Origin of the sequence: Nonomuraea composti, assembly GCF_012034275.1 — a bacterium.
Lineage (GTDB): Bacteria > Actinomycetota > Actinomycetes > Streptosporangiales > Streptosporangiaceae > Nonomuraea > Nonomuraea composti.
The window spans coordinates 170,608-215,784 of record NZ_JAATEP010000016.1 but is presented as its reverse complement, the minus strand read 5'-3'; the positions used below and the strand labels follow the sequence as shown (position 1 = coordinate 215,784).

At 74.4% G+C, this 45,177-nt stretch carries 41 protein-coding genes (1 of these 41 only partly in view); 19 read left to right on the top strand and 22 right to left on the bottom strand.

The annotated features are described in order from the left end of the window. The 3 genes from HCN51_RS23820 to HCN51_RS23810 all read right to left on the bottom strand — a co-directional run. Positions 1–2,367: AAA family ATPase (locus tag HCN51_RS23820; RefSeq protein WP_168011662.1), on the bottom strand; the 2,367-nt coding region annotated here is incomplete at its 3' end. A gap of 82 nt (positions 2,368–2,449) precedes the next feature. Next, complete coding sequence (locus HCN51_RS23815) at positions 2,450–3,106, bottom strand: response regulator (RefSeq protein WP_168011661.1); 657 nt, start codon at positions 3,104–3,106, stop codon at positions 2,450–2,452. Then, positions 3,103–4,302, bottom strand: a complete 1,200-nt coding sequence (locus tag HCN51_RS23810) for a histidine kinase (RefSeq protein ID WP_206067592.1) — start codon at positions 4,300–4,302, stop codon at positions 3,103–3,105. Before HCN51_RS23810 ends, HCN51_RS23815 begins: the two co-directional genes overlap by 4 nt. A gap of 133 nt (positions 4,303–4,435) precedes the next feature. On the opposite strand from HCN51_RS23810, the gene HCN51_RS23805 reads away from it, so the two are divergent. Genes HCN51_RS23805 through HCN51_RS23795 form a run of 3 tightly spaced genes read left to right on the top strand, consistent with a single transcriptional unit; the run spans position 4,436 to position 7,417 of the window. Then, a complete protein-coding gene (locus HCN51_RS23805) occupies positions 4,436–5,434 on the top strand; it encodes an ATP-binding cassette domain-containing protein (protein WP_168011659.1) in 999 nt (332 codons plus the stop codon). Further along, positions 5,434–6,234, top strand: coding sequence for an ABC transporter permease subunit (locus HCN51_RS23800; RefSeq protein ID WP_168011658.1), 801 nt, complete (start codon positions 5,434–5,436; stop codon positions 6,232–6,234). Before HCN51_RS23805 ends, HCN51_RS23800 begins: the two co-directional genes overlap by 1 nt. A 16-nt stretch (positions 6,235–6,250) precedes the next feature. After that, positions 6,251–7,417, top strand: coding sequence for an alpha/beta hydrolase family protein (locus HCN51_RS23795; RefSeq protein ID WP_168011657.1), 1,167 nt, complete (start codon positions 6,251–6,253; stop codon positions 7,415–7,417). Here the strand turns inward: HCN51_RS23795 and HCN51_RS23790 are convergent. After that, entirely contained in the window at positions 7,395–10,682 is a 3,288-nt protein-coding gene (locus HCN51_RS23790; RefSeq protein WP_168011656.1) for a WD40 repeat domain-containing protein, read from the bottom strand. The two genes, HCN51_RS23795 and HCN51_RS23790, sit on opposite strands and share 23 nt — an antisense overlap. Positions 10,683–10,817: 135 nt before the next feature. On the opposite strand from HCN51_RS23790, the gene HCN51_RS23785 reads away from it, so the two are divergent. Next, positions 10,818–11,471: a hypothetical protein gene (locus tag HCN51_RS23785; RefSeq protein ID WP_206067582.1), complete on the top strand. Its 654-nt coding sequence runs from the start codon at positions 10,818–10,820 to the stop codon at positions 11,469–11,471. Between the two features lie 65 nt (positions 11,472–11,536). Here the strand turns inward: HCN51_RS23785 and HCN51_RS23780 are convergent, their stop codons facing one another. Together HCN51_RS23780 and HCN51_RS23775 are read right to left on the bottom strand one after the other, a co-directional pair. Beyond that, positions 11,537–12,232 (bottom strand): response regulator, encoded by a 696-nt coding sequence (locus HCN51_RS23780; RefSeq protein WP_168011655.1) that lies wholly within the window; start codon positions 12,230–12,232, stop codon positions 11,537–11,539. Beyond that, complete coding sequence (locus tag HCN51_RS23775) at positions 12,229–13,053, bottom strand: sensor histidine kinase (RefSeq protein WP_168011654.1); 825 nt, start codon at positions 13,051–13,053, stop codon at positions 12,229–12,231. Before HCN51_RS23775 ends, HCN51_RS23780 begins: the two co-directional genes overlap by 4 nt. Before the next feature lie 128 nt (positions 13,054–13,181). Here HCN51_RS23775 and HCN51_RS23770 point away from each other — a divergent pair, with 128 nt between their 5' ends. The 4 genes from HCN51_RS23770 to HCN51_RS23755 all read left to right on the top strand — a co-directional run bounded on the left by HCN51_RS23770 (position 13,182) and on the right by HCN51_RS23755 (position 18,447). Next, a complete protein-coding gene (locus HCN51_RS23770) occupies positions 13,182–13,967 on the top strand; it encodes an ATP-binding cassette domain-containing protein (protein WP_168011653.1) in 786 nt (261 codons plus the stop codon). Next, positions 13,964–16,270: an FtsX-like permease family protein gene (locus HCN51_RS23765; protein WP_206067580.1), complete on the top strand. Its 2,307-nt coding sequence runs from the start codon at positions 13,964–13,966 to the stop codon at positions 16,268–16,270. The genes HCN51_RS23770 and HCN51_RS23765 overlap by 4 nt, the downstream gene beginning before the upstream one ends. 91 nt (positions 16,271–16,361) lie before the next feature. Then, positions 16,362–17,483 carry a cobalamin-independent methionine synthase II family protein gene (locus HCN51_RS23760; RefSeq protein ID WP_168011652.1) on the top strand — a complete coding sequence of 374 codons (1,122 nt, stop codon included), beginning with the start codon at positions 16,362–16,364 and terminating at the stop codon, positions 17,481–17,483. A 67-nt stretch (positions 17,484–17,550) separates the two neighbouring features. After that, positions 17,551–18,447, top strand: coding sequence for a hypothetical protein (locus HCN51_RS23755; protein WP_168011651.1), 897 nt, complete (start codon positions 17,551–17,553; stop codon positions 18,445–18,447). A 42-nt stretch (positions 18,448–18,489) separates the two neighbouring features. Here the strand turns inward: HCN51_RS23755 and HCN51_RS23750 are convergent, their stop codons facing one another. Next, entirely contained in the window at positions 18,490–19,833 is a 1,344-nt protein-coding gene (locus HCN51_RS23750) for an FG-GAP-like repeat-containing protein (RefSeq protein WP_168011650.1), read from the bottom strand. A gap of 250 nt (positions 19,834–20,083) precedes the next feature. On the opposite strand from HCN51_RS23750, the gene HCN51_RS23745 reads away from it, so the two are divergent. From HCN51_RS23745 to HCN51_RS23735, 3 genes are all read left to right on the top strand, one after another. Then, positions 20,084–21,076, top strand: coding sequence for an endonuclease/exonuclease/phosphatase family protein (locus HCN51_RS23745; RefSeq protein WP_168011649.1), 993 nt, complete (start codon positions 20,084–20,086; stop codon positions 21,074–21,076). 261 nt (positions 21,077–21,337) lie between these two features. Further along, positions 21,338–23,317, top strand: a complete 1,980-nt coding sequence (locus tag HCN51_RS23740; protein WP_168011648.1) for an MMPL family transporter — start codon at positions 21,338–21,340, stop codon at positions 23,315–23,317. Positions 23,318–23,486: 169 nt separating this feature from the next. Further along, complete coding sequence (locus HCN51_RS23735; RefSeq protein WP_168011647.1) at positions 23,487–24,329, top strand: phosphatase PAP2 family protein; 843 nt, start codon at positions 23,487–23,489, stop codon at positions 24,327–24,329. Here the strand turns inward: HCN51_RS23735 and HCN51_RS23730 are convergent. The 3 genes from HCN51_RS23730 to HCN51_RS23720 form a co-directional block, all read right to left on the bottom strand. Then, positions 24,280–25,287: an NAD-dependent epimerase/dehydratase family protein gene (locus HCN51_RS23730; RefSeq protein ID WP_168011646.1), complete on the bottom strand. Its 1,008-nt coding sequence runs from the start codon at positions 25,285–25,287 to the stop codon at positions 24,280–24,282. The genes HCN51_RS23735 and HCN51_RS23730 overlap by 50 nt on opposite strands. 73 nt (positions 25,288–25,360) lie before the next feature. Beyond that, a complete protein-coding gene (locus HCN51_RS23725; RefSeq protein ID WP_206067578.1) occupies positions 25,361–26,506 on the bottom strand; it encodes a hypothetical protein in 1,146 nt (381 codons plus the stop codon). Positions 26,507–26,520: 14 nt separating this feature from the next. Then, positions 26,521–26,769, bottom strand: coding sequence for an acyl carrier protein (locus HCN51_RS23720; protein WP_168011645.1), 249 nt, complete (start codon positions 26,767–26,769; stop codon positions 26,521–26,523). A gap of 279 nt (positions 26,770–27,048) precedes the next feature. Between HCN51_RS23720 and HCN51_RS23715 the strand changes: the two genes are divergently transcribed. From HCN51_RS23715 to HCN51_RS23705, 3 genes are all read left to right on the top strand, one after another. Beyond that, positions 27,049–28,239, top strand: a complete 1,191-nt coding sequence (locus tag HCN51_RS23715; protein WP_168011644.1) for an aminotransferase class I/II-fold pyridoxal phosphate-dependent enzyme — start codon at positions 27,049–27,051, stop codon at positions 28,237–28,239. 71 nt (positions 28,240–28,310) lie between these two features. Then, positions 28,311–29,462 (top strand): ROK family transcriptional regulator, encoded by a 1,152-nt coding sequence (locus HCN51_RS23710; RefSeq protein WP_168011643.1) that lies wholly within the window; start codon positions 28,311–28,313, stop codon positions 29,460–29,462. A 14-nt stretch (positions 29,463–29,476) separates the two neighbouring features. Beyond that, positions 29,477–30,436 carry a hypothetical protein gene (locus tag HCN51_RS23705; RefSeq protein ID WP_168011642.1) on the top strand — a complete coding sequence of 320 codons (960 nt, stop codon included), beginning with the start codon at positions 29,477–29,479 and terminating at the stop codon, positions 30,434–30,436. Between the two features lie 100 nt (positions 30,437–30,536). Here HCN51_RS23705 and HCN51_RS23700 read toward each other — a convergent pair whose 3' ends face one another. The 4 genes from HCN51_RS23700 to HCN51_RS23685 form a co-directional block, all read right to left on the bottom strand. Continuing rightward, positions 30,537–30,749, bottom strand: coding sequence for a hypothetical protein (locus HCN51_RS23700; protein WP_080040151.1), 213 nt, complete (start codon positions 30,747–30,749; stop codon positions 30,537–30,539). Between the two features lie 3 nt (positions 30,750–30,752). Continuing rightward, positions 30,753–31,487, bottom strand: a complete 735-nt coding sequence (locus HCN51_RS23695; protein WP_168011641.1) for an alpha/beta fold hydrolase — start codon at positions 31,485–31,487, stop codon at positions 30,753–30,755. After that, positions 31,484–32,098, bottom strand: a complete 615-nt coding sequence (locus HCN51_RS23690) for a LysE family translocator (RefSeq protein ID WP_168011640.1) — start codon at positions 32,096–32,098, stop codon at positions 31,484–31,486. The genes HCN51_RS23695 and HCN51_RS23690 overlap by 4 nt, the downstream gene beginning before the upstream one ends. Before the next feature lie 108 nt (positions 32,099–32,206). Next, entirely contained in the window at positions 32,207–33,175 is a 969-nt protein-coding gene (locus tag HCN51_RS23685) for a helix-turn-helix transcriptional regulator (protein ID WP_168011639.1), read from the bottom strand. Positions 33,176–33,218: 43 nt separating this feature from the next. Between HCN51_RS23685 and HCN51_RS23680 the strand changes: the two genes are divergently transcribed. Together HCN51_RS23680 and HCN51_RS23675 are read left to right on the top strand one after the other, a co-directional pair. After that, positions 33,219–33,971 carry a DeoR/GlpR family DNA-binding transcription regulator gene (locus tag HCN51_RS23680; protein ID WP_240973162.1) on the top strand — a complete coding sequence of 251 codons (753 nt, stop codon included), beginning with the start codon at positions 33,219–33,221 and terminating at the stop codon, positions 33,969–33,971. A gap of 101 nt (positions 33,972–34,072) precedes the next feature. Then, positions 34,073–35,245 (top strand): MFS transporter, encoded by a 1,173-nt coding sequence (locus HCN51_RS23675; RefSeq protein WP_168011638.1) that lies wholly within the window; start codon positions 34,073–34,075, stop codon positions 35,243–35,245. Here HCN51_RS23675 and HCN51_RS23670 read toward each other — a convergent pair. Continuing rightward, a complete protein-coding gene (locus tag HCN51_RS23670) occupies positions 35,235–35,999 on the bottom strand; it encodes a TSUP family transporter (RefSeq protein WP_346433763.1) in 765 nt (254 codons plus the stop codon). The two genes, HCN51_RS23675 and HCN51_RS23670, sit on opposite strands and share 11 nt — an antisense overlap. A gap of 305 nt (positions 36,000–36,304) precedes the next feature. Between HCN51_RS23670 and HCN51_RS23665 the strand changes: the two genes are divergently transcribed. Beyond that, the gene (locus HCN51_RS23665; protein ID WP_168011637.1) at positions 36,305–37,141 is read left to right on the top strand and encodes a maleylpyruvate isomerase family mycothiol-dependent enzyme; all 837 of its coding nucleotides are present in this window, start codon (positions 36,305–36,307) and stop codon (positions 37,139–37,141) included. Between the two features lie 111 nt (positions 37,142–37,252). Further along, positions 37,253–37,879 carry a class I SAM-dependent methyltransferase gene (locus HCN51_RS23660; RefSeq protein ID WP_346433762.1) on the top strand — a complete coding sequence of 209 codons (627 nt, stop codon included), beginning with the start codon at positions 37,253–37,255 and terminating at the stop codon, positions 37,877–37,879. Positions 37,880–37,906: 27 nt separating this feature from the next. Here the strand turns inward: HCN51_RS23660 and HCN51_RS23655 are convergent, their stop codons facing one another. The 5 genes from HCN51_RS23655 to HCN51_RS23635 form a co-directional block, all read right to left on the bottom strand. Next, positions 37,907–38,782 (bottom strand): helix-turn-helix transcriptional regulator, encoded by an 876-nt coding sequence (locus HCN51_RS23655; protein WP_168011636.1) that lies wholly within the window; start codon positions 38,780–38,782, stop codon positions 37,907–37,909. A 266-nt stretch (positions 38,783–39,048) separates the two neighbouring features. Beyond that, positions 39,049–41,646 (bottom strand): magnesium-translocating P-type ATPase, encoded by a 2,598-nt coding sequence (gene mgtA, locus HCN51_RS23650; RefSeq protein ID WP_206067576.1) that lies wholly within the window; start codon positions 41,644–41,646, stop codon positions 39,049–39,051. After that, on the bottom strand, positions 41,630–42,028 hold the full coding sequence (locus HCN51_RS23645) for an ArsR/SmtB family transcription factor (protein ID WP_168011634.1): 399 nt from the start codon (positions 42,026–42,028) through the stop codon (positions 41,630–41,632). Before HCN51_RS23645 ends, mgtA begins: the two co-directional genes overlap by 17 nt. 28 nt (positions 42,029–42,056) lie before the next feature. Then, positions 42,057–42,350, bottom strand: coding sequence for a twin-arginine translocase TatA/TatE family subunit (locus tag HCN51_RS23640; protein ID WP_168011633.1), 294 nt, complete (start codon positions 42,348–42,350; stop codon positions 42,057–42,059). Between the two features lie 136 nt (positions 42,351–42,486). Then, positions 42,487–42,954, bottom strand: a complete 468-nt coding sequence (locus HCN51_RS23635) for a hypothetical protein (protein ID WP_168011632.1) — start codon at positions 42,952–42,954, stop codon at positions 42,487–42,489. Positions 42,955–42,975: 21 nt separating this feature from the next. Between HCN51_RS23635 and HCN51_RS23630 the strand changes: the two genes are divergently transcribed. Further along, on the top strand, positions 42,976–43,467 hold the full coding sequence (locus HCN51_RS23630; RefSeq protein WP_168011631.1) for a hypothetical protein: 492 nt from the start codon (positions 42,976–42,978) through the stop codon (positions 43,465–43,467). A gap of 261 nt (positions 43,468–43,728) precedes the next feature. Here HCN51_RS23630 and HCN51_RS23625 read toward each other — a convergent pair whose 3' ends face one another. Both HCN51_RS23625 and HCN51_RS23620 read right to left on the bottom strand, forming a co-directional pair. Then, a complete protein-coding gene (locus HCN51_RS23625) occupies positions 43,729–44,514 on the bottom strand; it encodes a calcium-binding protein (RefSeq protein ID WP_168011630.1) in 786 nt (261 codons plus the stop codon). Positions 44,515–44,743: 229 nt separating this feature from the next. Further along, positions 44,744–45,177, bottom strand: partial view of an STAS domain-containing protein gene (locus tag HCN51_RS23620; protein ID WP_168011629.1) — the 3' portion only. 331 nt of this gene lie beyond the right edge of the window; the window shows 434 of its 765 coding nt (coding positions 332–765); the start codon falls outside the window, past its right edge; its stop codon occupies positions 44,744–44,746.

The window sequence follows — 45,177 nt, the reverse complement described above, 5'->3', positions numbered from 1 at the left end:
GAGCCCCCCGCGCCGCCCCCCCTCCGCCGCCGCCGCGGCCCATCCGCCACAGATCATCACCGGGTACGGCGCCGCCGCGCACGGGGGCGCCCGCCGTTCACCGCCGGCCAGCCACCGCCGCAGCGCCAGCTCCCCCGCGTAGACGGGGTGCCGCACGGAGACGGCCAGGCCGAGCCCGCGACCGGCCTCCTCGCGCGCCCCCGCCGCGTCGCCCGACCACAGCAGGTGCTCGCAGCGGGCGGCCGTCACGGGGCCCACCCGCTGCGGCTCGCCGGTGCGCTGGGCCTGCCCGGCCGCCTCCTCCAGCAGGGCCGCGGCCCCGGCGTCGCCACGGGCCGCCAGGATCCGGCCCCTGGCCAGCAGCGCGGGGAACCTGGCCACCCCGCCCTTCACCGCGAGGGCCAGCGACGCCTCGGCGTCGGCCAGCGCGCCGTCCCAGTCGCAGCCCTCCACCCGCACCACGGCCCGCACGCCGAGCAGGTACTGAACGTAGCCGTCGAGGTTGCGGCCGGCGGCGTAGGCCAGGGCCTCTTCGAGCGCGCGGGCCGCGACGCCGTACTCGGCGAGCTGGACCGGCCCCGTGGCCAGCACGACCAGCGCCCGGGCCGCGTGATCTACCAGCCCGGCCGCCTCGGCCCGCTCGTGCGCGGCGCGCAGGGCCGCCGTCGCCCCCGCCTCCCCTCGGACGAGGCGGGCGGTGCTCACGTTGATCTCCGCGTGGACGGAGGCCGCGACGTCCCCGAGCCGGTCGGCGAGCTCCCTGGCCCGCTCGCCCCACGCCACGGCCTCGTCGAGGTGGTGCGCGGCCATGTGGAGCTGAGACTGGTTGCTGTAGGCCATGGCGAGCTGTGGGTCGCCGTCCGCCAGCACGGTGACCAGCCGCGCCGCCGCCTCCCACGCCTGCTCGCGGCGGCCCGCCCACCAGGCCAGGCGGGAGATCCAGCGCAGGTTCTCGCCGACCGGGCCCGCCCGCCCCTCCGCCTCCCGCAGCTCCAGCGCCGCCTGCCGGGCGCGCAGCGCCTCCTCGGCGAGCCCCGCCAGGTACGCCTGCTCCGCGTACGCCTCCAGCAGCTCCGCCCGCCGCTCGGCGGGCAGGCCGCCCGCGTGCTCCACCGCGGCCCGGTAGTGCGCCGCCGCCTCCCGGTGCGCCCCCTGCCTGGCCGCCCCGATGCCGGCCAGCTGCGCGTAACGCAGGACGGCGGCCTCGTCGCGGGCGTTCAGCGCGTGGTGCACCAGCCGCCCCGGATCGACCCCGGGCGTCCGCGCGAGAACGCCCAGCACCCGGCGGTGCGCGGCCGCCCGCCGGGCCGGCGACAGCGACTCCTCCACGGCACTGCGCAACAACTCATGACGGAAGGCCACCCCGTCACCGGACGGCACCAGCACCCCCGCGTCGACGCACGTCTCGACCAGGTCCGCCGCTCCCGCCACGACGGCGGCGTCCGCCCTGGTGGGCAGCACGGACACCAGCCTGGCCAGCTCCCTGGCCGGCTCCGGCAGGGAGCGCAGCCGGTCGAGGATGAGGTCCTGCACCGTGGCCGGCACCGCCGCGCCCTCGCTCGCGAGCAGCTCCGTCACCAGCAACGGGTTCCCGCCGGTCAGCCGGTGCACGGTCGCCGGGTCGCGGCCCGCCCGGCGTACCAGCTCCGTCACGCACCCGTACGAGAGCGGCCGCAACCGCACGCGCCGGACGATCGCGCTCGGCAGGGCGGCCAGCGCCCCGCGGATCGGATGCTCCGCCCCCACCTCGTCGTCCCGGTACGTCACCACCAGCAGCGCCGGCAGCCGGCCGATCCGCCGCCCCAGCCACACCAGCCAGTCGAGCGTGGCCTCGTCGGCCCAGTGCGCGTCCTCCACCACGACCACGGGCGGCACCGGCGCCGTGGGCGCGGCGGACGCCGACCCGCTCGCCGCCCCCAACCCGCTCGCCGCCACCGACCAGCGCGCCGCCACCGGCCCGCTTGCCGCCACCGACCGGCCGGCCGCTTCCGGCCCGCTCACCGCCACCGACCCGCGGGTGGCGCCGGCCAGTTCCACCGTCGCGCCGGTGGCGCCGGACAGCTCCTCCAGCGAGGCCGCGAAGATCTCCTCCTGCGCCGCACCCGCCCCCAGCCGCTCCGCCAGGAGGCCGCCCGTCTGGCGGCCGATGTCGTGCAGCGGCCCCAGGGCGCGCGGGGTGACGAGCCGGTCGCAGCCGCCCCACAACACCCGCGCCCGCGCCCCGCACCGCCGCGCGAAATCGTTGACCAGCACCGACTTGCCGATGCCCGCCTCCCCGGCCACCACCGCCACCCGGCCGCCTTGCGCGCACTCGCCGAGCAGGCCGTCGAGGAGTTCGAGCGTCGCGGAACGCTCCCACAGCTCCACGCCCCGATCGTAGACCCGGCGGACCCGCGTTCCAGGGCTCTTGCCACGAGACGAGCGCTCTTCCCGGGACGCCAGGCTCTTGTCAGGAGGCCGGGATGACCAATCCCGCGTCGTAGGCGGCGATGACGAGATGAACCCGGTCGCGGGCACCCAGCTTGGCCAGCAGGCTAGCGATGTGAGCCTTGGCGGTGCCATGGCTGATGTGCAGGTGCGCCGCGATCTCCGCGTTCGAAAGCCCCCGACCGGCCAGGGTCAGCACCTCCCGCTCACGCGCCGTGACACCGGCGAGCTCACGCGGACGCGGACGCGGCTCGGGCCGCCCCGCGAACTCCTCGATGAGCCGCCGCGTCACACCGGGCGCGAGCAAAGCGTCCCCGGCGGCGACGACGTGAACGGCGGACAGAATGTCCTCCAGCGCCATGTCCTTCACCAGGAAACCACTCGCCCCCGCCCGCAACGAGGCGTAGACGTTGGCGTCCTCGTCGAACGTGGTCAGCATGATCACGCGAGTGGCCGGGGACTCGGCGGTGATGGCCCGGGTGGCCTCGATACCGTCCATGGCAGGCATCCGGATGTCCATCACCACGACCTCGGGCCTCAGCCGCCGCACGAGCTGCACGGCCTCGACTCCCGTCCCCGCCTCCCCCGCCACCTCGATGCCCGGGTCGGCGTCGATCACCATGCGCAGACCGGCACGGATCAGAGGCTGATCATCGGCCAGGACGACACGAACGGTCACCGTACCTCCATGCAGGTGGCTGCGAGGGGAAGAGTGGCGGTGACCCGCCAGCCACCCTCGGGACGGGGCCCCGCGGCGAGCCGGCCGTTCAGCAGAGCGACCCGCTCCCGCATACCGACGAGCCCGTAACCACCGGACGGGGCGGGGGCCGTCGGGGCGCGACCGTCGTCGGTGATGTCGATACGAAGCTCGCCAGGCGCGTGGTCGAGGACGATCGAGCAGTGGCCGGCTGCGGCGTGCCGGACGACGTTCGTCAGCGACTCCTGGACCACGCGGAAGGCGCACCGATCGACGGCGGGGGGCAGGACCTGCGGATGCCCCTTGCGGTGCACCTCCACGCAGACGCCCGCGGCCGTGACCGTCGCCGTGAGCCGATCGAGATCCGCCAACCCCGCCTCCATACCACCGGCTCCTGTGCCCGTGACGGCGGGGTCGCGGAGTGGGCCGAGGAGGTGGCGCAGGCCCTGGAGGGTCTGCCTTCCCGTTGACTCGATCGCGCTCAGTGCGGCCCGCGCCTGGTCCGGGCGGCTGTCGATCACCCGGGCGCCCGCCCCCGCCTGGATGGCGATGACGCCGATGCTGTGCGCGACCGTGTCGTGCACCTCCCGGGCGATGCGCAGCCGTTCGGCGGTGAGCGCCTGGTGCTCGGCGTGCGCGCGCAGAGCCGCGCCGTACTCGCGTCGCTGCCGCAGCACCGTCCCCGCCGTCCAGGCGACCGCGACACCCGCCGCCAGCAGCGCCGCCAGCGCGAGGAACCCGGGGGCGAGCACGCGCAGCCCCTCGGCCAGCAGGGACGCGTGCCAGGCCGCCTGCTGAGCGACCAGCGTGGCGGTCGCGGCGAGCAGGCCGGTGCGGCGGGGGCGGGTGGCCGTGACGAAGCAGAGCAGCAGGTCGGACGCGGGCAGCAGCGGCCAGGCCCGTTCGGCGGGCTGCCCGAGCAGCACCGCCGCCAACGTCTCGGCCAGCAGCACCACCAGCACCACGCCCGGCCACCGCCTGGCCCACACCAGGGGGAGCGCCATGGCGGCGGCGAAGGCCAGGTGCGGCAGGCCCACCGGGAGCAGGCTCTCCTGCTCGGCCAGGGTGACGGCGTACAGGAGCGGCACGCACGCGATGACGACCGCCCAGGTGAGCGCCGCCCGCGCGGCCGCCGGCAGGCGCAGGGTCAGGGGTGGTCCGGGCCGTTCGTCACGCACCCCGCCGATCGTAGTCACCCCCCTGCTCACGAGCATCGGCCCACGGGCCTATGTCCCCAGGCCACCCCGCCCGTACGGAAACCGGCCCGTGGCCCGATGTCTCGGAGGGCGCGTGCGCGCCACCGTTGGTCGGGTGATCGAAGTGAAGGGATTGACCAAGCGATACGGCGAGGTGACGGCCGTGAACGGGCTGACGTTCACGGTGCGGCCCGGTCTCGTCACCGGATTCCTCGGGCCGAACGGTGCGGGTAAGAGCACCACCCTGCGCATGATCCTCGGGCTGAACCGTCCCACCAGCGGCAGCGCCACCATCGGCGGCCGGCCGTTCGTGCGGCACCGGGCGGGGCTGCGGCATGCGGGCGCGCTGCTGGACGCCGGTGACGTGCACGGCGGGCGCAGTGCGGCGGCGCACCTGTGGGCGCTGGCGCGTGGCAACGGTCTCCCCCGCCGGCGGGTGGGTGAGGTGTTGCGGGAGGTCGGGCTGGAGGGGGTGGCGCGGCGCCGGGTGGGCGGGTTCTCGCTCGGGATGCGGCAGCGGCTCGGCATCGCCGCGGCGTTGCTGGGCGATCCGCCGGTGCTGCTGTTCGACGAACCGGTCAACGGGCTGGACCCCGAGGGGGTGCGCTGGGTGCGCGGGCTGTTCCGGCGGCTGGCGGCGGAGGGGCGGACGGTGCTGGTGTCCAGCCACCTGATGAGCGAGATGGAGCACACCGCCGACCGGCTCGTGGTCATCGGGCGCGGGGAGCTGATCGCCGATGAGAGCGTGGCCGACTTCGCCGCGCGCGGCACCGGTGCGTCGGTCACCGTGCGCACTCCCGATCCCGCCGAGCTCGCCGCCGTCCTCGTCGAGGCGGGCGCCCGCGTGCGGCATGACCGCGCCAGTGCCGGTGCCGGTGTCCTGACCGTCACCGGGCTGAGCGCCGACCGCGTCGGCGAGCTGGCGTTCGAGCGGCGGATCCCGCTGTACGAACTCGCGCCGCGTGCCGCCTCGCTGGAGCAGGCGTTCATGGAGCTGACCGCCGCCCACGCCGACCACCGCACCAGTGCGCTCAAGGCCGGCGGACAGGCGGGATGGCGCGACGACGGCTCGTCGGCCGCCTCGCGGAGCGGGGCCCGGAAGGAGGGCGTGTGATGGCGGGGGGCGGGCGTTTCGGTGACCTGCTCGCCGCCGAGTGGATCAAGCTCTGGTCGCTGCGCTCCACCCGCTGGCTGTTCGGGCTGGGGATGCCGGCCATCGTCGCCTTCGCCGCGCAGAGCAGTCTGGACGCCTATCGCGCCTGGCCGGGGTTCACGGCGATGGAGAAGGCCAGGTTCACGCCGCTGGCGGAGGCGTTCAGCGGGCTCACCGCCACCATGGTCATGATCGGTGCGGGCACCGTGGGGGCGCTGGCGATCGTCGGCGAGTATGCCACCGGGCTCATCCGCACCACCCTGGCCGCCGTTCCCGCTCGTCATCGCGTCGTGGCCGCCAAGCTGGCCGTCGTGGGCGCCGTCACGCTGGTGGCCGGCGTGCTCGTGTCGGCGGCCACGTTCGGGGTGAGCCAGGCGATCCTGTCCGGACGCGGCTTGACCGTCTCGGTCGGGGATCCGGACGTGGTGCGGGTGCTGGCCGCCAACGCGCTGCTCGCGCCGGTGTCGGCGCTGGCCGGGATGGGGATCGGCGCGCTGGTGCGGCACACCGCCGGGGCCGTCGTGGCGGTGTGCGGGGTGCTGGTGGTCGTGCCGATGTTCCTGCAGCCGACCGTCCACCAGTGGCTGAACGACCTGTACGCGCTGGTCCCCTTCTACGTCTGGCGTACCTGCCTGGGCCTGCCGCGGCTGCGCGACGACCCGGCGTTGCCCACGGTGGCCGGCTCGTGGGCCGTCCTCGCCGCGTGGCCGCTGGCCGCCGCCGTCCTGACCTTGTTCCTCGTACGACACCGCGATGTCTGACCTCCGAAGGAGCCCCATGATGCCGATCCGGCACCTGCTCGCCGTCTGTCTCGCGTTCGCCCCCACGGCCTGCGCCACAACGAGCGCCGCCACCATCACAGCCACAGCCACAGCCACAGCCACGGCCACGGCCACAGCCGCGCTCCGGCTGGAGCTGCCCCGGCCCACCGGTCCCCACCCGGTCGGGCGTGACGTCCTGTACCTGGTCGACGAGAGCCGGAAGGATCCGTGGGTCCCGGCCGCGGGTCCGCGCCGGCTCATGGTCTCGATGTACTACCCGGCCCGCTCCGCCACCGGCACCCCCGTCCCGTACCTGGATCAGGAGGAGGCCGCGTCCCTCATCCAGCGGAAGGCGCCCGGCAGCGGCCTGCCGGCGCAGGTGATCAGCGGCATCCGCACCCACGCCCGCGCCGGCGCGCGCCCGCAGGGCGGCCGGCACCCGCTGGTCGTGCTCTCACCCGGCCTGGGCCTGCCGCGCGCGAGTCTCACCTCCCTGAGCGAGGATCTGGCCAGCCGCGGTTACGTCGTCGCGGCGGTGGATCACGCCTACGAGTCCTCGGGCACCACGTTCCCGGGAGTCGGCCTGCTCACCTGCGCGCCCCTGTGCGATCAGCCGAAACCTCCCGAGGGCGGCAAGGCGGCCATCACGAGGAGCCGGGCGGCGGACCTCGCGTTCGTCCTCGACCGGCTGACCGGGCGTCACCCCGCCTGGGGCCGGGCCGCCCTGATCGACCGCAGGCGCATCGGCGTGGCGGGCCACTCGCTCGGCGGCGACGCCGCCTCGGCGACCATGCTGGCCGACCGGCGGATCAAGGCGGGCGTCAACCTCGACGGCACCGTCAACGTCGCCCTCCCCGCGACCGGCGTCGGCGACCGCCCGTTCCTGCTGATGGGCAGCCAGAGCGAGCACAGCCCCGGCCGGGACCACACCTGGGACGACACCTGGCGGGCCCTGCGCGGCTGGAAGCGCTGGCTGACCGTGGCGGGCGCCGAGCACGACAGCTTCACCGACCTGGCCGTCCCGAAGAGCGCGGCCGGCCTCACGCCACCCGGCACGATCGCCGCGGGACGCGCGGTGGAGCTCACCCGCACGTACGTGGCGGCCTTCTTCGACCGGCACCTCAGGAACGGCAGGCAGCCGCTGCCCGCCAACCCCGAGGTCACGTTCCACGGTGGTAGGTGAAGGCGAACAGTCCCGCGTCGCCGGCCGCGTACAGGGCCGAGCCGTCGGGGTGCCACACGCAGCCGTGCAGCTCGCCGTCCACGACGATCCCGCACTCCGTCGCGTACGCGGCGACGTCCCAGACGCGCAGGCAGCCGGGGCGGGCGGCGGTGGCCAGGCGGGTGCCGTCCGGGGAGAAGGCGAGGCCGGACACCCAGTCGTCCTGCCCGAGCCGGGCCGTGCGCGCCCCCGCCAGGTCGAACAGCTCGACCGGGCCGCCGATGGTGCCCACCGCCACGAGGCCGCCGCCGGGGGCGACGGCCAGCGCCTCGACGAGGCTGCCGGTCTCCGCGAGCCGGCCCAGCGGGCGGCCGTCCCGGCTCCAGCGCCGGACCTCGTAGCCCGAGGCGACCGCGAGCCAGGACGAGTCGGGCGCGATGGCCAGCGCGGTCACGTCCTCATCGTGGGGCTGCAGGGTCGCGTGGAGCTCGCCGTCGCGAGTCAGGATGCGGACGGTACGGTCGGCGGCGACGGCCATCCACGTGCCGTCGGGGGAGATCGCCGACGTCGGCTCCATCATCTCTTCGGCGCCCGGCTCCGGGGCCCTGAGCAGCGCGCCGTCCGGGTCGTGCAGCCGGATGCCGCCCTCCGGGTCCACGCCCAGGACGTACGCGCCGTCGGGGGCGACGGCCACGCTGCGCAGCCACTCCCTGGGGCCCCGGGCGCGGACGGTCCCGTCCGGGTTCCACAGGGTCAGGCCGGACAGGCCGACGGTGGCCACGTAGGAGCCGTCGCCGGCGATCGCGACGCCGCGCAGGTCGTGGTAGGCGGGCGGCTCGGTGGGGCCGGTCCGTACGGCCGCGTCCACGTCCCAGACGCGGACCGTGCGGTCGCCGCTCGCCGAGACCAGGAGGCCGCCGTCCGGGGTGAACGCCAGGCCGGTGATCGTGTCGGTGTGGCCGTTCAGGCGGGCCAGGACGGTTCCGCCGGCGTCCAGGACGGCGATGTCGTCGTCGTAGGTGGAGACGGCCAGGCGGCGGCCGCCGGGGGCGATGGCCAGGCCGGTGCCGTGGGTGAAGACGGTGTGCGGCTCGGCGCGCGGGGTGCCGTCGGCGTTCAGCAGGCGGAGGGTGCCCTGCCGGCTGAGCAGCGCCAGCCACTCCCCGGAGGGGGCGACGGCCACCGCATCGGCGCCGTTGTCCCTACTCACCTGCCCGCCCTCGCCGCCAAGATCCCCCTCCTCGCCACCAAGACCCGCCTCCTCGTCGGGCCAGATCGCCTCGACGGTCGCGCGGCGGGTCCCGTCCGCGTTCCACAGCTCGGTGGTCTCCGGCCCGGTCGCGGCCAGCCACGTCCCGTCCGGTGCGATCGCGACCGCTTCGTACGCCTCCCAGGCGTCCTCAGGCGTGCCCCGGGGCGTGCCGTCGGCGGAGAAGAAGTGCAGGAAGCCGTCCCCGCCGGCGACCCCCCACGTCCCGTCCGGCGCGATGGCGACCGTCTCGGGCGGCCCCGGCAGGTCGTCGAGGACGGCGCGCTGCCGCCCGTCCGGCTCCCACAGCCGGACGGTGCGGTCCCAGCTCGCGGTGGCCAGCCACGTGCCGTCGGGCGCGACGGCCACGGACGTGACCGCGCTCTCGTGCCCGACCAAGCCACGGAGAGGGGGGCCGTCCAGGTGCCGGCGCGCCACCTGCCCGTGGTCCCCGGCGGCGGCCACCCAGGCGCCGTCCGGGGACATGGCCAGGCCGGTCATCCGGGCCGAGCCGGTGCGGTGCGTGCGCAGGAGCGCCTGGTGCGGCAGGTCCGGCGGCGTCCCGCGATGCTCCAGCCACGGCGACCCCCGTTCGATGAGCCACCGCCGCAGGTCCGCGCCCAGGCCGGGTGTCGCGTGGAGGCGGGCGGCGAGCGTGGGCAGCACGCCGACGCCCAGCTCGCGCGCGCTCTCCAGCAGGTGCGACGAGCCTGCCAGGACGCGCGCGACGGAGGCGGCGGCGTCGCCGGCCCGGTCCAGGTCCTCCAGGGCGGCCTCGACGCCGGAGTGGTGGATGCGGGAGGCCAGCCAGGTCACGTCGCGGACCAGCTCCCGCACCGCGTCCTCGTCACCTGCCTCCGCGTGCAGCCGGACGGCGTTGCGCAGCATCCACTCCCCCGTGCCGGGCAGGTCGGCCCAGCCGTCGGGGGTGTCGTCGGGGTCGGCCTCGGTCAGGGCGCGGCGGGCCCGCTGGAGGCCGTCCGCGCCGAGGAGCCGCCGCACCCGCTCGGCGACCGCGTCCGCCAGCCCGAGCACCGGCTGGTCGGTACGCCGCCGCACCAGGCTCAGCCCTTCCAGCCGGGCGATGAGCGCGCCGATCTGCCCGCCCGTCACGCCTCCGCCCGAGCTCCACAGCAGCGCGGCCACGCCGATGGGGATGCCCTCGTCGTGGTCGAACAGGCCGAGCTGGAGGAACCGCGTGGCGGCGGCCGGGTCCACGGTGCGCAGCCAGCCGAGCGCTTGGTCCACGAGCGCGCCGATCAGGCGGGCCCTGGAGGCGGGGACGGCCAGGTCCACGGGCCCGGGCAGCCCGGCGGCCAGGCGGGCGGCGGCCTCGGTGGCCGGCTCGCCGGTGACGACCTGGCTGACGATGAGCCCGTGCGCCATGGTGAGGGCGAGCGGCCATCCGCCGGTCAGCTCCGCCAGCCGGGCGGCCGTCCCGGCGTCGAGGGCGGGCAGGTCGCGGCGCAGCAACGCCAGGCTCTCGTCAGGCGGCATCGGCCCGACCCGCACCGTGGCCGCGAACGGCAGCTCCTCCCCTGCGGCCCGCGCCGTGACCAGCCACGTGCACCCCGGCACCGCGAACGCCAGCGGCACCACCTGCGCCGCCTGCCGCAGCCCGTCCACGACCATCAGCCGCGGCCCCGGCCGGAAGATCTGCTCGCGCAGCAGCTCGCCGGCCGCCTCGTCGTCGTTGGCGGCGCCGACGAGGTCGCTCAGCTCCAGGTGGGAGTACAGCTCGACGTCCTCCCCGTGCAGCCGGTCGAGGACCTCGGTGAACTCGGCGGCGCGGTCCTCCACGTGCGTGCCGCCGGCGTTCAGCCAGCCGACGCCCCCCGGGAAGCGCCCGTCCACCTCGGGACGGCGCAGCGCCGCCGCCACGACGGCGGTCACCCCCAGCCCCTCGACCCCGTCCACCGAGGGCACCACGACGATCAGCCCGCTCTCCCGCGAGGTCAGCGCGGACACGACGCGGTCCACGTCGTCCTGCCGCCCGATCCATCCGTCGATGCCCGCGATCGCCCCGGCCTGCCCCATGCACGTGTCCCTCTCCCGCACCGTCCTGGTTGATCAACGAAGGGACGGGGTGCCAAAGTTCGCGGCAGGGCGGACGCTTCGCAAAACCCTGAAGCGTGACGGGCCGCCCGCCGGGCGCGGCTAGCCTGGCGTGCCATGACGTACGGCCCTCAGCAACCCGCCTACAACGCCCCCTATCCGCCGCAGCAGCAACCGTTCACCCCGCCTCCCGTCGTGCTCGACGTCGGGGCGGACGCCAAGGCCAAGGCGCTGATCGGCGGCTCGGTGTCGGGCGTGATCGGGCTGATCGCGATCTTCTCGGCGCTGACCGGGCAGACCACGGGCGGCGCGGGCGCGGGGGTCGCCGTCGGGGTGATCGGGCTGGTGTTCCTGGTCATCGGCCTGCTGCCGGTCATCGCGTGGAAGAAGGTCGGCCGCCCGCGCCGGCTCGTCTTCGACGGCTTCGGCGTGCGCTGGGACGACCCGCAGGGCAGGCCGTGGGCGGTGGCGTGGGCGGAGCTGTCGGGGGTGGGCATCTCCCGTACGGTGCAGCGCCGCGTCAAGCTCGCCGACTACCTCGTGCGCAGGACGATGGTCAGGCTCGACCTGTTCCCCGCCGACCCGGGGTTCCGGGGGCGGCACCCGGACATGGAGCACCTGTGGGAGTTCCACACGGTCAGGAACGGCTACCGGCTGCCGCTCGGCTCCAACCCGAAGTACATCCCGGTCATCGAGCGGGCCATGCGGCAGTACCGGCCGGGGGCATATCTGGGCATCAAGGACGAAGGCTTCATGGTCGGCCTGGTCTGAAACCCGGCCTGATCTGAAACCCGGCCTGGTCTGAAGCCCCGGCGTGGTCTGAAGCCCCGGCGTGGTCACTTCTCCCCGGGCGTGACCAGGCCCGTCTCGTAGGCGACGACGACCGCCTGGGCGCGGTCGCGCAGGGCGAGCTTGGTGAAGATGCGGGCCACGTGCGTCTTCACGGTCGCCTCGCTGAGCGTCAGCGCGTACGCCAGCTCCGCGTTCGACAGGCCCTTGCCCATGAGGGTCAGCACCTCCAGCTCGCGCGGCGTCAGCGTCGCGAGGTCCGTGTGCGCCCGGGAGGACGGCGGCCCGGGCACGCGGTCGGCGGCGGCGAACCGCTCGACCAGGCGCCGGGTGATCGAGGGGGCCAGGAGCGCGTCGCCGGTGCCGACCAGGCGGACCGCGGCGGCCAGGTGCTCGGGGGTGACGTCCTTGAGCAGGAAGCCGCTGGCGCCGAGTGCCAGGGCGGCGTAGACGTAGCGGTCGAGGTCGAACGTGGTCAGCATGATCACCCGGCAGTGCGGGTCATGGGCGAGCAGGCGGCGGGTCGCCTCCAGGCCGTCCATGCGGGGCATGCGGATGTCCATCAGCACCACGTCGGGGGCGAGCCTGAGCGCTTCGGCCACCGCCTGCTCGCCGTCGGCGGCCTCGCCGGCCACGTCGATGCCGCGCGCGCTCAGTATGAGCCGGAACCCCACGCGGACCAGCTCCTGGTCATCGGCGATCAGCACGCGGGGCGGCGGGCGCTCCGCACCGGCCGGGTTCACGGGCGCTCCAGGGGGATCCTGGCGCGTACCCGGTAGCCGCCGCCGAGCCGGCGCCGCGCGTCGAGGTCGCCGCCGTACACCGCGACCCGCTCGCGCAGCCCCAGCAGCCCGCGCCCGGCCCCGCCGGCAGGCCGCTCGCCGTCCGGCGGCCGGCGGGCGGTGCCGGTGAGCACGCTGGGCCCGCTGTTGAGCACTTCCACGCGCAGGTACTGGTCGGTGTAGCGGACGCTCACCTCGGCCTTCGCCCCGTCACCGTGCTTGAGCGCGTTCGTCAGCGCCTCCTGGACGATCCGGTACGCGGTCACGTCGATCCCGGCGGGCACCGGCCGCGGCTCGCCGGAGACCCGCACCTCCACGGGCAGCCCGGCGAACGCGATCCGGTCGGCGAGCGCGCCGAGCTGCCCCAGGCCGGGTTGCGGCGCCAGCTCGGCGCCGTCGGCCCGGTTGTCGCCGTCGGGCGCGGGCGCGAGCAGCCCCAGCAGGTGGCGCAGCTCGGTCATGGCGTCGCGACCGGCCGCCTCGACGGCCCGCAGCGCGGTCTCGGCCGTGCCCGGCATCGTGGGCAGCACCTCCCGGGCGGCGCCGGCCTGCACCACCATGAGGCTGACGTTGTGGCTGACGATGTCGTGCAGCTCCGCGGCGATGCGGGCGCGCTCGGCGTCCACGGCGGCGCGCGCGGCCCGCTCGCGCTCGCGCTCCAGCAGCCGCCCCTGCTCGGCCAGCGCGGCCCGGTAGCGCCGCCGCGTGCGTACGAGAGCGACCGCCAGCAGCACCACCAGGCCGCAGGCGAGCGCCAGCGCGGCGACCGGCCATTCCCACATCCGATCATCTTCGCGCGGCGCGCCGCGATCGGCATCCTCCTGCGGCCCTACATCCACGGGATGACGGCCGCCCCGGTTACATCCCCGGCGGGATGCGCCCCCGTCGCCATGCGATCTAGCTTCGAGCCATGAACACTCAGCGGCACGTCGTGCGGCTCGGCGACGTCCACAAGGAGTACGGCGCGACCAGGGCGCTGGACGGCGTCTCGCTGCGCGTCCGCGCGGGCGACGCCGTCGCCGTGATGGGGCCGTCGGGCTGCGGCAAGTCCACGCTGCTCAACATGATCGCCGGCCTCGACCGTCCGACGCGGGGCACGGTCGAGGTGGCCGGCCAGGACCTCGGGGCGATGAACGAGACGGAGCTGGCGTTGTTCCGCCGCCGCCACATCGGCATGATCTTCCAGTTCTTCAACCTCATCGAGGACCTGCCGGCCCTGGACAACGCGGCGCTGGCCGCCCAGCTCACGGGCACGCCGGCGCGGCAGGCGCGGGACCGGGCGGCGGAGCTGTTCGAGGAGCTGGGCATCGCCGGGCGCAAGGACGCCTACCCGGCGGTGCTGAGCGGCGGCGAGCGCCAGCGGGTCGCCGTGGCCAGGGCCCTGATGAACCGTCCCGCGTTGCTGCTGGCCGACGAGCCGACGGGGGCGCTCGACAGCCGCTCCGGCGAGCAGGTGATGGACCTGCTGATCGACCTCAACCAGATCGGGCAGACGCTGCTGATCGTCACGCACGATCCCGGCCTGGCCGCCCGGTGCGCCAGCCGCACGGTCGAGCTGGGCGACGGGCGCGTGGTGGCGGAGCACGGCCTGCCCGAGCACGGCCTGCCCGGACCGGGCCTGCCCGAACCCGGCCTGCCCGGACCGGGCCTGCCCGAACCCGGCCTGCCCGAGCAGAGCCCGGAACGGGCGTCGTGAGACCGGGTGCGGGGGCCGTGTGGCGGGCCTCGCGGGCGGCGGTGCGGCGGCGCAGGGTGCAGACGTTCGTGCTCGGGGTCGTCGTGTTCTGCTCGACGGTGGCGATCGTGGTGGCGCTGGGCCTGCTGGAGAGCGTGTCGGCGCCGTTCGAGCGGGCCTTCGAGGGGCAGCGGGGCGCGCACGTCGTGGCCTCGTACGACCCGCTCAGGGCACCACCGGCGGCGCTCGCGGCCAGGCACGAGGGGGTCGAGGCGGCGGCGGGGCCGTTCGCGCAGGCCACCGTCACGATCCCCGAGACGTTCGAGCACCTGCCGCCGGGCCCGCTCACCGTCGTCGGCCGCCCCAGCCCCGGCGGCCCGGTGGACCGGCTGGACCTCTGGGCGGGCCGCTGGGCCGCCGGCCCGGGCGAGATCGTGCTGGACCGGCCCCCGAACGGGTTCTTCTCCTACCTCCTCGGGGTGCGGTTCACGGTGCGGGAGGGGCAGGCGTTCACGGTGGTCGGCCTGGCCTCCAGCGTGAGCAGGAGCTCCGAGGCGTGGGTGACGCCCGGTCAGGCCGCCGCGCTGCGCCCGTCCGCGACGCAGATGCTCTACCGGCTGGCCGCCGCCGCGACCGACGCCGACGTGCGCGCGGGCACGGCCGCGATCGCGGCGGGCCTGCCGGGCGGGGCGCTGCTCGGCTTCCAGTCGTATCTCGCGGTCAAGCGCGACACCGGCCGCGAGGTCGCGGCCTTCCTGCCGTTCCTGACCGCGTTCGGGGTGCTCGGTTTGGTGGTGGCGGTCCTCATCGTGGTGAACGTGGTGAGCGGCGCGGTCGTGGCGGGGTTCCGGCACATCGGGCTGCTCAAGGCCCTGGGGTTCACCCCGGGCCAGGTGGTCGCCGTCTACCTGACGATGGTCCTGGTCCCGGCGGTCGCCGGCGCCGCGCTCGGCACCGCGGCGGGGGCCGCCGCCGCCCGCCCGTTGCTGAACGGCGTGGGACAGGGCCTGTTCACCGTCGCGGTGAGCCCCTGGGTGTACGCGGCGACGCTCGCCGGCATGCCGGCCGTGGCCGTGCTCGCGGCGCTGGTGCCCGCGCTGCGCGCGCACCGGGTGAGCGCCGCCCGGGCGATCAGCGCGGGCGCCCCTCCCGGGCGGGGGCGGGGGCTGCGGGTGCAGCGGCTGCTCGCGGGGGCGCCGCTGCCGCGCCCGGTCAGTCTCGGGCTGGGCCTGCCGTTCGGGCGGCCGGGCCGTGCCGCGCTCACGCTGGCGGCGGTGGTGCTCGGCGCGGCCACGGTGACGCTGGCGGCGGGCCTGTCCATGACGATGACCGCGTACGGCGCGGCCGCCCAGCGCGTCGGATACGTGCACACGGTGGTGCACGCCGGCCAGGCCCGCAACCACCAGACCCCGCCCCGGCACGGCGACGCGGAGATCGAGGCGCTGCTGCGCGGCCTGCCCGGCACCGTGCACGTGACCGCCGACGCGTGGGTCAACCTGCACCTGGCGGGCCATCCGCAGCCGATCCAGGGCAGGTTCCTGCGGGGCGACTCGGGCACGCTGGGCGAGACGGTCGTCGAGGGCCGCTGGCTGCGCGGGCCGGGAGAGGTCGTGGCGCCGTCGGCGTTCCTGGTCAAGCGCGGCCTGGAGGTCGGCGACCGGCTCACGCTGTCGATGGGCCGCGGCCGGGCGGAGGCGACGGTCGTCGGCGCCACCATGGACGGCGCCGCCGACCTCGTCCAGGCCGACTGGAGCACGCTGGCCGCGCTCGCGCCCGGGCAGCGGGCCACCCAGTACGAGGTCCGCCTCGCCCGCGGCACCGACGTCGCCGCCTACCACGCCGCCGTCCGGGCCGCCGATCCCGGCCTGTACCCGGCTGCCAAGTCGGCGACGGACCGCACGGCGGTGGCCGTCATCGGCTTCGCGTCCCTGCTCACCCTGCTGCTGGGCACGGTGTCGGCGCTGGGCGTGTTCAACACGGTCGTGCTCGACGCCAGGGAGCGGCGGCGCGACATCGGCGTGCTGAAGTCCATCGGGATGACGCCGCGCCAGCTCACGGCCATGATGGTGACGTCGATGGCGGCGCTCGGCCCGGCCGGCGGGCTGCTCGGCATCCCCGTCGGCGTGGCCGCGCACCGGCTCGTCGTCCCGGCCATGGCCGACGCCGCCGGTCTGGCGCTGCCCGCGTTCATGGTGGAGGTGTGGCGGGGGCCGCTGCTCGCGCTGCTCACGCTGGCCGGCGTGGTGATCGCGGTGCTGGGCGCGTTCGTCCCGGCCCGGTCGGCGGCGCGGGTGACGATCGCGGCCGTGCTGCACCACGAGTGATCCGGGGGTGGACGGCCGCCCCCGGCCGGTGGACGCTGATCGTACGGCCGGCGCGACACCGCGCCCCCGATCGCACATCCGAGGAGGAAGCATGCCCGCGACACCCCATGCCGAGCACGTTGGCAGCCTCCTGCGCCCGTCCGAACTGCTGGAGGCCCGGCAGGCGCGCGAGCGCGGCGAGATCGGCGCCGACAAGCTGGCCGAGCTGGAGGACGCCGCCGCGCTCGCCGCGATCGAGCTGCAGCGCCAGGCCGGGATGGAGGTGTTCACCGACGGGGAGATGCGGCGCAAGACGTGGCTCGCGGGGCTGCTGGAGTCGCTGGACGGCGTCACGCCCGTGCCGCTGCCGTCCACCGAGTGGTGGCGCGGCGACGGCGAGCCCGTGCCGCCGGAGGAGACGAGCTGGGACATGGTCGTCGCCACCGGCAAGCTCACGCAGAAGGCGAACCTGACCTCCGTCGAGGCCGGCTTCCTGGCCCGCCACGCCCCCGGCCCGTACAAGATCACCATGGTCAGCTCGTCCATGGGGCACCTGCTGTGGCACCCCGACCTCAGCGCCGACGCCTACCCGACCCCCGCCGACCTGCTGCGCGACCTCGTCGCGCTGCGCGTCGAGGAGATCAGGCACCTGCTGGCGCAGGGCGTGCGATGGATCCAGCTCGACTCGCTGGCCTACGACTTCGTGATCGACCCCGGCTTCCGCGCCCGCGTCCTGGGGCCCGCGGCGCCGGACGCCGAGGACCTGCTCGACGCGGCCGTCGCCGTCGACGCCCAGCAGGTGCGCGCGGCCAAGGAGCTCGACCCCGGCGTCACCGTCGCCCTGCACCTGTGCCGGGGCAACAACCGCAGCGCGTGGGCGGCCAAGGGCGCTTACGACCCCGTGGCGGAGCGGCTGTTCGGCGAGGTGCCGGTCGACCGGTTCCTGCTGGAGTACGACACGGAGCGGGCGGGCGGGTTCGAGCCGCTGCGGTTCGTCCCCCAGGGCACGGTCGTCGTGCTCGGGCTCGTCTCCTCCAAGGTGCCGGCCCTGGAGTCGAAGGACGAACTGCGCCGCCGCATCGACGAGGCCGCCAAGTACGTGCCCATGGAGAACCTCGCCATCAGCCCGCAGTGCGGCTTCGCCTCCACCTCCCGCGGCAACCTGCTCACGGTGGACGAGGAGCGGCGCAAGCTGGAGCTGGTGGTCGAGACGGCCCGCCTCGTCTGGGGGTGAGGGGCCCTCTCACCATCGGCGTCTCCGGTTCCGCTCTTGTCGGGCGGGAGCGATAAATTCGGCGTCCATGATGGAAACAGACGTCATCGGCCAGGCCCTGGTGCGCGCGTTCGCGCAGCGGGGGCTCGAGGCGACACTGCCCGATCCCTCGACGATCAGCGTCAGGCTGGCCGGCGGCGCCAGCGCGAACGCCGACATCGGCTCCTGGCGCGAGCACGCCCTGAGCTACGGCCCCGCCGGGCTGGAGGAGGCCGCGGCCGCCTACGCCGAGCAGGCGGCCAAGGCGTTCGAGCGGGCGGGCGCCGACGTGCCGGAGGCCGGCCTGCGGGTGCGGCTGTATCCGGAGGAGGCGCTCGGCGGCATGCTCGACGCGCTGGTGGCCAGGCGGCTGGCGCCGGGGCTGGTGGAGGCCGTGGTCATCGACTACCCCGACGCGATCGCGCCGCTCGACCGCTCCCGCCTCGGCGACCTGCCGGAGGAGTCCGTCTTCGGCGGGGCGCTCGCGCGCTCGATCGACGAGGAGCCGCACTACCGGGAGTCCGCGACCGTCCACGGCGTGCCCGTGACGCACGTCGGCGGCGCCCACCGCTACGTCGGCGCGCACGTCCACGTGCTGCGCCGGCACACGGGGCAGGCGCCGCGCGGGGCGCTGGTGTCGTTCCCGCTGCCCGAGTACATGCTGGTGCACGAGATCGGCGACGTGCACCTGTTCGCCGCGATGGAGGCGGTGCAGGAGCTGTCGCAGCGGCTCTTCGAGTCCGGCGACAAGCCGATCAGCCCGCGGCTCTACTGGTGGCGGCCGGGCGCTTACGAGGAGCAGCCCCAGCCGCAGGCCCTGCACGGCCCGCTCCTGCCGGACCTGCGGCCGGTCGGCATCCGGATCGATCACCGGGAGAAGAGCGTCTCCTTCCTGACCGAAGACACCGATGAGCTGGTGGAGCTGTGGATGCGCGACCACGAGTGACGCGCCGTCCATGGTCGAGAGTCGCGGGGTGAGCGGGGGCGGCTACGACGGCACGTCGGCGGTGACGAAGCGGGCCAGGACCTTCCTCCCGTCCGTCACCACGATCGTGGTGTCGTCGTCGCCCTGCACGAAGGCCAGCTCGTCGTCCCCGTCGCCGTCGTAGTCCCCGGCCGCCAGCGGCGTGGCCGCCCCCAGGCCGCCGACCTCCCTGCCGGCCTGGAGCCCGCCGGAGCCGCCCCGGAAGACCTTGGAGGTGGTCGCCTGCCGCGACGGCACCCCGCCGGGGACGGGGTCGGCGCGGCCGAAGGCGAGGTCGTCGTGGCCGTCGCCGTCGAAGTCGCCGGCCACCGCCGCGCCCGAGGAGCCCTTGAAGGCCGCCTGCCGGCCGTTGCCGTAGTAGACGGTCAGCGTGCGGTCGACCGACGGCGGCTCGGTCTCGTAGCCGGGCTCGTCGTTGCGGCTGCCGTCGTCGCCGACCGCGACGTCCCTGGCGCCGTCGCCGTCGAAGTCGCCGAACGCGACCGCCATGCCCGGGTTGAGCTTGCGTCCCGTCCGCGCCAGGCCGTCCGGGCCGGCGGTGAGCAGCACCCCGCTGGTCTGCTCGCCGTCGTCGCCCTGGTGGACGATCAGCGCGGTGGCGCGGCGACCGTCGATGTCGTCGGCGGTCATCCTCCAGAAGTCCGCGCCGGTCGGCGACGGACGGGCCTCGCTCCTCGCGGCGGCGCCCTGCCGGGTGAACGGCCCGTACAGGATGGTCAGGCCGGAGGCGAGCCCGCCCTGCTCCGGCGGGGTGGCGACCGCGAGATCGGCGGCTCCGTCACCGTCGAAGTCGCCCGCGACGGCCCGGTAGCTCGCCGGCCCGCTCGCGACGGGCAGCCGTACCGGGGTGGGGCGCGTCCTGGCCGCGACCCCGCCGGGGCCGCCCCACAGGAGGTGCGGGCCCTGCGCCTGCTCCGGGCCCTGCGGCGCCCCATAGCCGAGGACGTCGCCGTAACCGTCGCCGTCGAAGTCGGCCCTGGTGCCGCCGCCCAGCGACCACGAGGTGAACGTCTCGGGCGGCACGACCACGCCCTTCGCCGGGACGAGCCCCCGTGGCGAGCCTGGGACGATCGCGAGACGCCGGGCGTCTGCAGGGCCGAACTCCGCCACCAGGTCCGCGTATCCGTCGCCGTTGACGTCGTCGGCCAGCCCGGCCCGGGTCGTCCCGGAGCCGGTGGTGGGCGACGCGGCCGGGCTCTGGGTGTGCGGCGACGTACCGGTGCCGGTGCCGGTGCCGGTGCCGGTGCTTGTGCTGGGCGAGGCGGCAGGGCCCGCCGGGCGTGGCTGGCCACCGCAGGCCGCGAGCGTCACGACCGCCACCGCCAGGATCATCGCCTTCCGGCCCACAACCCGAAAGCCTAAGGCAGCACCGACCACGCATCCTCCCACCCACGCCCGCGCCCTCGCGTCCCCGCACACTCGCTGTCACTTCCCCGCGCGCTCGCCCCCATGTCCCCGCGCACGCGCTCTCCAGTCCTCCACGCGCGCCCCGAGTCCCCGCCCGCGCGCTTCCCAAGTCCACCCGGCCACATTCCTCATGTTCACGCAGGTGTGATCCTCATGTGCCGTTAAGAAAGCCCGCTTAACGTCTGCCTCTGTGCTGGTGCGAGAGGTCGTGGAGACGGAGCGGCGGGCGCGGCCCCGCCGGGTGTGGCGGGGGCGGCTGGCCGTCGCGGTGGCGGTGCTGTTCGCGGCGGGGACGGCGGTGCGGCTCGGCGGGCTGGAGGCGGGCGTGTTCCTGGTCCCGCTGGTCTCCTTCACTCCGTACTTCGCCCTCGCCGCGCTGCTGATGCTGGGGGTCGCGGCCCTGGCCCGGAGCCGGGCCGCGATCGCGATCATGCTGGCGGTGTGCGCCTGCCTGGCGTGGTGCGTGCTGCCGCGGGCGCTCGGGAGCGGCGACGCCTCGGCGGGCGGGCGGCCGCTGCGGGTGCTGACGGCCAACCTCAACGGCGGGCGCGGCGACGCGTCGGTGATCGTCGGCCTGGCCAGGCGGCTGGACGTGGACGTGCTGAGCATCCAGGAGCTGACGTACTCGGCCGAGGACCGGCTGGCCGCCGCCGGGTTGGCGACGCTGCTGCCGTACCACGTCGGGAAGGCCGACTTCCGCGGCCCGGAGGGCAGCGGCGTGTACTCCCGGTACCCGATGACCGAGCGGACGGGCCTGTTCCAGCCGGTCGGGCACCACATGCCGGTGGTGGAGGTGGCGCTGCCCGGCGGCTCGGCCGTGGAGGTGGTGGTCGTGCACCCGGTCGCGCCCGTGCCCTCGACGGTGCCGGAGTGGGAGGCGGGGGTGGCGTCCCTGCCGCCGGCGCCCACCTCTGGCGCGCCCCGGATCCTGGCGGGCGACTTCAACGCCACGCTCGACCACGCGGTGTTCCGCCGGCTGCTGGACACCGGTTACACGGACGCGGCGGCGTCCACCGGGCAGGGGCTCACCCCCACGTGGCCGCACGGGCGCTCGCTGCCGCCGCTGGTGACCATCGACCACGTGCTGACGGACGGGCGGGGCTCGGCGGTGGGGGTGCAGGTGCTCGACGTGCCGGGCTCCGATCACCGCGCGCTCTTCGCGGACCTGCGGGTGAAGGGCTGAGCCGGGGCCTTTCGTTCCAGGACGACGCCGGGGCCCCGGATCAGCCCGTTACCGGACGAGCCGTACGAGAAAAATCGAATCCGGCGATGTCCCCTTTGATCCGGGCATGACGCGAATATAAGACTCCTGCATAAAGTTGTTTAAGCAGGACCGGGAATTTATCGTCTACGTGCCGGCCGGCACTTTCACACCGAGGCCGGGGGTGGGCGGAAATTGTCGGTTTTGTTTCGTAAGGGGTTTGCGCGAAAAATCGCGGCTGCCGTGGTCGTCGCCTGGATGGCCATCGCCGTCGTGGCCGTGCTCGCGAGCGGCCCGCTCGACGACGTCCGCATCACCAGCGGCAGCTCCATGCTGGCCAGGGGGGCCGAGTCGGCCCGCGTCCTCGACCTGCTCGCCAAGCAGTCCGGCCGCGTGGTCCCCACCCTCGTGATCTACGAACGCGACGGCCCGCTCCAGCGCGCCGACATCAAGGCGGCCCGGCAGGACCTGCGGCAGTTCAAGGCCCTGCCCAACGTGATCGGCATGGCCTCGGCGCCCGTGCCCAGCGCCGACGGGCACGCGCTCCAGGCCACGGTGCTGCTGTCCGGCAAGCCGGGCGTGCTCATCAGCCCGCTGGTCGAGCGGCTGCGGCAGATCACCGTCGAAGGCAGCCCGCCGGGCCTGATCAGCCATGTGAGCGGCCCCGGCGGGGCCGCGGCCGACTACGTCGACTCCTTCCGCCAGGTCGACGGCACGCTGCTGGCGCTGAGCCTGGCCGTGGTGCTCCTGGTGCTGCTCGCCGTCTACCGCAGCCCCGTCCTGTGGATGATCCCCATGCTGGCCGTGGTGGTGGCCTACCTGTGCTCCGCCGCGGCGCTCTACGCGCTGGCCCGTTCGGGGCTGATGACGTTGCGGGCCGCCACGCCCGAGGTGTTCACGGTGCTGGTGTTCGGCGTCGCCACCGACTACGCGCTGCTGCTCGTCGCCCGCTACCGCGAACGGCTGCGCACCACCGCCGACCAGACGGCGGCGCTGAAGGACGCGCTGTCGGGCGGCATCCGCACGGTCGTCGCCTCGGCGCTCACCGTGGCCGGCGGCGTCGGCTGCCTCATCGTGGCCGACACCCACGCGCTGCGCTCCATCGGCGCGGCCGCCGCCATCGGCATCCTCATCACGACGGCCGTGATGGTGACGCTGCTGCCCGCGCTGATGCTCCTCGGCGGGCGGCGCGCGTTCTGGCCGAGCACGCCGCGCCCCGGCGAGAGCACCCGCGACGGGCTCTGGCAGGGCGTCGCGGGCTTCGTCGGCCAGCGCCCCCGCCTCGCCTGGACGGGCTCCGCCCTGCTGCTGACCATGCTGTGCATGGGACTGACCACCCTCGACGCCTCGGGCATCCCGCCGTCGTCGCTGTTCACCATGCGCACCGACTCCGTCGACGGCTACGACGCGCTGCGGCGCCACTACCCCGCCAGCGCCCCCGTCGTCGTCCTGGCCAGGCAAGACCGGAGCGACGCCGTCGAGCGGGCCGTGCACGAGGCCGAGGGCGTGGTGGCGATGCAGGCCGGGCCGCCCGCCCCGTGGCGCACGTTCGACGTCGTGCTCGCCGCCGAGCCCAACACCCCCGACGCCCAGCGCCTCGTCGAGGCCCTGCGCACCAGCGTGCGCGGCGCGGCGGGCGGCGCGGCCCTGGTCGGCGGGTTCACCACCGAGCTGCTCGACGTCAAGAACGCCGTCCTCGACGACGCCTTCCTCATCGTGCCGCTGATCCTGCTGGTCGTGGGGCTGATCCTGGTCGTCCTGCTGCGCTCGCTGGTGGCGCCGTTGCTGCTGATGGGCACGGTGGTGCTGTCGTTCGCGGCCACGCTCGGGCTGTGCTCGGCGCTGTTCACGCAGCTCCTCGGCTACCCCGTCGTCGACGCGTCGTTCGCCCTGTACGCGTTCGTCTTCCTCATGGCGTTCGGCATCGACTACAACATCTTCCTCATGGCCCGCGTCCGCGAGGAGGCCGCCCGCCTCGACACCCGCGAGGCCACCCTGCACGCCCTGCGCGCCACCGGCGGGGTGATCACGGCGGCCGGGGTGGTGCTGGCGGCCGCGTTCTTCGTCCTGACCGTGCTGCCGCTGGTGCCGGTGGTGCAGCTCGGGCTGCTGGTGGCGATCGGGGTCGTCATCGACACGGTGGTCGTCCGGTCGTTCCTCGTCCCGGCACTCGCCCATCACATGGGACGCCGAATCTGGTGGCCGGCCCGTGCGACCTCCTGACCCCTCGCCCGCGCACCTCCCACACGTCCCCGGGGCGGGAATCGCGCTCACCCATGTGACCGCGGCGGCGACGAATGTCCGGCCCGTCCTTTCCTCGCGGCGCCCAAAACCCGGCCGCGGATTTCCTTTTCGCCCGGTTGAATGGCTTTTGTTGGGCTATTTCGCCCTCATGGCGCTCGTCGTGACCGGCTTCCGGAATCGCCTGGAGGACTGGCCCGAACTACTCGCCGGATACGCGCTCGCGGCCCTGCTCATACTCGCGCTGGCGTCGGCCGAGCAGCGCCTTCCCACCGGTGTCCGGGCGGTGCGGTTCGTCCGGACATGCGCGCCGATGCTCATGCTCCCCCTCCTGTACGGCGCCGCCGCCCGCACCGCCCGCATCCTGCACGGGCGTTACCTCGACGCCGACCTGCACGCCTGGGAGAAGGCGCTGCTCGGGTTCGCCCCCAACACCGCCGTCACGTCCGCGCTCGGCTCCCCGCTGATGACCGAGGTGCTGACCTTCTGCTACTTCTCCTTCTACGGCTGCTTCCTCATCCCGGCCATCCTGTACGCCCAGGGCCGGGCACCGCTGGTGGAGCGTTACGTGCTCGCCATGGTGGCCGCGTTCCTGCCCTGCTACCTGGGGTTCATCGCGCTCCCGCTGATCGGCCCGGCGGCGGGGCTGCCCGAGCTGCACTCCGCGCACGGCCCGTCCGGATACGTGATCACCGCCGTGCAGAGCGAGATCATGGCCGCTCTCGACCCGCCCGGCGCGTGCTTCCCCTCCACGCACGTGGCAGGCGCCTGGGTCACCGTGCTCGTCCTCCGCCGGCACGTCCCCAGGATGGTCCGCCTGGTGCTGTGGACGCTGACGGCGGGGCTGACGGTCGCCGTCGTGTACGACTGGTACCACTACCTCACCGACGTCGTCGCCGGGCTGGCGGTGGCGCTGATCGTGCCCGCCGTCGTCGAACGGGCCGTCAGCGGGCGCGACGCAGTGCGGCCAGCGCGGCCTCGAAGCCCCGGATGAGCGGAGTGGCGGGTGCGAAGCCCAGCTCGCGTACGGCGTCGTCCGGCGTGCACGTCCAGTCGGGGCGGCGCATCTCGCGCACCTTGTCCCGGTTCAGCGCCGGCATGGCGCCGCGCGCGGCCAGCTCGGCCAGCACGGCCACCGCGTGCACGGCGGGCATCGGCACCGGCACCACCCGCGGCTCCCGGCAACCGGCCGCCCGGGCCAGGGCACGGCAGATGTCGGCCCAGTCGTAGGCGTTACCGTCGCTGATCGGGTACAGGCCGGGGCCGTATCCGGCAGGGGTGTCCGCAGCGGGCAGGACGGGGCCGTGGTCGGTGGCGGGCGTGTCCGCAGCGGGCAGGACGGGGCCGTGGTCGGTGGCGGACAGGAGGGCGGTGCACAGGTCGTCCACGTAGATCATGCCGTAGCGGCGAGGGCCGTAGCCGGCCTTGAGGACCACGCCGAGCCTGATCATCGGCAGGAGGGCGGGCAGCAGCGCCTCCTCGCCGGGCCCGTACACGATGCCGGGCCGCAGGATGACCGTGGGCACCTGGGCCGCGTGTTCCCGGGCGACCTGCTCGCCGGCCCGCTTGCTGGCCCCGTACAGGGAGATGGCGGGGCCGGCGGCGAGGGAGGAGCAGAGCACGAGGCGCGCCGGGCGGCGCTGGGTGGCCATCGCGCGCACCAGCCGGGCGACGCCGTCGCGGTTGACCGACCAGTACGCGGCGGGGGTGCGGGCGCGCAGCGTGGCCGCCAGGTGGATCACCCGGTCCGCGCCCTGCAGCGCCTCCGCGATGCCTCTGCCGGTGGTCAGGTCGCCGGGCACCACGCGCACGCCCAGCTCGCGCAGCAGCCTGGCGCGGGGTGAGGGGCGGGCCAGCGCCGTGACGGTGCCGCCCCGCTCCAGGATCATGCGGGTCAGCCGCCCCCCGACGAACCCGGTGGCCCCGGTGACCAGGTAGTGCGGGGCCGTCACCGCTCGCCCATCCCGTCAAGGGGCAGGACTGGCGGCGGGCATCCGCCCGTACAGGACGGCGGCGGTGAGCCTGTCACAGCTCCCGCCCATAGATCCGGTAGGCCTTGGCGCGAGTGCAGCCGAGCACGGTCAGGTAGCGGTTGATGGCCTGGTTGTCCTCCAGGGTCCAGCCGAGCTCCATCCCTCCGCGGTACCCGCCCGAGACGATGGCCTCGTGGGCGCGGGCGAGGAGCGCGGCCTCGACGCCGTGTCGGCGCAGGTCGGGGACGACTCCGAACAGCACGCCCCGGACGCGGTCGATGCGGCGGGCCGCCATGGACAGCCGGACCTGCCCGATCGGCAGGCCGAAGCGGGTGAGGCGGCCGCGGGCGGCGGCGACGGCCTGGTTGAAGTCGGGCAGCACGAGGGCGACCGCGACCGGCTCGCCGTCGACCTCGGCGAGCTGGACGAGCCCGGGGTCCATGACCTTGCGCAGCCGGTGTTTGGCGGCGGCGAACTCGGCGTCGGTCATGGGGGTGAAGCCCCAGTTGCCGTGCCAGGCGCGGTCGAAGACGAGCTTGACGCGGTCGAGGTCGGCGTCGAAGCGCGCCGGGTCGAGGGGCCGCACGGTGAGCCGGTGCCGGTGCTCGGCCCGCCGGGCGATGCGCAGCAGCCGCTCGGGCGGGACCTGCCCCGCGGTGTCCCACGCCCACAGGTCCTTCGCCTTGGTCATGCCGCAGGACTCCAGCAGCGCCGGATAGTAGGCGGGGTTGTACGGCATCATCACGCTGGGCGGCGCGTCGAACCCGTCGACGAGCACCCCGCACTCGTCGTTGGTGGTGAAGTTGACCGGCCCGAGCATGGTCGTCAGCCCGCGCCCGCGCAGCCATCGGGCGGCGGCGTCGAGCAGCTCGCGCGCCACGGCGGGGTCGTCGGCGCAGGCGAACTGGCCGAAGAACCCGTCGCGGGCGGCGTGGGCGGCGTTGTGGCGGGGGTTGTGCACGGCGGCGATCCGCCCGGCGACCCGCTTGCCGCGTCGTACGGTGAACAGCGCGGCCTCGCCGTAGCGGAAGAACGGGTTGTGCCGCCGGTCGAGCAGGCGCCGGCTGTCGTCGCGCAGCGGCGGCACGAAGTGCGGGTCGCCGCCGTGCAGCCGGTAGGGCAGCTCGATGAACTCGGCGAGCCCGCGCCGCCCTCGGACGGGCTCGGCGGGACCGGGCGGCGAGGGCGGGACCGGCATGTGGGCGGCCCTCCTCAGCCGGCCCGGACCCCGGCGCGGACCAGGGTGGTGACGTCGGCGAGGGTGCGCACGTGGGTGGCGAGGTCGAAGTCGACGCGCAGGTCGAAGCGGTCGCCGCTGGCGACGGCCAGCTCGACCATGTCGAGGCTGTCGGCCTCCAGCTCGTCGCGCAGGTCGGTGTCGGGGGTGATGACCGACGGATCCACGGCGAGGATCTCGGCGCACAGGGCGCGGAGCTGGTGGAAGATCTCGTCCTCTGTCATGGGTGCGTCCTCGGGTCGGCTGTCGTGGGCGGGCCGGTGGCGGGCCGGCGTGCGTTCACGCCAGCGATGATTACTCTAGTATCACGATCAACCACTGTAAGCTACCATCGCCTGATGCGGCTCGGCATCCCGCCTCGAGCCGGCCTCTGTGCGCACTGCTGTGCGCACTGCTCCACCGATCGTGACCGACGGAACCTGGAGACCCCTGATGATCCACCCTTCGTCGCCGCCCCTCCGCCCCCGATGCTCCGGACGGACCCGGAAAGCGAGCCCCGCGTCGTGACGGACCCTTTCGGCAAGTGCCGGCTCCCCGAGGCCAAGGCCCTGGCCGCGACCGGCCTCTACCCCTACTACCTGCCGGTGGAGGAGCGCCCCGGCGGCGGCGAGGTGGTGGTGGGCGGCCGCCGGGTGCTGATGGCCGGCTCCAACGACTACCTGGCGCTGTCGGACGATCCCCGGCTGAAGGAGGCGGGCGCGGGGGCGTTGCGGCGGCTGGGCTCGGGCAACTCGGGGTCGCGGGTGCTCAACGGCACGCTGGCCCTGCACGAGACCCTGGAGGGGGAGCTGGCCGCATTCCTCGGGCACGAGGCGGCGATGGTGGTCTCCACCGGCTATCAGGCCAATCTCGCGTTGAGCGCGTTGTTCGGGCCGCGTGACGTGTTGTTCGCCGACCGGCGCATCCACGCCTCGCTCATCGACGCGGCCCGTCTCGGCCAGGCCAGGCTGCGGCGTTACCGGCACAACGACATGACGCAGCTCGCCGCGATGCTGGAGGCCGCGGGCCCCGAGGTGGGCGCGATCGTGCTGACGGAGGGCATGTTCTCGGTGGGCGGCGACCTGTGCGACCTGCCCGGCATCGCCAAGCTGGCGGCGCGGCACGGGGCGCGGGTGGTGCTCGACAGCGCGCACGACGCGGGGCTGCTGGGCGCCGGCGGGCGCGGGGCGGCCGAGCACCACGGTCTGCAGTCGGCCGTCGACGTGCAGACGATCACGTTCTCCAAGTGCTTCGGTACGCTCGGCGGCGCGGTCGCCGGGCCCGAGCACGTCGTCCACTACCTGCGGCACAGCGCGCGGTCGGCGTTGTTCTCGGCCTCGCTGCCGCCGGCGTGCACGGCCGCGGCGCTGGCCGCCCTCGACATCATCCGCACGGAGCCGGAGCGCCGCCGGGCGGTCATGGCGGCGGCGGAGCGGTTGCGGTCGGGGCTGGTGGCGCTCGGGTTCGCGATCACTCCGGGCGGCACGCCGACGGTGTCGCTGCGGGTGGGCGATCGCCTGACGTGCTGCCGCTTCTGGACACGGCTGCTGGAGGAGGGCGTTCTTTCGAACGTCATGCTGCCGCCGGCCGTTCCCGAAGGTGAGGCGTTGATCCGGTTGAGCGTCACGGCGGCGCACACGGGCGGCCAGGTGGACCGCATCCTCGCCGCGGTGGCCACGGTCGCCGGGGATCTCGGGCTGCTGCCGCGTCCCTGAGCTCCAGCTCCCCTTGACGGGAGCTTCCCAATCTAATTATTTTCTACCCGTTAGTTATTAAGGAGGCGGGCATGCCGACACCGGTGCAGGACGTCCGCAGGCTCCACAGGCGCCTCGTGCTGCGCGCCCTGCGCGACCACGGGCCGCAGCCGCGCGCCGACCTGGCCAGACGGCTGGCCCTGTCCCCCACCACCATGACCAAGGTGGTGGGCCAGCTCCTCGGCGAAGGGCTGGTCGCCGAGGGGGCCACGGACGGCGCGGGCACCCGGGTCGGGCGGCCCTCCACGGAGGTGCGGCTGCGCACCGACGCCCGCCACGTCATCGGGGTGCAGGTCGGGGCGGGCACGGTGCGGCTCGGGCGGTGCGATCTCAAGGCCCGCCCCCTGGAGGTGTGCTCGTTCGCGTTCGACCTGGCGGGCGAGCCGCCCGAGCGGGTGGTGCGGCGGATCGCCGAGGCCGCCGCCGCGCTGGCCGGCGACCGGCTGCTGGGCATCGGCGTCGCCGCGCCCGGCCCAGTGGATGCCGGACAGCGCCGCAACGTGCTGTCGGTCAACCTCGGCTGGCGGGACGTCGCGTTCGCCGATCCGCTGGAGCGGGCGCTCGGGGTGCCGGCGGTGGTCGATCACAACGTACGGGCGATGGCGCTGGCCGAGGCCCGCTACGGCGACACGGGCGGGGCCGACCCCCTCCTGTACGTCTACGTCCGCACCGGGGTCGGGGCCGGGCTGGTGATCGGCGGGCAGCCGTTCCGGTCCGGGGCCCACGGGGTCACGGAGCTGGGGCACCTGAGGGTGGTCGAGCGGGGCCGGCCGTGCGCGTGCGGCGCGAGCGGCTGCCTGGAGACCGTCGCCGCCGAGCCGTACCTGGCGGAGCGGGCCCGCGCCCTGCTCGGCCGCGACAGCCAGGATCCCCTCACCGACCTGGCCGAGGCCGCCCACGGCGGTGACGGGCGGGCCGCCGCCGTGCTGGAGGAGCTGGTGGACCGGCTCGCCACCGGCCTGGCCAGCGCGGTCAACCTGCTCAACCCCGCGCTGATCCTGCTCGGCGGCGCCTTCCGCACCGCTCCCGAGCCGGTGTTCGACCTGGTCAGGGACGCGTTGCAGGCCAGGGCGTTCCCCGTGCTGCGCGACGCGGTGCAGGTGCGGCGGGCCACGCTCGGCCCCGACGCCGGCGTCGTGGGCAGCGCCGCCGTCGCCCTCGACCGGCTCTTCTACGACGCTTGAAAGGCAAGGACACGATGATCGGACACGCCCCGCTTCCCGCGTTCGACCCGCTGGCGGGCACGGTGGTGCGCGCGCCGGAGAAGGACGAGGCGGGCTACTGGGCGGGCTGCCCCGGCGTGCTGCACGACGGCGAGCGGTTCTGGCTGACCTACCGGCGGCGCCGCCCGCGTGGCGCCGCGGCCGAGCGCGGCTGGCACTGCGCGGTCGCGGTCAGCGACGACGGCGTGAGCTTCACCGACGTGTGGTCGGTGCACAAGGACGAGCTGCGCACGCCGTCCATGGAGCGGTTCTGCCTGACGCGCGCCGACGGGGGCGGGTTCCTGCTCTACCTGTCGTACGTGGACCCGGCCGACAACCGCTGGCGGATCGACGCGCTGCGCCCGGCGGCCCACCCGTCGGAGTTCGACGTGGCCACGGCGCGGCCGGTGCTGACGGCGGCCTCGACCGGCACGGAGGGGGTCAAGGACCCGTACGTGCTGCGGGCCGGGCCGGTGACGTACCTGTTCGCCAGTTATGCGGAGGCGCGGCCCGGCCTGGGCGGCGAGGCGCACGCCAGCGCCGACATCTACAACGTCGGCGCCACCACGCACCCCACCGGCCTGGCCACCAGCCTCGACGGCGGGACGGAGTTCGCCTGGCACGGCCAGGCCCTCGGCGTCGGCCAGGGCTGGGACCGCTACCAGGCGCGGCTCAACAGCGTGGTGCCCGTGCCCGGCGGGTACGTGGGCTTCTACGACGGCTCGGCCTCCCACGAGGAGAACTACGAGGAGCGTTGCGGCGTCGCGGTCTCCGGCGACCTGTTCGGGTGGCGGCGGCTGTCGGCCGAGCGGCCCTGGGTGACCTCCCCCCAGGGCGGCGGCTCGGTGCGGTACCTGGACGCGCTGCTGCTGGAGGGGCGGTGGTGGCTGTACTACGAGCTGACCCGCGCCGACGGCGCGCACGAGCTGCGGGTGCTCCGCGTCCCCGCCGGGTGAGGCGGGTGGCGCGGGGCCCGCAGCGACGCGGAGGCGGGCGGTGCAGGGCGAGCGGTGCAGGGCAGGCGGTGCAGGAGCACGCACAGCCGTGCGGAGGCGGCTAGCGGCGGCCGTACTTCTTGTGCACGGCCTGCTTGCTCACGCCGATGGCGTCGGCGATCTGCGCCCAGGCCAGCCCCGCCACCCGGGCCCGCCGCACCTGGACCGCCTCCAGGCGCTCGATCTCACGGCGCAGCGCGGTGGTGGCGTGCAGTGCCAGCAGCGGATCGTCGTCCTGCGCCTGCCTCATGAGGGTCGCCAGGTCGTTCGTCATGACTTAAAGGTAATCCAGCAGCAAGGCGCTGATCTCCTCAGGACGTTCGAGCGCCGGCAGATGCCCGGCCCAGGGCAGCTCCAGCAGCCGCCCCTGCGGCAGCGCGGCGGCCACGTGGCGGGCGCTCTCCTGGAAGAACGGCAGGTCATGGCCGCCTGCCACGACCAGCGCCGGCACGTCGACGCCGGGCAGCGACACCTCCCGCTCGGTCTGCTCGGGCTCTGGATCGGCGGCGAGCTGCACCTCGAACGCGTGCCGCTGCATCGCCTCCATCCGCCGCCGGTTCTCCTGCGACGCCTCGGGCCCGAGCAGCAGGCGCGCGTTCAGCTCGGTGGCCCCTTGCACGTCGCCCGCCTCCAGCAGGCGGTTCTCCTCTTTCCAGTAGTCCCGCAGGTCGGAGGTCGGCTCCAGGTCGGAAGGGGGGTTGAGCAGCACCAGCCGCTCGGCCAGCCCGGCGGTGGCCAGCTGCAGCGCCACCCAGGCCCCGGCCGACGCCCCGACCAGGCGCGCACGGCGTATGTCCAGGGCGGTCAGCACCTCGATCACGTCGTCGGCGTCGCTGTACGGCCCGTCCGCCTTGTACGGCGTGTGCCCGTACCCGCGGAAATCCACCTTGATCACCCGGAATCGCGCCGCCAGCGCCTCCTCCTGGGCGTCCCACATGCCGGAGTCGGCCGCCGTCGAGTGCAGCAGCACCACCGGCTCCCCCGTGCCCCGCTCGCTGTGCCAGATCGTCATCGTGACTCCACCACCATCCGCACGCCGAGCCCGACCAGCACGAGGCCGGAGATCTGCTCCAGCCGCCGCTTGACCGCCGGCCTGCCCAGCCACGCCTTGGCCCGGTCCACTGCCCAGATGAGCAGCCCGTACCAGAGCAGGTCGACCAGCACCCACACGACGGCGAGCGTGACGAGCGTCAGCGGCACGTTCTGCCCGGGGGGCACGAACTGCGGCAGGAACGACATCGCGAACACCGCCGCCTTCGGGTTGGCCAGGCACGTGCCGACGCCCGCCAGGTACGGCGCCCGCCAGCCGGGCACGACCTGCCCCTCGGGCGCGGGCGGGGCGCCCTTGCGGGCCTGCCACAGCGCTTGCGCGCCCATCACGACGAGCAGCACCGCGCCCGTCACGCGCATGATGTCGTAGGCCACCTGCGAGGCGACCAGCAGGGCCGACAGGCCGAACGCGGCGGCCAGCCCCCACAGCAGGATGCCGGTCTCGTTGCCGAGCGTGGCGGCCAGCCCGGAGCCCCGGCCGGCGCGCAGGGTCTGGCTCATGATGATCGCGGTGCTGGCCCCTGGCACCATCGCGACCAGGGCACATGCCCCGATGAAAGCGAGAAGATACATGCGGGGATGGTGTCAGATCGGCGGCGGGATCTCGCCTGGTTTTCCCCACGCCCTGCGCGGGCGCTCAGCCGTGGAGTCCGGCCCGCTCAGCCGTAGAGCCCGGCCGGCTCAGCCGTAGAGTTTCGCCAGCTCGGCGACCGCTTCGGCCATCATCGCGCGGAGCTCCGGCGGCTCCAGCACCTCCACGTCGGCGCCCATGCGCAGCAGCAGCCAGCGCGCGTGCTGGATCGACTCGACGGGCACGGTCAGCGTGACCCAGCCCTCGGGGTCGGGCTCGGCGGCGGCCAGCGCGGCGGCGACGATGTCGGTGCCCATGGTGTAGGCCAGCAGGTCGCCCCGCCCTGGTGCGAGCCTGATCACGGCCTCGGCGGTGTACATGCGCTCGCGGAACTCCTTGGCGTACTGGTGCCAGAACGCGCCCAGGTCGAACCCCTCCGGCCGCGCGAACCGTCCGGGCAACGTCTCCAATGTCAGGATCCGCCCCACCCGGTACGTGCGCGGCGACCCGTCCGGCGGCGCCGCGACCAGATACCAGGAGCCGCCCTTGAGCACCAGCCCGAGCGGGTGGATGACGCGGTCCACCTCCTCCTGGCCCCAGCGCCGGTAGGTCATGTGCAGGGGCCGCTGGTCCCACACCGCCTCGGCCACCTCGCTCAGGTAGGGGGCGTCGTCGCCGGAGCGGTACCAGCTCGGCACGTCCAGCAGGAACCGCTCGCGCATGCGCGAGGCGTGCGAGCGCGGCTCGGGCGGCAGCGCGGCCAGCAGCTTCAGCTCCGCGTTGGCCGCCACCTCGCCCAGCCCCAGCTCGGCGGCCGGCCCCGGCAGCCCGGCCAGGAACAGCGAGGACGCCTCTTCGGCGGTGAGCCCGTTGAGCCGGGTGCGGTAGCCGTCGAGGAGCCGGTAGCCGCCGGCGGGGCCGCGATCGGCGTAGACGGGGACGCCGGCCGCCGACAGCGCCTCCACGTCGCGGTACACCGTGCGTACCGACACCTCCAGCTCGGCCGCCAGCTCGGGCGCCGTCATGCGGCCGCGGGTCTGGAGGAGCAGGAGCAGGGAGAGCAGGCGGCTGGCGCGCATCTCCCCATTGTATTGCGCACATGAGTCGTGTTTGTATGAACACATGGAACGTGTGCGAGCCATCATGAACACCTTGCGTACCCACGACAGCGTGTCCGTGGCCGAGCTGGCCGCCGAGCACGGCGTGTCCGAGATGACGATCAGACGTGACCTGGACGAGCTGGCCCAGCAGGGCGTGGTGCGGCGCGTCAGGGGCGGCGCGCTGTCGCTGCTGCTGCGCGGCGAGGAGCCGCCGTTCGGGGTGCGCGAGCGGGAGGCGGTGGAGGCCAAGCGGCGCATCGGCGAGGAGGCCGCCGCGTTGATCGCCGACGGCGAGGCGGTCGTGCTGGACGGCGGCACCACCGCGCTGGAGGTGGCCCGCGCGCTGACCGACCGGCGGGTCACCGTGCTGCCGCTGGCGCTGCAACCGGTGATGCTGCTGGCCGCCGCGCCGCGCGTGCGCCTGGTGCTGCCCGGCGGCGAGGTACGCAAGGGCGAGCTGAACGTCATGGGCCCGCTCACCGAGAGCTCCATCAAGGCCCTGCGCTTCGACACGGCGGTCATCGGCTGCTGCGGCCTGTCCGCCGAGCACGGCCTGACCGCGCACGACCTGCCCGAGGTCGCGGTCAAGCAGGCGGCCATCGCCGCGGCGCGGCGGGTGATCGTGGTGTGCGACTCGGGCAAGTTCGCGCGGACGGCGTTCGGCGCGGTGTGCCCGATCGGGCGGCTGGACGTCGTGGTGACCGATCCCGGCATCCCGCCGGAGGAACGCGACGCGCTGGCGGCGGCCGGGGTGACGGTCAAGGAGGCCGCGTGAGACGCGGGCGTCGAGGTCCGCGCGAGGGTTTCCCAGCCCGGCCGGGACGCGAGCGTCCAGGTCCGCACGAAGGTCCCGGATCCCGGCTGGGACGCGAGCGGATGGCCGTCTACCTGCTGTTCTTCCTGTCAGGCACGGCCATCGGCACGTGGACGGCGCGCATCCCCGCCATCAAGGAGCGGCTGGCCCTGAGCGACGGCCGGCTCAGCATCGCGCTGCTCGCCGTGGCGGCCGGGGCGGTCATCGGCATGACGGTGGTCGGCCGCCTGGTCGACCGGTACGGCAGCAGCCGCGCCGTCGTGCCCGCCGCCCTGGCGCAGGGCGTGGTGCTGGTGCCGCCCGCGTACGCGCCCGACCTGGTCACGCTGTCGGGGACATTACTGGTGTTCGGGATCGTGCACGGGATACTCGACGTGTCCATGAACGCCAACGCCGTCGAGGTGGAACGCGGCCACGGGCGGCCGATCATGTCGTCGTTCCACGCCGTCTACAGCGTGGGCGGGTTCGCGGGCGCCACGGCGGGCGGGCTGTTCGCGCATCGGGAGCTGTCGGCGGCGGTCACGTTCTGGACGGTCGGCGCGGTGATCGCGGTGCTGGCCGCCTGGGCGGCGCGCTGGGCGCTCCGCTCCGCCCCCGCCGCCCAGCCCGCCACGCGGGAACGGGCCGGCCGGCCCCGGGGGATCGTCTTCCTGGGGGTGCTCGCGTTCTGCTGCCTGGTGGGCGAAGGGGCGGCGGCCGACTGGAGCTCGGTCTACCTCCGGGAGGACCTGCTGGCCACGCCCGGCATCGCCGCCGCCGGCTACGCCGCCTTCTCGATCATGATGACGGCGGGACGCCTGGCCGGCGACCGCCTCGCGGCCCGCTTCGGCCCCGTCACCCTGGTACGGTGCTGCGGCCTGCTCGCCGCGGCCGGCCTTGGGCTGGCCCTGCTGGGCGGGCACCAGGTGGCCGGGGTGATCGGGTTCGGCTGCTTCGGGGCGGGGCTGTCGTGCATCGTGCCGCAGGTGTTCTCCGCCGCCGGCCACCGCGACCCGGCCTTCGCCGGCCGGGCGCTGGCCCGGGTCGCCTCGATCGGCTACCTGGGGATGCTGTCGGGGCCGGTGTTCATCGGGGCGCTGGCCGAGCTGACGGGCCTGCCCCGCGCACTGGCCATCCCGGCCCTGCTGGCCGCCTTCGTCGCCCTGACCGCCACGGCGCTCCGCGTACGAACGAAGGAACCGGCGGGCCAGGCACCGGCAGGGCAGGCGCCGCGTACGGATGATGTCAGCCGATGAAGTGCTGCCAGCCGAGCCTGATCACCATCGCCACCACCACGCACAGCAGCACGACGCGGACGAACGCGGCGCCCCGCCGCAGCGCCATGCGCGCGCCGAGCTGGGCGCCGGCCACGTTGCACACCGCCATGCCGAGCCCGAGCGCCCAGTTCACGTGCCCCTGCACGCCGAACACGAGCAGCGCGCCCACGTTCGTCCCGATGTTGATGATCTTCGCGGACGCGGAGGCGGAGACGAAGTCGAGCCCGAGGATGGTGGTGAAGGCGATGATGAGGAACGTCCCGGTGCCCGGCCCCATGATGCCGTCGTAGAAGGCGATCACCACGCCCGCCGCCAGCACCGCCGCGAGCACGCGGGGTCTGGTCCGCAGGTGCGGCACGGGCACGGCGCCCATCGACGGCCGCAGCGTCACGAACGCGGCCACGGCCAGCAGCACCACCATGACGGCGGGCCGCAGCACCTCGGCCGAGATCGACGCCGCCGCCCACGCGCCCAGCCCGGCGCAGAGCACGGCCAGCGCCGCCCCCGGGAGCGCCACCTGCCGGTCCACCTTGGTGGAGCGGGCGTACGCGACGGCGGCGGAGGTCGTGCCGAACACCGACGAGAACTTGTTCGTGGCCATCGCCTCGACCGTCGGCATGCCGGTGATGAGAAGGGCGGGCAGTTGCAGCAGCCCGCCGCCGCCCACGACGGCATCCACCCAGCCCGCTCCGGCCGCCGCGACCAGCAACACCAGGATCTGATCCAGCGGCACGCGCCACTCCCCCGACTTCCCCCGATAAAAACCGTCATGAGTGTATAAGTCGGGCCTTAGTCACCCCGCCCCCCCCCACCCCGCCGAGCGCCACACCCCACCACGCCCCGCCCTCACCTCAGCCTCGCCGGTCACAGGCCCCCGCACCTCCACCCGCGCGTCGGCCGCACCCCGTCCGCAGCCGGCCACACCCCATCCGTAGCCGGCCACACCCGCCGCACGCCGGCCACATCCCGGCCGCAGCCTTCTCCTGGGGCTGGGATATTCGTTTCAGCAGGGCCTGGACGCTTCGGTAGGGTCGGGGGATGTCGATCTTCGGTCCGGTTGTCGATGTCCGTCCGCTGTTTCCGCGGGAGCGGGAGGCTCTGCTCGGGCTGCTGCGCGCCCTGTCCCCCGCCGACTGGGGCAGGGCCACGGTCTGCCCCGGGTGGGACGTGCACGACGTCGTGTCGCACGTGCTCAACGACTACCTGCGGCGCCTGTCCGGAGCGCGCGACGGGCACCGGGGCGCGATCTTCGCCGACGACGAGACGCTGCCTGCCTACCTCGCCCGCACCAACGACGAGTTCGTCAGGGCCGGTCGCCAGCTCAGCCCGCGGGTGCTGATCGAGCTGCTGGAGCACCTGGGGCCGCAGCTCGACGGGGTCTGGGCGGCGTACGACGTCGAGGGTCCCGCCGGGCTGAACGTGTCGTGGGCGGCCACCGACCTCGACAGCCCCGGCTGGCTCGATGTCGGCCGCGAGTACACCGAGTTCTGGGTCCACCAGCAGCAGGTGCGCGACGCGGTCTCCCTGCCGGGGGCGACGGAGCCCGAGCTGATGGCGCCGGTGCTGGACGTGTTCGCGCGCGCCCTGCCCTTCACCCTGCGGGCACACGACCGGCCCGAGGGCACGGCCGCCGAGCTGGAGGTGCACGGGCCCGCCGGTGGGCGGTGGTGCGCCGTGTGGCAGGCGGGCCGGTGGCGGATGGCCGCGCCCGGCGGCGACGGCGGGCCGGCCGCCCGTGTGTCCATGGACCAGGACACGTTCTGGCGGCTCGCCACCAGGGGCATCGGCGTCGAGCAGGCCCGTACGCGGGCCGAGGTGAGCGGCGACCCCGAGCTCACCGCCGCCATGACGGCCTTGCTGGCCGTCGTCGCCTGACACCTTCATGATTCACTTCCCGGCCATCCGCACGCCACCGCGGGTGGGTGAGAATCCGAATCGCGACAGCGACGGCGACAGCGGATCGGATCATCGGGAGGCGGGCGTCCTGTGACGACCGATCAGCAACACGGGGCGGCCCTCGGTGGTGGCCCGTTCCTGCGGGAGTTCCTGCGATCGCCCCTGCGGACGGCCGCGGTGCTGCCCAGCTCGGCGCGGCTGGCGGCGCGGATGGTGGCCGGCGTCCCCGAGCGGGGTGAGCCGGTGGTGGTCGAGCTGGGTGCCGGGACGGGCGCCTTCACCTCCGCCATCCAGCGGCGGCTGGCCGGCCGGGGCAGGCACGTCGTGGTCGAGCTCAACGACCGGTTCGCCGCCGGGATCGCGCGGGCGTACCCGTCCGTGGAGGTGATCCGCGACGACGCCGTACGCCTGCCGCGCCTCCTCGCCGGCCTCGGCATCGGTCCCGGGACGGTGGACGTGGTGGTCAGCGGGCTGCCGTGGATCGCGTACGCGGGGCAGCCGCCGCTCGTCGAGTCCGTGGCCCGCGTCCTGTCGCCCGCCGGGGTCTATACGCAGTTCGCCTACACCTGGACGCGGTGGGCCCCGCCCGCCCGGCGGCTGGTGGAGGGGCTGCGGGGAGCGTTCGAGGAGGTCGTGACGAGCACGACGGTCTGGCGCAACCTCCCACCGGCGGTGGTCCACCTGGCCCGCCGCCCGCACCCGCAGCCGCCCGCGTGATCTCCCCGGCCATCGCCGGAGTGCCCGTCACCGGCCGAGCGGCTGGGTGGACGGGCTGTCCGGGCGGTCGGTGAAGCGCTGCTGGCCCAGCACCGCGAGCAGCCGCAGCTTCTCGTAGCCCTCCGTGCGGGGCGGGGCGGTGAGCACCAGCAGGGCCTGCGACTGGTCCTCGGTGAAGAGCACCTGGCAGTCCAGCTCGATCTCGCCCAGCTCGGGATGGATGAGGATCTTGTGGTCCTCGAAGCGTTTGGCCACCTCGTGCCGGTCCCACAGCTCGGCGAACTCGTCGCTCACCTTGCGCAGCGCCCGGACGAGCTCGCCCGCCCGCGACTGCGGCCCTCTCGATCCGTAGGCGGCACGCAGGTTCGCGACGAGGGCGCGGCTTTGGCGGTCGCGGTCGTTCTCCGGGTAGCGCAGCCGCTCGGACGGGTCGGTGAACCAGCGGTAGATCTCGGAGCGGGCGTGCCCGGTGCAGCCCGACTTGTCACCGAACAGGGCTTCGGCCATCCGGTTCTGGACGAGCGTCTCGCCCAGCTCCGACAGGATGAGCGCCGGGGTGTCGTCGAGGCGGTCCAGCACGCGCAGCAAGGCAGGGGCGACGTGCGTGGCGTCCTTCGTCACGGCGGGGGCGTTGTGGCCGGCGACCTGGAACAGGTAGTCGCGTTCGTCGCTCGTCAGCCGCAGCGCCCGGGCGAGCGAGGCGAGCATCTGCACGCTCGGCTGCGGGCCGCGCTGCTGTTCCAGGCGGGTGTAGTAGTCGGCCGACATCACCGCGAGCGACGCCACCTCCTCGCGCCGCAGGCCGGTGGCCCGGCGGCGCGCGCCCGCCGGTAGCCCGACGTCCTCGGGCCGTAGCGCCTCGCGGCGGCGGCGCAGGAAGTCCGCCAGTGCTGCACGATCCATGTGCCCATTATGTTCGCCGCCGGCCGGTGCTCCGGGGGCTCAGGCAGGGCTTGCCGATCCCCCCATACCGGTCAGGTGATCAGTGTCCACTCGCAGATGTCCAGTAAGCACACCAGCGCCCACAACAGGAGCGCGACGATCCTCTGCTGCTCCCCGACCCGCATGCCCGCCCCCTCTTGGTGTTGGCGCCATGATACTTGCCGCCTTGCGCAACTATGGAACTGGAGGATCGCAGCGTGAGTGGTCGTGGAGCCGCAGGGACGTGGTCAGCTTCGTTCTGCGATCCAGCCGGTCCTGCGATTGATCGCCAGCAGACCGCCGCCGTACAGGACGACCACCAGCAGCAGCCACGCGTGGCTGGCGGCAGGCAGCGCGACCAGCCCGAACACGCCCGCCAACGGCGAGAGCGGCAGCAGCAGGCCCACCACCGCGAGCGCGCCCGCCGCCAGCCCGAGCGGGCGTGACACCTGGATGGTGGGGCGGAGCAGCAGCATGACGACCGCCTGGGTGAGCAGGTTCTCGATGAACCAGCCGGTATGGAAGGCCGGCCGGCCCGCCGCCCGCACCCCCCACGTCAGGACGGCGAACGTGGCCAGGTCCACGAGCGCGTTCAGCACGCCGAACCCGACGATGAACCGCACGATGCCGTTCGGCCGCAACCTCAGAGGGCGGCGCAGGGTGGCCGGGGCGGCCCGGTCGAAGGCGAAGGAGAGCTGGGCGGCGTCGAAGCAGACGTTCTGCAGCAGCACCTGGATCGGCAGCATCGGCAGGAACGGGAACGCCAGCCCGGCGGCCAGCATCGCGATCACGTTGCCGACGTTCGACGACAGGGCGATGCGCAGGTAGGTGATGATGTTGCCGGTGCTGCGGCGACCGGCCAGCACCGCCTGGTCGACCGCCGTGAGATCCTTGGCGGCGAGCACGATGTCGGCGGCCTCCCGGGTGACGTCCACGGCCGAGCGCGGGCAGATGCCGACGTCGGCGACGCGCATCGCGGGCCGGTCGTTGCTGCCATCACCGAGGAACCCCACCGTGTGCCCCGCCTCGCGCAACGCCGTGACCACCCGGGCCTTGTCCTCCGGGGTGCAGCGGGCGATCACCGTCGCCCGTTCCAGCGCCCGCGGCGTGAGGCTTGCCGCGTCGGCCACCGCCTCCACCTTGAGGCCCAGGTCGCGGCAGACACGGGCGGCGGTCGCCGGATGGTCGCCGGTCAGCACCTTCACGGCGATCCCCCGGCCGGCCAGCACCGCCAGCGCGTCTGCCGCCTCGGGGGACAGCGCGTCCACCAGCGTGACGAACCCGACAAGACGCAACCCGCGTTCCTCATCCGGGCGGTGGTCGCGCGTGCCCTCTCCCGCGCGCCCGGCGGCACGCCCGGCGCGGCCCTCAAGCATGCGCTCGGCCGTGCTCGAAACCGCCTCCTCGGCCGTCCCGGAAACCGCGTGCTCGGCCATGCGCTCGGCCGTGCGCACAGTGGTGCTTTCGGCGGTGGCGACCGCGAGCACCCGCGCCCCCGCTCCGGCCAGGGCCCGTGCGACCTCGGCGGCGCGAGCGCGCTCCGCCTCGCTCATCGCGCACCGGTCCAGGACGGCCTCCACCGCGCCCTTGACCACCACGACGTACGCCGCCGCCTCGTCCGTACGGACCAGGGCGCACGACAGCTTCCGGGTGGGGTCGAACGGGGTGGCCCGCAATCCTTCGACATCGCCCGGGTCGGGGGCGGCGTCGAGGATCGCCTCATCCAGCGGGTCGGGGGTGGGCGGGTCGGTCAGGTGCAGCGTCCAGAAGCTGTTGACGGCGGCCCAGCGCAGCGCGGCCGGATCGGCCCTGCCGTCGGGGCCGACGGAGCCGCTGAGCACGGGACGGTCTTGCGTGAGCGTGCCGGTCTTGTCCACGCACAACACGTCGATCGCGCCCACGTCGTGCAGCGCCGGCAGCCGCTTGACGATCACGCCGTCGCCCGCCAGCAGCGCCGCTCCCCTGGCCAGCGCGGTGGTCACGACGACCGGCAGCATCTCGGGCGTCAGCCCGACGGCCACCGCCACCGCGAACGGCAGCGCCTCCAGCCCCTTGCCGTGCAGCAACGCGTTGGCGACCAGCGCGACCGGCGGGATGACGAGCATGACCCGGACGAGGATCCAGGAGATGCCGTTCACCGAGCGGTCGAACGCCGACGGCTTGCGAGCCGGCGCCTGCTGGGCACCCGCGTACAGGGTGGCGGCGCCGGTCGCCGTCACCACGGCCGTCGCGGTGCCCGAGGCCACGCTGCTGCCCTGCCACAGCAGGTGGTCTGTGCCCTCCGGCAGGTCGTGCGCCTGCTTCGGGACGGGCTCCGACTCGCCGGTCAGCGCCGCCTGGTGCACGGTCAGGCCGCTGGCCCTCAGCAGCCGCACGTCGGCGGGCACCACGTCACCGGGGCCGAGCTTGATGACGTCGCCGGGGACGAGCTCGTCCACCGGGATCTCCCGCTCCCTCGGCCCCGCCTCCTCGTCCGGGCGCCGCCGGACCGTGACCGTGCTGGCCACCAGCTCCCGCAGCGCCGCCGTGGAGCGGTCGGCCCGGTGCTCGCCGTTCGAACGCAGCAGGCAGCTCGCCGCCACCAGCAGCACGATCACGCCCGCCGTGCCCCACGAGGCGATCAGGGCGGAGACCACGCCGAGCGCGAGCAGCACCATCGTGAACGGGTCGCGCAGGCTGCGGGCCAGCCGCCGGGGCCACGACACCGGGCGGTGCGCGGGGACGACGTTCTCGCCGTGCGCGAGCAGGCGGCGCTCGGCCTGCGCCTCCGTCAGGCCGCGCGGCCCGCTCTCCAGCAGCCGCAACGCCCCGAACCGGGTGTCACCCCCCTCAGGCGCCCAGGCCACGCCGATGTTCCGGGGGCAGACCATGCTGGTGTTCGGCGGGCAGGCCAGGCCGGTGTTCGGTAGGCAGGCCGCTCCGCTCGGACAGCCGGCCGACCAGGACGTGCACGGTCGCCACGATGTCCTCGTCGTCGATGAGGTAGACGACCCTGCGGCCCTCGCGCCTCGACCGGACGAGGCCGGCGAGCTTGAGCTTGGCCAAATGCTGGCTGACCGCCGGCAAGGCGCCGCCCACGCGCTCCGCCAGCCCGGTCACGTCACATTCGCCCTGCGCCAGCGCCCACACGATGTGCAGCCGCGGCGGGGAGGACAGCAGGGCGAACACGGCAGCGGCCTCGGCCAGCACCTCAGTCGACGGATCAACGAACTCAGCGGTCGCCACCATCACCCTTCCCTCACGGCAGACACCAAGTCTAGGCGGGCCCGGCCGAACCTCCGGGCTCCCGCCGGATGCTCGCCCGCAGCCTGGCCGCATGCTCCTCCAGCTGCCGCGCCTGCTCCTCAAGCGACAGCGCGGGCGCGGGGGCGGGAGTGGGGGGTTGTGTGGGAACGGGCGGGTCGTCGTCGTGCAGTTTGGACGTCTCCGCCTTGAAGATCCGCAGGGAACGACCAACGGCGCGAGCGGTGTCAGGCAACTTCTTCGCGCCGAACAGCATGGCGAAGACCATGGCGATGATGAGGATCTCACCCCATCCGAGGTTCTGCATGACAGCTCCTTCCGGCAGACGTCGGTTGCTGCCACCAGGGTGCCGACACTTGCATGAATGCGCAACTCTCGAACTATAAGATCTACGCTGACACTCGTAAGGCCGCTCCGGGTCGTCATACCGGCGGCCGCCTTCCCTATGGCCGGTGCCATCGCCCTTGCCAGCCCGTTCCCGATCGGCAGGCGCGGGTGAAGGTCACCCTCGGCAGCGGGACCGGAGGCCGGTCCGGCTCCCGCGCCGCCAGAGGAGCCGCCTTCATCGCAGCGTGTCCGGCCGACGCCACCAGCGGGGTACGGGGATCCACCTTGCCCAGCATCCGGTAGACAGCTCCGACGAGGGCCGCCGTGCCGGCGATGGCCGTCAGCGCGATCAGCGCCCCCTGGCTGTACGCCTGGCCGGGGTCGCCACGGGCCGAAGGGGTGCCGGTCTTCGTCTCGATGACGGCCCGTTCCTCGTCGTCGCCGGACTTCAGGGTGATGTCGTCGTCTTCGTCGCCACTCGGCGTCTCCTCGCCGGTGCCGTCAGCAGGCGGGAGGTCTTCTGCTGAGGGTTGCTGCTCCGGGCGTTCACCTCGCGGTGGGCTGCCGCTCGCGTCTTCCGGCACCTCGGGGCGGCTGCCACCGTCTTGGGAGGGTGTTTCCTGGACGTCGGCACTGTCGCCCGGGCCTTCGTCACGGCCGGGGCTTCCGATGCTCGAAGGCTGGCCAGCGACGCCCGCATCACCGTTGCTCTCGCCACCACCGGCACCACCGCCGGCACCACCGCCGGCACCGCCGCCGTGCTCGCCGGCATCGTGCCCGCCACCGTCGCCACCCCTACCTCCGGCGCTACCCCCGTCACCGTCGCCGCCCTTACCGCCGGCGCCATCCCCGCTGCCGTCGCGCCCCTTGCCGTCGCCGCCCTTGTCGCCACCGCCCCCGCCGGCGCCGCCGTCGTCACCCTCGCTACCCTTCCGCTCGCCGTCGTCGCCGCTCTTACCGGCGCCACTTTTGCCGCCATGGCTCCCGCCGGCGCCGTCATCGCCCTTGTCGCCGTCTCCGCCGCCGCCGTCGTCGTCATCGTCGTCGTCATCGGCCCATGCGACGCTCCCGATGCCCCGCACAGCGAAGGGGGATGATGTCTGCCAGGCGGCGGGCATCGGCCCGGTGGCACACAGCAGCGCCGTCACGACAGCGAACAGCCACCACCGCAGTCCTCGCTCCAATGCATGCCCCTTACCGCTCGGCTGTGTCCCACCTTGCCGAGCGGTGGTTGGACCAGCGTGAGCCCAAGATGAGGACGTTCTCATCTGGCAAGACGACACCCCCGCGCCGTCCGGCCGCCCGCCCTCCCGGCGGCCCCCCGGGTGGGGGCCGCCGGGAGGGAGGCTCCTTGAGGGTCAAGGCCGCAGGATCGAGGTGGTCTCGCAGCCGACGAACGTGTCCGCCGGCGAGGTGTTGGTGGAGAGCATCAGGTCGGACGTGCAGCGGTCGGTGCCGGCGCCGCCGTCCAGGGTGCCGCCGCCCCTGGCCGTGAGCCGGTCGTTGCCGCCCAGGCCCTGGACCTGGTCGGTGCCGCCGTTGCCGTCGAGGACGTTCGCGCCCGCGTTACCGATGAGCACGTCGTTGTACTGGTTGCCGCTCAGGTTCTCGACGTCGGCGGCGATGCTGTCCCGGGCGCCGGCGGGGCCGTCGTCGGCGCTGCCGTCGTCGCCGATCGCGCCGTCGAGGTCGGCGTGGACGCCGAGCTGGCTCGTGGTCCCGACGTAGACGGCGGTGTCGGAGCCGGCGCCGCCCTGCATGACGTCGGCGCCGGTCTCGCCGGTCAGCTCGTCGTCGCCGGAGCCGCCGGCGAGGCGGTCGTCGCCCTGGCCGCCGATCAGGCGAGAGCCGAAGGCGGTGGTGTTCGTGATCGCGTCGTTCCCGTCCAGCCCCCGGATCCTGATGGACGGGCTCGGCCCGATCGGGCAGCGGGCCTCGTGCGCGTTCACCACGACGCAGTCACCCGTGCCCGAGGAGATGGTGCCGGTGGGGTCGGTCAGCACGAAGGATCCGTTGCTCACGCTGAGCGTGATCTGGTCGTCCGCTCCCACGGTCGCGTCGTACCTGACGCCTCCGAAGCCGCGCACGACGCCGGGCCGGCAGTCGCCGTAGCACGGGGAGGCGGTGGCGGGCCGCGTGAGCATGATGGCCGGCAGAGGGCCAGCGCCGCCGTACCTCCGAGCATCTTCAACGCACCGCGTGGAACGCGGTGCGGTCGCATTCGCCTGGACATGGTCGGTCCTCTCGTCGGTGGGGTGGGGGCGGCAGTGCTCCCACCCCAGGAGGCGTGCCATGAGGTTCCAGGACGTGCCGCCGGCGGGACATGGCCGGCCGGTCAGGCAGGTGCGCGGACGACCCGAGGTGCGTGATCCGTCAGCGAAGATCGGTGGTGAGGGTCGCCTGGACGTCGCGGAGCGTGCCGCGCAGGGCCGTGATGCTCTCCTGGCAGCGCCGCCGGCTCTCGCGCAGGCGGATCGCCGCCCCTCGTGCGGTGCCGAGCCGCTCGGCGATGATCTGCTGCTGGTCGGCCGCTTGCTTGCGGAGGGCCTGGGACCAGGCGATGACCGGCGAGGTGGCCGCGATCGGTGCCGAGGGACGGGGTGGCGCGACCCGCGATGCCGAAACCGGCGGACCGGGGTCCTGGCCGAGATGCTGGACGGGGTGCTGGGCGGAGTGCTGGACGGGGTGCTGGACGGGGTGCTGGGCGGGGTGCAGTGCGCGTACCCGGGGCAGGTGCCTGGGCCGCGCCGCCAAAGCGGCCGAGGCGGCGGACGGGTGGCCGTCGGTGTCGGTGGCGGACAGGGCGG

Coding starts and splice junctions, on each gene's coding strand:
- HCN51_RS23800 (WP_168011658.1), top strand. CDS start 5,434: ATGGCGGGGGGCGGGCGTTTCGGTGACCTGCTCGCCGCCGAGTGGATC.
- HCN51_RS23795 (WP_168011657.1), top strand. CDS start 6,251: ATGATGCCGATCCGGCACCTGCTCGCCGTCTGTCTCGCGTTCGCCCCC.
- HCN51_RS23790 (WP_168011656.1), bottom strand. CDS start 10,682: ATGGGGCAGGCCGGGGCGATCGCGGGCATCGACGGATGGATCGGGCGG.
- HCN51_RS23785 (WP_206067582.1), top strand. CDS start 10,818: ATGACGTACGGCCCTCAGCAACCCGCCTACAACGCCCCCTATCCGCCG.
- HCN51_RS23775 (WP_168011654.1), bottom strand. CDS start 13,053: ATGTGGGAATGGCCGGTCGCCGCGCTGGCGCTCGCCTGCGGCCTGGTG.
- HCN51_RS23770 (WP_168011653.1), top strand. CDS start 13,182: ATGAACACTCAGCGGCACGTCGTGCGGCTCGGCGACGTCCACAAGGAG.
- HCN51_RS23760 (WP_168011652.1), top strand. CDS start 16,362: ATGCCCGCGACACCCCATGCCGAGCACGTTGGCAGCCTCCTGCGCCCG.
- HCN51_RS23755 (WP_168011651.1), top strand. CDS start 17,551: ATGATGGAAACAGACGTCATCGGCCAGGCCCTGGTGCGCGCGTTCGCG.
- HCN51_RS23735 (WP_168011647.1), top strand. CDS start 23,487: ATGGCGCTCGTCGTGACCGGCTTCCGGAATCGCCTGGAGGACTGGCCC.
- HCN51_RS23725 (WP_206067578.1), bottom strand. CDS start 26,506: ATGCCGGTCCCGCCCTCGCCGCCCGGTCCCGCCGAGCCCGTCCGAGGG.
- HCN51_RS23720 (WP_168011645.1), bottom strand. CDS start 26,769: ATGACAGAGGACGAGATCTTCCACCAGCTCCGCGCCCTGTGCGCCGAG.
- HCN51_RS23710 (WP_168011643.1), top strand. CDS start 28,311: ATGCCGACACCGGTGCAGGACGTCCGCAGGCTCCACAGGCGCCTCGTG.
- HCN51_RS23705 (WP_168011642.1), top strand. CDS start 29,477: ATGATCGGACACGCCCCGCTTCCCGCGTTCGACCCGCTGGCGGGCACG.
- HCN51_RS23700 (WP_080040151.1), bottom strand. CDS start 30,749: ATGACGAACGACCTGGCGACCCTCATGAGGCAGGCGCAGGACGACGAT.
- HCN51_RS23695 (WP_168011641.1), bottom strand. CDS start 31,487: ATGACGATCTGGCACAGCGAGCGGGGCACGGGGGAGCCGGTGGTGCTG.
- HCN51_RS23690 (WP_168011640.1), bottom strand. CDS start 32,098: ATGTATCTTCTCGCTTTCATCGGGGCATGTGCCCTGGTCGCGATGGTG.
- HCN51_RS23685 (WP_168011639.1), bottom strand. CDS start 33,175: ATGCGCGCCAGCCGCCTGCTCTCCCTGCTCCTGCTCCTCCAGACCCGC.
- HCN51_RS23680 (WP_240973162.1), top strand. CDS start 33,219: ATGGAACGTGTGCGAGCCATCATGAACACCTTGCGTACCCACGACAGC.
- HCN51_RS23675 (WP_168011638.1), top strand. CDS start 34,073: ATGGCCGTCTACCTGCTGTTCTTCCTGTCAGGCACGGCCATCGGCACG.
- HCN51_RS23665 (WP_168011637.1), top strand. CDS start 36,305: ATGTCGATCTTCGGTCCGGTTGTCGATGTCCGTCCGCTGTTTCCGCGG.
- HCN51_RS23655 (WP_168011636.1), bottom strand. CDS start 38,782: ATGGATCGTGCAGCACTGGCGGACTTCCTGCGCCGCCGCCGCGAGGCG.
- HCN51_RS23645 (WP_168011634.1), bottom strand. CDS start 42,028: ATGGTGGCGACCGCTGAGTTCGTTGATCCGTCGACTGAGGTGCTGGCC.
- HCN51_RS23640 (WP_168011633.1), bottom strand. CDS start 42,350: ATGCAGAACCTCGGATGGGGTGAGATCCTCATCATCGCCATGGTCTTC.
- HCN51_RS23625 (WP_168011630.1), bottom strand. CDS start 44,514: ATGCTCACGCGGCCCGCCACCGCCTCCCCGTGCTACGGCGACTGCCGG.